The 56,338-nt window shown below is 71.3% G+C and carries 48 protein-coding genes and 1 pseudogene (1 of these 49 running past the window's edge); 25 read left to right on the top strand and 24 right to left on the bottom strand.

Going from position 1 to position 56,338, the window contains the following annotated elements; translation table 11 throughout:
• The first annotated feature begins 125 nt into the window (after positions 1–125).
• Positions 126–1,211, top strand: a complete 1,086-nt coding sequence (locus ACWGO0_RS13350) for a S1 family peptidase (RefSeq protein ID WP_453532681.1) — start codon at positions 126–128, stop codon at positions 1,209–1,211.
• Positions 1,212–1,269: 58 nt separating this feature from the next.
• On the opposite strand, the gene ACWGO0_RS13355 is transcribed toward ACWGO0_RS13350, so the two are convergent.
• The 6 genes from ACWGO0_RS13355 to ACWGO0_RS13380 form a co-directional block, all read right to left on the bottom strand.
• Positions 1,270–1,788: a hypothetical protein gene (locus tag ACWGO0_RS13355; RefSeq protein WP_453532684.1), complete on the bottom strand. Its 519-nt coding sequence runs from the start codon at positions 1,786–1,788 to the stop codon at positions 1,270–1,272.
• A gap of 74 nt (positions 1,789–1,862) precedes the next feature.
• On the bottom strand, positions 1,863–2,369 hold the full coding sequence (locus tag ACWGO0_RS13360; RefSeq protein WP_453532687.1) for a phospholipase: 507 nt from the start codon (positions 2,367–2,369) through the stop codon (positions 1,863–1,865).
• 186 nt (positions 2,370–2,555) lie between these two features.
• On the bottom strand, positions 2,556–3,068 hold the full coding sequence (locus tag ACWGO0_RS13365) for a hypothetical protein (RefSeq protein ID WP_453532690.1): 513 nt from the start codon (positions 3,066–3,068) through the stop codon (positions 2,556–2,558).
• A gap of 66 nt (positions 3,069–3,134) precedes the next feature.
• The gene (locus ACWGO0_RS13370; RefSeq protein ID WP_453532693.1) at positions 3,135–4,376 is read right to left on the bottom strand and encodes a vWA domain-containing protein; all 1,242 of its coding nucleotides are present in this window, start codon (positions 4,374–4,376) and stop codon (positions 3,135–3,137) included.
• On the bottom strand, positions 4,373–5,647 hold the full coding sequence (locus tag ACWGO0_RS13375) for an AAA family ATPase (RefSeq protein WP_453532696.1): 1,275 nt from the start codon (positions 5,645–5,647) through the stop codon (positions 4,373–4,375). Before ACWGO0_RS13375 ends, ACWGO0_RS13370 begins: the two co-directional genes overlap by 4 nt.
• A gap of 68 nt (positions 5,648–5,715) precedes the next feature.
• A complete protein-coding gene (locus ACWGO0_RS13380) occupies positions 5,716–7,122 on the bottom strand; it encodes a hypothetical protein (protein WP_453532699.1) in 1,407 nt (468 codons plus the stop codon).
• Positions 7,123–7,253: 131 nt separating this feature from the next.
• Between ACWGO0_RS13380 and ACWGO0_RS13385 the strand changes: the two genes are divergently transcribed.
• Positions 7,254–8,090 (top strand): potassium channel family protein, encoded by an 837-nt coding sequence (locus ACWGO0_RS13385; protein ID WP_453532702.1) that lies wholly within the window; start codon positions 7,254–7,256, stop codon positions 8,088–8,090.
• A gap of 35 nt (positions 8,091–8,125) precedes the next feature.
• Here ACWGO0_RS13385 and ACWGO0_RS13390 read toward each other — a convergent pair whose 3' ends face one another.
• A complete protein-coding gene (locus tag ACWGO0_RS13390) occupies positions 8,126–9,178 on the bottom strand; it encodes a DUF3533 domain-containing protein (protein WP_453532705.1) in 1,053 nt (350 codons plus the stop codon).
• 230 nt (positions 9,179–9,408) lie between these two features.
• Here ACWGO0_RS13390 and ACWGO0_RS13395 point away from each other — a divergent pair, with 230 nt between their 5' ends.
• Positions 9,409–12,861 (top strand): DNA polymerase III subunit alpha, encoded by a 3,453-nt coding sequence (locus tag ACWGO0_RS13395; RefSeq protein WP_453532708.1) that lies wholly within the window; start codon positions 9,409–9,411, stop codon positions 12,859–12,861.
• Entirely contained in the window at positions 12,858–13,838 is a 981-nt protein-coding gene (locus ACWGO0_RS13400) for a DNA polymerase Y family protein (protein WP_453532711.1), read from the top strand. Before ACWGO0_RS13395 ends, ACWGO0_RS13400 begins: the two co-directional genes overlap by 4 nt.
• 9 nt (positions 13,839–13,847) lie before the next feature.
• On the opposite strand, the gene ACWGO0_RS13405 is transcribed toward ACWGO0_RS13400, so the two are convergent.
• Positions 13,848–15,278: a DUF2252 domain-containing protein gene (locus ACWGO0_RS13405; RefSeq protein ID WP_453532714.1), complete on the bottom strand. Its 1,431-nt coding sequence runs from the start codon at positions 15,276–15,278 to the stop codon at positions 13,848–13,850.
• A 186-nt stretch (positions 15,279–15,464) separates the two neighbouring features.
• Entirely contained in the window at positions 15,465–17,081 is a 1,617-nt protein-coding gene (locus ACWGO0_RS13410) for an MFS transporter (RefSeq protein ID WP_453532717.1), read from the bottom strand.
• Positions 17,082–17,260: 179 nt separating this feature from the next.
• On the opposite strand from ACWGO0_RS13410, the gene ACWGO0_RS13415 reads away from it, so the two are divergent.
• Positions 17,261–17,632, top strand: a complete 372-nt coding sequence (locus ACWGO0_RS13415) for an amphi-Trp domain-containing protein (protein WP_453532720.1) — start codon at positions 17,261–17,263, stop codon at positions 17,630–17,632.
• A gap of 31 nt (positions 17,633–17,663) precedes the next feature.
• Here ACWGO0_RS13415 and ACWGO0_RS13420 read toward each other — a convergent pair whose 3' ends face one another.
• On the bottom strand, positions 17,664–18,398 hold the full coding sequence (locus tag ACWGO0_RS13420) for a MerR family transcriptional regulator (protein ID WP_453532723.1): 735 nt from the start codon (positions 18,396–18,398) through the stop codon (positions 17,664–17,666).
• Between the two features lie 88 nt (positions 18,399–18,486).
• On the opposite strand from ACWGO0_RS13420, the gene ACWGO0_RS13425 reads away from it, so the two are divergent.
• From ACWGO0_RS13425 to ACWGO0_RS13435, 3 genes are all read left to right on the top strand, one after another.
• Positions 18,487–19,101, top strand: a complete 615-nt coding sequence (locus ACWGO0_RS13425) for a putative immunity protein (protein WP_453532725.1) — start codon at positions 18,487–18,489, stop codon at positions 19,099–19,101.
• A complete protein-coding gene (locus tag ACWGO0_RS13430; protein ID WP_453532728.1) occupies positions 19,098–19,613 on the top strand; it encodes a putative immunity protein in 516 nt (171 codons plus the stop codon). The genes ACWGO0_RS13425 and ACWGO0_RS13430 overlap by 4 nt, the downstream gene beginning before the upstream one ends.
• Before the next feature lie 174 nt (positions 19,614–19,787).
• Positions 19,788–20,684, top strand: coding sequence for an esterase/lipase family protein (locus tag ACWGO0_RS13435; RefSeq protein ID WP_453532731.1), 897 nt, complete (start codon positions 19,788–19,790; stop codon positions 20,682–20,684).
• A 99-nt stretch (positions 20,685–20,783) separates the two neighbouring features.
• Here ACWGO0_RS13435 and ACWGO0_RS13440 read toward each other — a convergent pair whose 3' ends face one another.
• Positions 20,784–21,809: a lytic polysaccharide monooxygenase auxiliary activity family 9 protein gene (locus tag ACWGO0_RS13440; protein ID WP_453532734.1), complete on the bottom strand. Its 1,026-nt coding sequence runs from the start codon at positions 21,807–21,809 to the stop codon at positions 20,784–20,786.
• Positions 21,810–22,022: 213 nt separating this feature from the next.
• On the bottom strand, positions 22,023–22,730 hold the full coding sequence (locus ACWGO0_RS13445) for a response regulator (protein ID WP_453532737.1): 708 nt from the start codon (positions 22,728–22,730) through the stop codon (positions 22,023–22,025).
• A gap of 115 nt (positions 22,731–22,845) precedes the next feature.
• Here ACWGO0_RS13445 and ACWGO0_RS13450 point away from each other — a divergent pair, with 115 nt between their 5' ends.
• The 5 genes and pseudogenes from ACWGO0_RS13450 to ACWGO0_RS13470 all read left to right on the top strand — a co-directional run.
• The gene (locus ACWGO0_RS13450) at positions 22,846–23,829 is read left to right on the top strand and encodes a Bug family tripartite tricarboxylate transporter substrate binding protein (RefSeq protein WP_453532740.1); all 984 of its coding nucleotides are present in this window, start codon (positions 22,846–22,848) and stop codon (positions 23,827–23,829) included.
• Positions 23,826–24,371: a tripartite tricarboxylate transporter TctB family protein gene (locus ACWGO0_RS13455; RefSeq protein WP_453532743.1), complete on the top strand. Its 546-nt coding sequence runs from the start codon at positions 23,826–23,828 to the stop codon at positions 24,369–24,371. Before ACWGO0_RS13450 ends, ACWGO0_RS13455 begins: the two co-directional genes overlap by 4 nt.
• Positions 24,372–24,374: 3 nt before the next feature.
• Positions 24,375–25,874, top strand: a complete 1,500-nt coding sequence (locus ACWGO0_RS13460) for a tripartite tricarboxylate transporter permease (protein WP_453532746.1) — start codon at positions 24,375–24,377, stop codon at positions 25,872–25,874.
• A 59-nt stretch (positions 25,875–25,933) separates the two neighbouring features.
• Positions 25,934–26,398 carry a GNAT family N-acetyltransferase gene (locus ACWGO0_RS13465; protein WP_453532749.1) on the top strand — a complete coding sequence of 155 codons (465 nt, stop codon included), beginning with the start codon at positions 25,934–25,936 and terminating at the stop codon, positions 26,396–26,398.
• Positions 26,399–26,434: 36 nt separating this feature from the next.
• Positions 26,435–27,514 (top strand): annotated as a pseudogene (locus ACWGO0_RS13470) (methyltransferase domain-containing protein); the annotation flags it as partial.
• A 15-nt stretch (positions 27,515–27,529) separates the two neighbouring features.
• Here ACWGO0_RS13470 and ACWGO0_RS13475 read toward each other — a convergent pair.
• Together ACWGO0_RS13475 and ACWGO0_RS13480 are read right to left on the bottom strand one after the other, a co-directional pair.
• A complete protein-coding gene (locus ACWGO0_RS13475; protein WP_453532752.1) occupies positions 27,530–28,027 on the bottom strand; it encodes a DUF402 domain-containing protein in 498 nt (165 codons plus the stop codon).
• Entirely contained in the window at positions 28,008–28,928 is a 921-nt protein-coding gene (locus tag ACWGO0_RS13480; protein ID WP_453532755.1) for a GNAT family N-acetyltransferase, read from the bottom strand. Before ACWGO0_RS13480 ends, ACWGO0_RS13475 begins: the two co-directional genes overlap by 20 nt.
• 121 nt (positions 28,929–29,049) lie before the next feature.
• On the opposite strand from ACWGO0_RS13480, the gene ACWGO0_RS13485 reads away from it, so the two are divergent.
• On the top strand, positions 29,050–29,424 hold the full coding sequence (locus tag ACWGO0_RS13485; protein ID WP_453532758.1) for a GntR family transcriptional regulator: 375 nt from the start codon (positions 29,050–29,052) through the stop codon (positions 29,422–29,424).
• Between the two features lie 28 nt (positions 29,425–29,452).
• On the opposite strand, the gene ACWGO0_RS13490 is transcribed toward ACWGO0_RS13485, so the two are convergent.
• A complete protein-coding gene (locus ACWGO0_RS13490; RefSeq protein ID WP_453532761.1) occupies positions 29,453–30,547 on the bottom strand; it encodes a DUF5925 domain-containing protein in 1,095 nt (364 codons plus the stop codon).
• Positions 30,548–30,744: 197 nt separating this feature from the next.
• On the opposite strand from ACWGO0_RS13490, the gene ACWGO0_RS13495 reads away from it, so the two are divergent.
• Positions 30,745–31,551, top strand: a complete 807-nt coding sequence (locus ACWGO0_RS13495) for an SGNH/GDSL hydrolase family protein (protein WP_453532764.1) — start codon at positions 30,745–30,747, stop codon at positions 31,549–31,551.
• A gap of 84 nt (positions 31,552–31,635) precedes the next feature.
• Here ACWGO0_RS13495 and ACWGO0_RS13500 read toward each other — a convergent pair whose 3' ends face one another.
• Positions 31,636–33,276 carry a protein kinase domain-containing protein gene (locus tag ACWGO0_RS13500; RefSeq protein WP_453532767.1) on the bottom strand — a complete coding sequence of 547 codons (1,641 nt, stop codon included), beginning with the start codon at positions 33,274–33,276 and terminating at the stop codon, positions 31,636–31,638.
• A 275-nt stretch (positions 33,277–33,551) separates the two neighbouring features.
• Here ACWGO0_RS13500 and ACWGO0_RS13505 point away from each other — a divergent pair, with 275 nt between their 5' ends.
• Complete coding sequence (locus ACWGO0_RS13505) at positions 33,552–33,815, top strand: hypothetical protein (RefSeq protein ID WP_362840772.1); 264 nt, start codon at positions 33,552–33,554, stop codon at positions 33,813–33,815.
• A 46-nt stretch (positions 33,816–33,861) separates the two neighbouring features.
• Here ACWGO0_RS13505 and ACWGO0_RS13510 read toward each other — a convergent pair whose 3' ends face one another.
• From ACWGO0_RS13510 to ACWGO0_RS13520, 3 genes are all read right to left on the bottom strand, one after another.
• Positions 33,862–35,058 (bottom strand): CaiB/BaiF CoA transferase family protein, encoded by a 1,197-nt coding sequence (locus ACWGO0_RS13510; RefSeq protein ID WP_453532770.1) that lies wholly within the window; start codon positions 35,056–35,058, stop codon positions 33,862–33,864.
• A 73-nt stretch (positions 35,059–35,131) separates the two neighbouring features.
• Positions 35,132–35,956 carry an ABC transporter permease gene (locus ACWGO0_RS13515; RefSeq protein WP_453532773.1) on the bottom strand — a complete coding sequence of 275 codons (825 nt, stop codon included), beginning with the start codon at positions 35,954–35,956 and terminating at the stop codon, positions 35,132–35,134.
• Complete coding sequence (locus ACWGO0_RS13520; protein WP_453532776.1) at positions 35,953–36,933, bottom strand: ATP-binding cassette domain-containing protein; 981 nt, start codon at positions 36,931–36,933, stop codon at positions 35,953–35,955. The genes ACWGO0_RS13515 and ACWGO0_RS13520 overlap by 4 nt, the downstream gene beginning before the upstream one ends.
• Positions 36,934–36,995: 62 nt before the next feature.
• Between ACWGO0_RS13520 and ACWGO0_RS13525 the strand changes: the two genes are divergently transcribed.
• Positions 36,996–37,706, top strand: a complete 711-nt coding sequence (locus ACWGO0_RS13525; protein WP_453532778.1) for a TetR/AcrR family transcriptional regulator C-terminal domain-containing protein — start codon at positions 36,996–36,998, stop codon at positions 37,704–37,706.
• A gap of 33 nt (positions 37,707–37,739) precedes the next feature.
• Here the strand turns inward: ACWGO0_RS13525 and ACWGO0_RS13530 are convergent, their stop codons facing one another.
• The 3 genes from ACWGO0_RS13530 to hmgA are packed head-to-tail and all read right to left on the bottom strand — an operon-like array spanning position 37,740 to position 41,190.
• Positions 37,740–38,981 carry a type ISP restriction/modification enzyme gene (locus tag ACWGO0_RS13530; RefSeq protein ID WP_453532781.1) on the bottom strand — a complete coding sequence of 414 codons (1,242 nt, stop codon included), beginning with the start codon at positions 38,979–38,981 and terminating at the stop codon, positions 37,740–37,742.
• A gap of 41 nt (positions 38,982–39,022) precedes the next feature.
• Positions 39,023–39,799 (bottom strand): GntR family transcriptional regulator, encoded by a 777-nt coding sequence (locus tag ACWGO0_RS13535; RefSeq protein ID WP_453532784.1) that lies wholly within the window; start codon positions 39,797–39,799, stop codon positions 39,023–39,025.
• A gap of 53 nt (positions 39,800–39,852) precedes the next feature.
• Positions 39,853–41,190, bottom strand: coding sequence for a homogentisate 1,2-dioxygenase (gene hmgA / locus ACWGO0_RS13540; RefSeq protein ID WP_453532787.1), 1,338 nt, complete (start codon positions 41,188–41,190; stop codon positions 39,853–39,855).
• Positions 41,191–41,358: 168 nt separating this feature from the next.
• On the opposite strand from hmgA, the gene ACWGO0_RS13545 reads away from it, so the two are divergent.
• The 8 genes from ACWGO0_RS13545 (at position 41,359) to ACWGO0_RS13580 (ending at position 52,876) form a co-directional block, all read left to right on the top strand.
• The gene (locus ACWGO0_RS13545) at positions 41,359–43,437 is read left to right on the top strand and encodes a right-handed parallel beta-helix repeat-containing protein (RefSeq protein ID WP_453532790.1); all 2,079 of its coding nucleotides are present in this window, start codon (positions 41,359–41,361) and stop codon (positions 43,435–43,437) included.
• A complete protein-coding gene (locus ACWGO0_RS13550; protein ID WP_453532793.1) occupies positions 43,434–44,276 on the top strand; it encodes a hypothetical protein in 843 nt (280 codons plus the stop codon). The genes ACWGO0_RS13545 and ACWGO0_RS13550 overlap by 4 nt, the downstream gene beginning before the upstream one ends.
• Complete coding sequence (locus ACWGO0_RS13555; RefSeq protein WP_453532796.1) at positions 44,273–45,559, top strand: hypothetical protein; 1,287 nt, start codon at positions 44,273–44,275, stop codon at positions 45,557–45,559. The genes ACWGO0_RS13550 and ACWGO0_RS13555 overlap by 4 nt, the downstream gene beginning before the upstream one ends.
• Before the next feature lie 81 nt (positions 45,560–45,640).
• Positions 45,641–46,261, top strand: a complete 621-nt coding sequence (locus ACWGO0_RS13560) for a TetR family transcriptional regulator (RefSeq protein WP_453532799.1) — start codon at positions 45,641–45,643, stop codon at positions 46,259–46,261.
• 123 nt (positions 46,262–46,384) lie between these two features.
• Complete coding sequence (locus tag ACWGO0_RS13565; protein ID WP_453532802.1) at positions 46,385–48,565, top strand: molybdopterin oxidoreductase family protein; 2,181 nt, start codon at positions 46,385–46,387, stop codon at positions 48,563–48,565.
• Between the two features lie 121 nt (positions 48,566–48,686).
• Entirely contained in the window at positions 48,687–50,105 is a 1,419-nt protein-coding gene (locus tag ACWGO0_RS13570) for a CitMHS family transporter (protein WP_453532805.1), read from the top strand.
• A complete protein-coding gene (locus tag ACWGO0_RS13575) occupies positions 50,105–51,373 on the top strand; it encodes an MFS transporter (RefSeq protein ID WP_453532808.1) in 1,269 nt (422 codons plus the stop codon). Before ACWGO0_RS13570 ends, ACWGO0_RS13575 begins: the two co-directional genes overlap by 1 nt.
• A 138-nt stretch (positions 51,374–51,511) precedes the next feature.
• Positions 51,512–52,876 carry an ABC transporter ATP-binding protein gene (locus ACWGO0_RS13580; protein WP_453532811.1) on the top strand — a complete coding sequence of 455 codons (1,365 nt, stop codon included), beginning with the start codon at positions 51,512–51,514 and terminating at the stop codon, positions 52,874–52,876.
• Between the two features lie 25 nt (positions 52,877–52,901).
• Here the strand turns inward: ACWGO0_RS13580 and ACWGO0_RS13585 are convergent, their stop codons facing one another.
• Complete coding sequence (locus ACWGO0_RS13585) at positions 52,902–56,246, bottom strand: ATP-binding protein (protein WP_453532814.1); 3,345 nt, start codon at positions 56,244–56,246, stop codon at positions 52,902–52,904.
• An 89-nt stretch (positions 56,247–56,335) separates the two neighbouring features.
• Positions 56,336–56,338, bottom strand: partial view of an FG-GAP repeat domain-containing protein gene (locus ACWGO0_RS13590; protein ID WP_453532817.1) — the 3' end only. It continues 2,916 nt past the right edge of the window; the window shows 3 of its 2,919 coding nt (coding positions 2,917–2,919); the start codon falls outside the window, past its right edge — the gene reads right to left on this strand; the stop codon is at positions 56,336–56,338.

A 56,338-nucleotide genomic window follows, 5' to 3' on the forward strand; every position in this document is an offset into this window, starting at 1 on the left:
GGGTGTGTTTTGGGCTTGGGGGTTCTTCTGTGGGGGGCGTGACCCCGCCTTTTTTGGGGCCCCCCCCCCCCCCCCGGGGGGGGCCACCCCCGGCCCCCCCCCGCGGCCCCACAGGAGGTCGAACGTTGAAGCATCGACGCATATCCAGGAAGCGCGCGGTGACGGCCGGATCGGCCGTCGTCGCCCTGGTCGCCGCCGGAGTCACCTTCCAGACGGCGAACGCCAGTGAGGACACCCCCCGGCCGGACGCACGCACGCTGACGGCGGTCGCGGCCGGGAAGCTCGCCACCACGCTGGACAAGACCCTCACCGACGGCACGGCCGGCGCGTACTACGACGCCGACACGAAGAGCCTGGTCGTGAACGTCCTCGACGAGGCCGCCGCCGAGCAGGTGCGCACGGCGGGCGGCAAGGCCAGAGTCGTGGAGAACTCGGCAGCGGAACTGCTCTCGGCCCGGCAGACCCTCACCGACCGGGCCACCATCCCCGGCACGTCCTGGGCCGTCGACCCGGTCAGCAACAAGATGGTCGTCACCGCCGACCGTACGGTGAAGGGCGCGGCCTGGGACAAGCTCGCGGCCGTGGTCGAGAAGCTCGGCGGAAAGGCCGAACTCAACCGCTCCGCAGGGGAGTTCAAGCCGCTCATCGCGGGCGGCGACGCGATCTGGGGCGGGGGCGGGCGCTGCTCGCTCGGCTTCAACGTGGTCAAGGGCGGCGAGCCGTACTTCCTCACCGCGGGACACTGCACCGAGTCGATCACCAGCTGGTCCGACACGCAGGGCGGCGCGGAGATCGGCGCGAATGAGGGCTCCAGCTTCCCGGACAACGACTACGGTCTGGTCAAGTACACCTCGGACGTGGAGCACCCCAGCGAGGTCGACCTCTACAACGGTTCCACGCAGCCGATCACCAAGGCGGGCGAGGCGACGGTCGGCATGGCGGTCACCCGGAGCGGCTCCACCACTCAGGTGCACGACGGTGAGGTCACCGCGCTGGACGCCACGGTCAACTACGGCAACGGCGACATCGTCAACGGGCTCATCCAGACGACGGTCTGCGCCGAGCCGGGCGACAGCGGCGGCTCGCTCTTCTCGGGCGACACCGCGATCGGCCTGACCTCGGGCGGCAGCGGCAACTGCTCCTCGGGCGGCGAGACGTTCTTCCAGCCGGTGCCGGAGGCGCTGGCGGCGTACGGGGCCGAGATCGGCTGACCCGCGCCTGCCGGACGGGCTTGTGCGTCGAGCCCGTCCGGCGGTGGGTGAGCGGTCTTCAGGTGCCGAGGTCCTCGACGACCGCGCTCACCTGGCGGTTCGCGGTGGCGGCCCACCGCACGGGCAGCGGCGCCAGCCGGCCGACCGCCGCGCTCAGCACCTCCGGGTCACCGAGCAGGTGCAGCTTCTTCGCGTCGGACATCTTCCGGAAGAACGCTTTCACCAGGAAGACATGGGCGCTGGTGTAGCGGCGCTCGTGGTGGCTGTAGTTCACCGACCAGTCCTCGTACGGATGGCGAACGATCCCGCTGAGGGAGCAGCCGCTGCGGCCGACGTCCACGCCGACGGGGGCGCCAAGGAGCCCCGCGGGGCGCGTGGCCTGCCACACCCAAAAGGTGGCACTCAGGCTCAGGCTCATGAATCTGTCCCACGGGACGAAGGCCTTGGGATTGTGCACTCCGTGCTTGTGGTGCTCGATGCCTTCGGCGGTGAGCACCAGACATGAGCCTGCCTTGCGCTTCGGGTCCCCGATGACCCAGCGGTCCCCGACCAGTTCCAGCGGCCCCAGATGACGCATCGCGATCCCCCGTCGATCGTGTGTTCCCCTGCTCGGAACCTACCGTTCCGACGACCGCAACTGCCGCGCGATTTCTACACCGATGAGGCGGCGGGGGCCAGTCTCGCGGAGCCCGCCTTCGCCGGTGCCACGCCGAAGATGTCGACGGCGTGGTAATACGTCCACGCCGTGCTGTTGCACGAGGTGAGCTTGGCCCCGGTGTAGGCGGCGCACACGCGCTTGAGGTCCGCGTAGAACGCGGAGTCGATGCGCGACTTGTTGGCGGAGAAGGTGCCGGCTGCCTTGTAGTTGCGGTAGCCGAAGTCGTGGCGGGCGCACGCCTTCTGGAAGGGGAAGCCGAACGGGTTGTCGGGCGAGCTGCTGCAGTAGTCCGTCGACCAGTCGAAGGCGTACGCGGCCCAGGCGCCCTGGTTGTTGCGGGCGTTGTTCCAGGCGTTGTAGCTGGAGAGGCTCGTCTGGGTCCAGGAGCTGAGGACCTGGGGCTTGTCCGCGGGGGCGGCCGAAGCGGAGGCGGCAGGGAGCAGGGCGAGGGGGAGCGACAGGGCGACCGCGGCGAGCGGGGCGGCGAAACGGCGACGCATGAGCAACCTCCGGCGGATGGCGGTGAGTTGGGATGGTCGTGCGCCTCATGGGTCTCATGGGGCCACCTCAGAATGGCGCCATGTACCTGTCATGCATAGCTGTCGCGTCGACTGGACGCCAAGAATTCGGCCATACGTCGGGCGGCAGCCACGGGAGGGCCGCCGCGTGCGGCGACCACCCCTGGCTCAGGGGGCCGTCGACTCCAGGTGGTACGTCGTGTCGACCCAGAATCCGTTCGTGGCCCTGGCCTTGATCTCCAGTACGTAGGCGCCAGGAGTCAGCGGGGCGAAGCCACCCCAGAGGCCCCACGCGTAGCGCTGGGTCAGCCCCGTCCTGAACGGCGCCGTGAATTCCCGCAGCGGCAGCGGGACGCTGTTGAGCGACGCGGTGGCCTCCACGACCTTCATGGACTGCGGGACTCTCGCGTACGACCTGGTGTGCTGCTTATTGAGCACGGGGAAGAAGAACGGCCGGTCCGAGGGCACCGCGCAGCGCCGTACCACCCGCCCGCCGTAGGTCCCTGCCAGGAACCAGAGACCGTCCGGCTGCTTCCAGGCCGCGTGTTCGCCCGTCGTGTCGCTTACCGGACTGCGGTCGTCAGGAGCCGACAGGGCCCACTTCCACCACTCGCCCGCGAGCTTCCCGCCCTCCACGTCGCTCAGCCTCCACGTGCTGTCGACCGACTCCGCACCGTTCATGACGCCCTCCCGCGTGCAGCCCCGGCTCGGGGCTCTTTTCGAACAAGCGGACAGTACCCGGGGTGATCACCCGATGGTGACCGTGCGCGCCCACTCGGGCGGGGAGTCCGGTACGTAGTCGGGATCGTCCTCCCTCCACGAGGTGCGCCTGTGATGCCGGGGGAATAGGCCCACCACCGTCCTGCACGGCGGCTGCACACGTGGCCAGGCGGTCTGCCCGTCGGTCAGCACGACGATGACGTCAGGGCGGGGGTTCGCGCGCAGCGCCCTGGCGAAGCCCGTCCGCAGGTCCGTACCCCCGCCGCCCACCAGCGGGATGCCCTCGCCGCGGCACAGCGGGTGCACGATCCGGGCGGACGCGTCGCACGGCAGCACGCTGATCAGGTCACGCCGGCCGCCCACGGCGCTGGAGATCGCGGCGACCTCCAGGAGCGCGCTGCCCAGCTCGGCGTCGCTGACCGAGCCGGAGGTGTCGATGACCACCGAGACCCGGGGCGGTCTGCGCCGCAGGCTCGGCAGGACGACGCCGGGCAGCCCGGCGGAGCGCCGGGACGGACGCCCGTAGCTGTAGTCCTCACCCGCACCGGAGCCGGAGGCCGCCGAGCGTACGGCCGCACCCAGCAGCTCCCGCCACGGCTGCGGCGGATGGAACGCCTCCTCCGCCCACCGCTTCCAGCCCTGCGAGGAGTTCCCCGGGCGGCCGGTGATGCCCTGGGCCACCCGGAACCGGACCGCGTCCTGTTCCTGCGCGCTGAGACCGTGCGCGCCGTCCGGTCCCAGGTCCCACTCCCTTTCCAGCCCGTCGGCGCCGCTGCCGCAGTCCAGCCAGGTGAACTGCTGGGTGTACGGGCCGAGCCGGAACTGCCGGAGGTAGTCCTCCATGAGCTCGCCCTCGCCGAGCCCCAGCGCGGCCGGTTCGACGGCGCCTTCCGGCCGGACCAGCCCGTCACCGAACACGTCGTCGTTGATCTCGCAGTCGGCGGCGATGTTCATCCGCAGCCGGTCCCCGGGGCCGGTCAGTCCCAGAACCCGGGCGGCCTGGTCACCACGCCCGTGGTGGTCACGGAGCAGGTGCGACACCTCGTGCACCCACACACCGGCCAGTTCCTCCACCGGAGTCGCGTCCACGAACGCGGGCGAGGCGTAGCACCGCCAGTGCCGGTCGACCGCCATGGTCGGCACCTGCCGCGACTCCACGGTGTGGAGGGCGAACAACGCCGTCGCGAGATAGGGACGGGCCCGGGCGGCGTGCAACCGGGCGGCGAAGAGCTTGTGGAGGTCCAGTGCCCCCGCTGCCTCGGCCGTCATCGGCCGGCCTGTGCGGCGACCGCGGTCCGGGCCGCGGCGCGGTCGGCGGACCGGTCCGCCCGCTGGGACAGGGACACCACTCCGGCGAGCTGTTCGATCGAAGCCGGAACATCCCAGTCCTCCTGGCGCAGCGCGGCGAGTGTGGTCGCGGGGACGACCACGAGGTCCGGGGCCCCGGTCTCCAGCGCCCGGACCAGGAGTGCCCAGGCGGCGTCCCAGCGGTACTTGTCCGGGCGGTTGCGTACTGCCGCCACCACTCCGTCGAGTGCGGCCTGCCGCAGATCTCCCCGCTCGGGCAGCTCGGCCGTTGCCGGGTCGGCGAGCAGGGTCTCGGGGTCCGGGAGGTCCATCCGGTCCAGGTTCGCCAGCAGTTCGAGGCCGGGACCGTCGCCCACGGTGCCCCTGATCAGCAGGGAGAGTACGTCGCGCGAGGAGCCGGCCGCGGTCGCGAAGGCGATCAGGTTCAGCGTCATGTCCCAGCTCCGGGGCGAGGGCCAGGCGCCGCCGCGACGGGCTTCGCTGCTGGGCAGTTGGTGGACGAGCTTGGGGCGGACGGCGAGGAGACCGCACACCGCTCGGCGGGCGAAGCCCACGGCCTCCGTCAGCTTTCCGGGGTCGAGCCGAGGCATCGTCGCCCGCGGCCAGGTCCCGCCGAGGCCGCGTACCACGACCTCGTGGTCATGGGTCCACTGGAGGTGGACGAACCGGTTGGCCAGCGGAGGACTCAGCTCCCAGCCGCCGGCGGCCGAGGACCGCGGATTGGCGGCGGCCACGATCCGTACCCCGGGCGGGAGTTGGAGCGCACCGATCCGCCGCTCCAGGACGAGGCGGAGCAGCGCGGCCTGAACGGCCGGGGGAGCGGTGGACAGTTCGTCGAGGAACAGCAGCCCCCGCCCGGCCCGCACCAGCCGCACCGCCCAGTCCGGCGGGGCCATCGGGACGCCCTGTTCCGCCGGGTCGTCACCGACGATGGGCAGCCCCGAGAAGTCGGACGGCTCGTGCACGCTGGCGATGACGGTGGTCAGCGGAAGGTCCAGAGACGCGGCGAGCTGGGTCAGGGCCGCGGTCTTGCCGATGCCCGGCTCGCCCCACAGGAGGACGGGCAGGTCGGCGGCCACCGCCAGGGTCAGCGCCTCCAACTGGTCGTCGGGGCGGAGTTCGGTGGTGGTGTCGCGCAGCAGGGCTGTCAGCGCGCCCGCGATGTCGAGCTGGGAGGTCCGGACGGGCGCGGCGGGGGCTTCGGGCATGGCGAACGGAGCGCATGTGGGCATGAGTGATCACCTTTGGGTCGCAGGAAGACAGGAAGACAGGAAGAAATGGGGGGAGTCTGGCCGCCGGGTCAGGCCGGGACGGCCCGACGGCGCGATTCGGTCCGGCGCGGGCGCGGAAGGCGGTCGGGGACATGTCTGCGGTCCGGGCCGTAGCGCCCGGGTCCGGGACCGACCAGGCCGGCCCTGAACAGCCCGTAGGTGATCCGCCGTCGCGCGGCGGCCTCCAGTTCGTCCCGCAGAGCGCCGGTGCGCAGCACCGCACCGGGGCCGAGCAGCCCCTCGACGACGGCCAGTGCTCCGGCGGTGTCGCCGTGGTCCAGCCGGTCCCGTACTCCGGCGAGACAGTCCGGACGACGGTGCGCCTCGTCGATGGCCTGGAGACAGGGAAGCGGCGTTCCGGTCAGTGCGACCAGCAGCTCTTCCCGGCGGATCTCGACCGGATCGTGGTCCAGCGGGGCCAGGACCCCGTCGACCAGACCGATCCGGTGCTGATCCCCCCGGCAGTCCACGAGGTGCGGCTGCCCCGTCCGGTCCGGAGCCCGCGACGGTCCCGACGGCTCATGGCCCGGTACGAGGGCCGAGGCGACCAGCGGGTGCAGCCGGTCGGCTTCGATCGCACCGCTGCGCAGCAGTTCCAGGTCGGGCAGGACCCAGGTCGCCGCGTCGGGGAGGATCGGCAGCCTCGGGACGTCGCCGTCCGTGGCCGCCGAGGCCCGCACATGGGGCGGCCCGGTACCGTCGGGATCCCTGACCAGGTCGAGGAAGAGCCGGTGCCGACCGCCGAACCGCACGGCGACCGTACCGGTGGACCGGCCCTCGGCGTGGAGGAGCAGCTCCGCCTCGGCGGCCCACCGGTCGACGGCGCAGTTGCGCCCCGGCGGCACCAACTCGGCAAGATCAGGGCGGCCTTCGGGCGCACAGCCGGTCCCGGACCGGGCCCGCAGCTCATCGGTCCTGCGCGCGTCCCACAGATGACGGTGCAGATCGAGGCGGAACCGTCGGTTCGGATGGGGGTGCGGGTGACGCCGGGTGGCCGCCTCGGAGCGCGAACCGTCCCACAGCGCGAGGCTGATCCGCTGACCGGCATCCGCCCAGGCGGGCGGGGTCCGGACCACGAGGTGCACCGGATGCGCACCGTCGCCGCTCGCGGCGCTCTCGTACCGGGCCAGTGCGAGCGTCAGCCCCGGCCGCAGCATGCCGTGCGGGGCGATTCTCGGCAGATGCCAGCGCAGCAGGTCGGGAACCAACTGCCTTAGATCGGCCCGGAGTCGGGCGGAGAGTTCCTGACCGTGGGTACGTGCCACGGCCCGTAGGCTGAGATCGACATCGACGCCTGCGGCGGCGCACGCTCCTGCCCAGTCCCCGGCGGAACGACGGGCGGTCGCAGTCTCGATCATGGAGGGCGGCACGGCGAACTCTCGCACGCGCGGCCAGAAGGAAGGGAGGGAGTCCTCCGTCGCGTTCTCAGTGAGCATCAGCACTCACCTTGCGCGGACGGGGCCCCCAATCTGATTGCAGATTGAGTCTTCATCGTGGGGGAGCATAACGCCCGTCCCCTCGATCTGCCAGGTGTTTCCGGCCGGCTCGCGCTCTCTACGATGACTCCATGAAAAGCGCGGAATCGACGGAGACCGAAACCGGGGGCGGCACGGAAGCCGAGCAGCGGTGGGAGCGGCACACCCAGTGGCCGCTCCTGGTACTGGCCCTGCTGTTCGCCGTCGCGTACGCCGTGCCGGTCGTGCACCCCGGCGCCGACGCGCTGACACTGCGGCTGTGCCGGGGTGTGGAGTGGGTGGTGTGGGGGGCGTTCGCCGGTGACTACGCCGTGCGGCTGGTACTCACACGCGACCGGTGGCGATTCGTACGCCGTCACCCGCTGGCGCTGCTCGCCGTACTGCTGCCGATGGTGCAGCCGCTGCGGCTGCTCCGGCTGGTCTCCACCCTGCTGCTGGCCGGGCAGCGCGCCCGGATGGCCTCGCAGGTGCAACTGACCACGTATGTCGCGGGGTCGTGCGTGGGTCTGCTCATGTTCGGCTCGCTAGCGGTGCTGGAAGTCGAGAGGGATTCCCCCGAAGGCACCATCAAGACCCTCGGCGACGCGGTGTGGTGGTCCTTCACCACGATGACGACCGTCGGTTACGGCGACTTCGCCCCGACCACCGGTCTGGGCCGGATGCTCGCGGTCGGCCTGATGCTGTCGGGTATCGCGCTGCTGGGTGTGGTCACGGCGAACATTGCCGCCTGGTTCATCTCCCGCTTCGAGAGCGACAACGCGACGGACCGGATGCAGACGGAGGCCATCATCGCGCTCACGGCGGAGGTACGGGCGCTGCGCGCGGAGGTCACGGAACTGTCCGCGGTACGGGACCGGGTACCGGCGCCGGGCGGCCCGGCCGATGACGGTGTGACCGTGTCCCGGCAGGTCGTCCGCTCCGGCGAGTGACACGGTCCGGCGAGTGACACCGCCCGGCCGCGAGGTCAGACGGAGGCCGAGCCGCCGGGCGTCGTGTCTGCGGGTGCCGTGCCGGTGGTTGCGCCCTCCGGACTGTGCCGCATCGACAGGAGCAGGGTGAGGGCCGTGCCCGCCACCGCCCAGGCGGAGAGCACCAGCAGCGGTCCGGTGACCGCGTTGCCCTTGAAGTACGCGATCGAGCGGGCCACCCAGGTGCCCGCCCCCGGTGGCAGCGCGGGCCCGATCGCCCGCCAGAAGTCCGGCAGCATCGGCAGCGGGAAGGCGCCGCCCGCGCTCGGGTTGCCCGCGATCACGATGATCAGGACGGCGAGGCCGATGCCGATGATGCCGGTGAGGGCCTCCAGGGCGAGTGTGGTCATACCGACGGCGAAGACGACCAGTGTTCCCAGGCCCCACAGCCCCCATACGCTGCCGGGCAGCGCGCCGAGGATCGGCCCGATGATGACCGCGCCGCCGATTCCGCCCGCGATCGAGTACAGCGCCATGGTGCCGGTCCTGATCAGTGCGCGCTGGCGGTTGGCGGGCTTGGTGCCCGCGCTGATCGCCAGGATCGAGGCGCAGAGGTAGCCGCCGACGCACCAGCCCACGACCAGGTAGAAGGACGAGAGTCCGTCGAAGTCGTCCGGGGACGCCGGGGCCACGTCGACGGTCCTGACCGAGCGGCGCTGGGTCCTGTCGACCTGCTCGATGATCTTCGTCAGGGAATCGGCCAGGACGGTGCCGCCGCCGGAGGCGACGAGCACGGTGTCGGTGGTGCCGTTGGGATTGACGATCAGGGCGCCGTCGATGTCCCGGTTCATGATCTGTTCGCGGGCCTCGGTCGCGTCGTCGGCCGTGCGCGGGTCCAGCGGGCTGCCGGGGAGTGCGTCGAGCCGGGTGACGAGCTGCTCCGAGATCCGCTCGGGCGCGACAACGGCGAAGGGGACGTCCGTCGGGACCGGCTTGTGCAGCGCCCCTACGTAGGACGCGATGAACAGCAGTTGCAGCGCGAGCACACCGAGGACTAGCAGTGCGGCCCGTGGAGTGACGGCGTTCTTCACCTCGTCGACGAAAGTCATGCCCCCACGGTCCGGGCGGCCCGGTGTTTGCGCAGGTGGGACAGGGCCGAATGGCTGAGGCGGGGTGCGGACGGATCGGCGGATGCCCCTTGCCCGGGTTATCGTACGAGTGTTCGAACAAATCCGGCCGGGGTGGATCAAGCGCCGACGGGGTTAAGGTATTCGAACTGGCGTACGATGAACATATCGGGTGTATAGCCGAAAAAGGGGTGGAGTGATGGAGGTGCGACATGGCGGGCTTCGCCCAGCTGCACGTCGCGTCCGGTTACTCCGTCCGCTACGGCGCCGCCCACCCCGGTCATCTCGTCCGGCAGGCGGCCGGACGGGGCATGGCGGCGCTCGCGCTCACCGACCGGGACACGGTCACGGGGGCCGTCGGATTCGCGCAGGCATGTTCGAAAACCGGGGTTCGGCCGGTCTTCGGTGTCGACCTGGCGGTGGAGGCCCTGGCGCCTCCGCCGCCCGCCCAGCGCCACCGCGCCCCGGCGCGCGGTGGGGCGCATGTCGTTGAGCCGCCGCTGCGGTTCGTGCTGCTCGCGCAGAACCGGGCGGGATGGGCGCGGCTGTGCCGCATCACGTCGGCCGCCCACGTCGGTGCGGTGTCCGGTGTGGCACCGGTGGTGCCGTGGGAGGCGCTGCGCGAGTACGGCGGTCCCGGTCTGATCGTGCTGCTCGGGCCGCTCTCGGAGCCGGTACGGGCTTTGGCGGCCGGGCGCGAGGATGTCGCGATGAAGCTGCTGGCGCCGTGGCGGGAGATCTTCGGTGCAGGAGTCAGGCTGGAAGTCGTAGTGCATAAACGTTTCAGCATCGGGCCCGGATCGCTTCGGCTGGCTGCTCGCACCCTGGCGCTCGCCGACCGCACCCGCACCACCGCGGTGCTCTCCAACGCCGTCCGCTACGCCGACCCGGAACAGCACCGACTGGCCGATGTCCTGGATGCCGCGAGGCTGCTGCGGCCGATCGACCGGCGTCGCCTGGACAGCGGGCAGCGCTGGCTCAAGGACGAAAGGGCGATGACGGCCATCGCGCGGATGGTCGCCGAATGCGCCGGAGGCGATGTCCGGCGGGCGCGCCGCCTGATGGCGGACACCGCTGCCACGGCGGCTGCGTGCACCCTCGACCCCGGAGCGGACCTCGGCCTTGGCGCGCCGCACTTCCCGGAACCGACGCTCTTCGGAGCCGCTCCCGGAGCGGGAGGAGCCGCACAACTGCTGCGTCAGCAGTGCGAGGCCGGCATGGTCCGACGAGGTCTCGACCGGGACCGAGTGGCGCTCGACCGGCTGGACGAAGAACTCGCTGTGATCTCCGAGCTGCACTACGACTCGTACTTCCTCGCGGTCGGCCAGGTGGTGGCCGACATAAGGGAGAAGGGCATCCGGGTCTCGGCCCGCGGCTCGGGCGCCGGATCGCTGGTCTGCCACGCCCTGGACATCGCCACCGCCAACCCCCTTGACCACCGCCTGTTGTTCGAACGCTTCCTGAGCGTGCGGCGGGCGTCGCTTCCGGACATCGACATCGACGTGGAGTCCGCCAGGAGGCTGGAGTGCTACGACGCGATCTTCGACCGGTTCGGCAAGGAACGGGTGGCGGTCACCGCCATGCCCGAGACCTATCGGGCCCGCCGCGCCCTGCGCGACACCGGCCTGGCCCTGGGGATCGCGCCGGCGGAGATCGACCGGATCGCCAAGAGCTTCCCGCATCTGCGGGCCTCCGACATCACCGGCGCGCTCGCCGAGCTGCCCGAGCTGCGGCAGCTGGCGGCCGAGGCGGACCGGTACGGGCCGCTGTGGGAGCTCGCGGAGGGACTCGACTCGCTGGTGTACGGCATGGCCATGCACCCCTGTGGAGTGGTCATCAGCGATGCGACGCTCCTGGACCGGCTGCCGGTGCAGCCCACCCCCCAAGGTGACTACCCCATGGCCATGGCGGCCAAGGAGGAGATCGAGGCGCTGGGCAATATCAAACTGGACGTCCTGGGCGTCCGGATGCTGTCCTCGATGGCTCATGCGGTCACCGAGATCGAACGGACGACCGGCAACCGTATCGACTTGGACGACCCGCGCCAGGTGCCGCTCGACGACGTCTTCGCGTTCAAGCTCATCCAGGAGAGCCAGACCCTGGGTCTGTTCCAGCTGGAGTCACCCGGGCAGCAGGATCTTCTGTCCCGGCTGCAGCCCCGCGACCCACAGGATGTCATCGCCGACATCAGTCTCTTCCGGCCCGGACCGGTCGCCGGCGGTATGCCCGAGCGGTACATCGCCGCGCGCCACGGCGGCACACCCTCGTACGCCCACCCGGACCTCGAGCCGGTGCTCGCCGACACCTATGGCGTGACCATCTGGCACGAGCAGATCATCGAGACGCTGTCGGTGATGACCGGCTGCGACCGCGCGCTGGCGGAGATCGCCCGGCGTGCGCTCGGCGACAAGAACCGGCTGCCCGGGATCAAGGACTGGTTCCACCGCCTGACACGCGCACGCGGTTACAGCGAGACGGTACGCGACCAGGTCTGGAAGACGGTCGAGGCCTTCGGCGCCTACGGCTTCTGCCGGGCGCATGCGGTGGCCTTCGCCGTGCCGGCCCTGCAGAGCGCCTGGCTCAAGGCGCACTATCCGGCGTTCCTGCTGGCGGGCCTGCTCGAACACGATCCCGGGATGTGGCCCAAGCGCGTCCTCGTCTCCGATGCCCGTCGCCGCGGTGTCCGGATCCTGTCCGTCGACGTCAACCGCTCCTGGGCGAAGCACACCGTGGAGATGACCGAGGAGGAGGAGTGGGGCGTGCGGCTCGCGCTGTCCGGGGTGCGCGGCATCAGTGAGGAGGAGTGCGCGCGGATCGAGGAGGGCCGTCCGTACGGATCGCTGTCGGACTTCTGGCAGCGGGCCCACCCCAGCAGGCCGGTCGCCGAACGCCTCGCCGAGATCGGTGCCCTGAACTCCCTGCACGACGGGAGTCTCACCCGGCGGGACCTTCTGCTGCAGATCGCCGAGCTTCACCGGCAGTCCCGCACCCGGTCGGCGGGCAAGGGGCAGTTGCCCCTCGACGCGGGCGCCGTCGGCGGAGCGGAGCCGAGCGGTCTGCCGGAGATGACCGGACGTGAGGCACTGAGCGCCGAGCTGGGCACCCTCGGCATCGACGTCTCCAAGCACCTGATGGAGCATCACCACCGGCTGCTGCGGGAGGCCGGCGCGACCGACGCGGCCCATCTGGCCGGCCTGCGTGCGGGTCAGCAGGTCCTCGTGGCCGGTGTGCGGGCCTCCACCCAGACCCCGCCGATCGCCAGCGGCAGGCGCATCATCTTCGTCACCCTGGAGGACGGCTCCGGACTGGTCGACCTGGCCTTCTTCGAAGACTCCCACCCGGCCTGCGCGCACACCGTCTTCCACAGCGGCCTGCTGCTGGTCCGCGGCACGGTCCAGGTACGCGGCACCCGCCGTACCGTCGTCGGAACCATGGCCTGGGACCTCGAACGGATCGCGGCCGCGCGCCGCGACCAGGGCCCCGAGGCCGCGCTAGCCCTTCTCGGTGCCGATCATCCGCACCCGACCCCCGCCCAGCCGCAGCGCACCCTCGTCAACGGCACCACCGGCGCCCGCCTGCACCCGTACGCCGACCTGCAGCCTGCCGGCAGCCGCTCGGCCGACCTGAAGAAGTTCGGCTACACCAGCCCGGGGAGTGCGGGATGACCATGCGTCAGCGGCACATCGCCCACCTCCACCTGCACACCGCTCCGAGTGAGGACCAGTACGAAAAAATAATCGAACTGGTGTCCGGTGTCACTCCGCATGTCCAGGCTGTTCCGCCCAACGCCGTTCAGCTCGACCTGACGTCGGCGCTCCGGTACTTCGACCTGTCCGCCTACGACGTCGTCCAGTTGGCGAAGTTCAGACTGAAGGCCCTCTACGGCATCGACAGCAGCGCCGGGCTCGCGGGCAACCGCATGCTGGCCGCCATGGCGGCCGACGCGTCCGCGCCGGGAGACACCACCTGGGTTCCCGACGGGCAGGCCGCCGCCTGGCTGTACCCCCGGCCGGTCACCGCGCTGCCGGGGATCGGCCGCGCCACGGCTGAAACGCTCGGAAAGTACGGTCTGCACACCATCGGCCAGGTCGCCGACCTGTCCCCGGCGACCCTGCAGAGACTGCTCGGCGCCGAGCCGGCCCGGCTGCTGGCCGAGCGTGCCCGTGGTCATGATCCCCGCCCGGCCACTCGGACGGAGCCGACCGAGCACCTGGTCGCCGACACGGTGCTGGACCGGGACTGCCTCGACCCTGCGCTACGTCACCGCGCCGTCCTCGCGCTCGCCGAGCGGATCGGTCAACGCCTGCGCGGGGAAAGGCGGATCGCGGGACGCCTCACCCTCACCGTGCGCTATGCCGACCACAGCTCCACCACACGCACGCGCGCACTGGCGGAACCCACCGACCACTCACCTGTCCTCGCCGCAACCGCTCTGGGTCTGCTGACTGTTCTGGGGCTGCAGCGAGCACGGGTCCGGGCCTTCGCCATACGTGCCGACCACCTGATGCCGGCCGACAGCGCCTACTGGCAGCTCTCCCTGGACCCCCAGGACGCCCGTTCCCGCGCCGTCGAAGCCGCCGCGGACCGTGCCCGTCGGCGCTTCGGGCCGGAGGCCGTACGACCGGCCACTCTCGCCGACTGACCGCCCGCGTCAGGTCGCCGGCAGTTCCTCGGCGGGCAGCCGGCCTGCGCGCACCGCGTCGACCAGGGCCTGATGGTCACGCTCGTTCTGGTCGGCGTATGCCTCCGCGAACGTCGCGAGTGCCCGGTCGAACGGGTCGCCGCTGCCCAGATACGCGGCGATCGCGATCCGGTCGCCGGACCGCGCGTGCGCACGGGCCAGCGTGACCCCGCACAGTTCGCCGAACACTCGCATGTCCTTCGGCCGCATCCGCTCCGGCATCGCGATGCCCTTCCAGTCGCGCAACTGGCGGAGGTAGAAGTCGCGCTTCCTGCCGTCGATCCCGTCGACCCGCTCCCAGCCCAGGAAGATGTCGCTCGTCGCCTGCATCAGCCGCTGGCCCGAGACCACCCGCTCGCCCTGGTTGGGATACCGGCTCGCGCCGACGTGCGCGGCGAGCACGGAGGCGTCGGCCTCCTTGGCCTGGAGGAAGAGCGGGTCCTGATCGTCCCGTCCGAGAAGGAGGAAGATCCAGCAGCGGGTGCCGACGCTGCCGACGCCGACCACCTTGCGGGCGACGTCCGCCAGTCGGTAGTCCTTCAGGAGCGCGCGCCGGTCGGAGGGCAGAGTGCGGCCGTACCGCTCCACCAGTCCGCGGAACTGGCGCTCGAGCGCGCTGCGCTCGACGTCCGGCAGCAGGTCTCCGGCCGGGACGAGCAGCGGGGGATCCGCCGCGATCCTGGGCCGGCCGCCGACCGTTTCGGTGAGCTTGTCGAAGGCGTCCAGGCTGTCGCGGGTACGGGCCTTCGCCATGGCACGGGCCAGGTTCTTCTGTGCGCGCTTCGTGGAGCCGGCTGCGGCCAGGGCCTCAAGCCGGTTCGCGTCGATCTTCGCGTACCAGACGTCGAGGTTGCTCATGCCTGCGAAGCGGATCATCGCCTCGCGGTACGAACGGACCGTTGAACTCACGATGCGGGCGCGCTCGGCGTCGTCGAAGCCGTTCGCCCGGCCCGCGATGACGAGACTCGCCGACAGCCGCTTGACGTCCCACTCCCAGGGGCCCGGCAGTGTCTCGTCGAAGTCGTTGATGTCGAACATCAGCTGCCTCTCCGGCGAGGCAAGCAGACGGAAGTTCAGCATGTGCGCGTCCCCGCACAGCTGGGCCGTGAGTCCCGAGCGCGGGGTGCCGGCCAGGTCGGACGCCATGATGGCGGCGGCGCCGCGGTAGAAGCGGAACGGGGCCTCCGCCATCCGGCTGTAGCGGATCGGGACGAGTTCGGGCACCCGCGCCGCTGACTGCGCCTCCAGGATCTCCAGCGGGTCCGGCCTGTCGGGAGACGGCCTGTACACGGCATGTCCCGACCGCGGAGAGCGACGCCGGGCCTCCTTGCCGAAGGCCGCGCGTTCCTCGGGCGTGGCATGGGGTGCCGCGCGCATCGCCGTGGTCGCGTTCTGGGACATCGAAGGCCCTCCTGCCTGGCCGTGCGGCTGCCCGGGGAGTACGGCGGTAGGAGCGCATGTCCGCGGACCATCGGAATTTCCTCAACCCTAGAACCCATCCGGGCCTCGCGCATGGGGACGTAGGCGGGGGCAGGGGATGAGCTCCGGCCCGCGGTCCCGTACCCCGGCCGCCTGCGGCGAGAGCTCCTAGGGCTCCACCGAGCGGGGCTGGGCTGTCGGGATCCGGTGCGTGAAGAACATCGCGAGGAGAGCTGAGAGGGCGAGGATGGCGAGTGCGGCACGCAGGCCGTCGATCCGGGCTTCGGCGTTCGCGTCGAGTGCGGCTTCACTCACCTCCGTGCTCGTGCCCGCTTCTTCGAGGGCGGACTTGAGCTGGGCATCGGACAGGAACGGTACGCCGCTCTGGAGTTCGACGGTCGCCTGGCTCTTTACCTCGGCGGGGATCGCCGGATTCTGCCCGACGCTGCCCAGGAACGAGGAGGTGAGCGCGGCGATCATGATCGAGCCGGCGAGTGCCGTGCCGATCGAGGCGCCGAGGTTGGTGACGGCGTTCTGGACGCCGCCGACCTCCGCGCTCTGTGCTTGCGGTACCGCGGACACGGTGACCGACCCGAGCTGGGACGCCAGCGCGCCCATGCCGAGCCCGATCAGCAGGAGGGGGCCGGTGACGATTTCCGCACTGGCGTCCGCGTCGAGTGCGGCCATCAGGAGCACCGCGCCGGCGAGCAACGCGAAGATGCCGAGCCGTACCACCCGCCGCGGCGAGACGTCCGGGAGGAAGCGTGGGATCAGGATGGCGGCTGCCAGCAGCGTCAGTGAGAGTGGCAGGATGCGGGCACCGGTCATGAGCGCGGACAGGCCCAGGGCCACCGACAGATAGAGCGGTACGACGAAGAACACGCCCATCTGGACGAGGTACTGGAAGAAGAATATCGTCAGCCCGCCGGTCAGCTGCTTGTTGCGCAGCATCGCCGGGTCGATGAGCGGCTCTCTGTGCTGCTCCACGAGGCGGGCCTCCCAGCGGAGGAAGAGCCAGATCAGAAGCAGTCCGGCCAGCATCAGCCACACGACCAGCGAAACCCCGAGCCACGCGGGCGCGTCGGGCTTCGGCTGGAACCAGCCCCATTCGTCCGAGCGGAGTACCCCGTAGACGAAGATCCCGAGCCCGATGGCGGAGAGCGTGGCGCCGACGAGATCGATGCGCGGACGTTCGACGATCGGCGCGTCCGTGATCCGGCGGCCCAGCACCAGGATGCCGAGCACCATCACGACTTCACCGGCGAAGACCCACCGCCAGGAGAAGTAGGTCGTCGCGACACCTCCGACGAGCGGCCCGACCGCGATGGCGGCGGCCCCTGCGGCTGCGACGAGTCCGTAGGCGGCGGGACGGCGCTCGGTGGCGAAGTTGCTGGCCACGAGTGCCACGATCGCGGGCAGGATGAGGGCCGCCCCGATCCCCTCGAGGAACGACCAGCCGAGCAGCAGCACGGGCAGGTTCGGTGCGATCGCTGTGACGAGGGAGCCGCAGCCGTAGATGCAACAGCCGATCATGAACGCGCGCTTACGGCCGATCAGCGCTCCGACCTTGCCGCCGGGGATCATGAACATCGCCATGACGAGGGTGTAGGCCGTGATGGCACCTTGGACACCCGTGACCGTCGTGCCCACGTCCTCGGCCACAGTCGCGATCGAGACGTTCATGACAGAGCTGTCCAGCGCCATCAGGAACTGACCGGCCGCGAGTGTCAGCAGGACGATCCGCGCCGTTGACGAACGATCCGCAGTGCCTGCCCCGGGTGCCATCCCCGCATCGTCCCAGCCACCCAGGAAGGCCATCCGCGACCCGCCGCCGGGGTCAACCGGTTGGCGGACCGAGGCCGGAGCCGCCCTGGTTCACGGGAACGCCGAGACAGAGAGGCGTGATTACGTACATAGCATCAGAATTACTGATATCAAAACGTTCTGTCGGATCGGAGACGCCCATGAAGGACCTGAAGTTCGAGCAGAAGCGCTCGCTGTCACGCCTTGAGGCGGCTGACCAGCTCACGGCGCTCGCAGCCGCGCTGAGGGAAGGCGAGGATGCCGAACTGGAACTCGGCTCCGGGACACTGAGCCTGCGGATCCCCGACGAACTTCGCAGCGAGATCGAGGTCGAGGTCGGTGAGGGGGAGATCGAGCTGGAGATCGAGTTCACATGGCCGACCGCACCGACCCGGGCGGCGCCGTCGCGGGTGGCCGCAGCCGCGGAGGAGGCCCCGAAGAGGCGGAAAAGCGCGCCCGCCAAGCCCGGGCGGAGCGGCACGGGTGCCGGTAGGAGCAAAGGCACGAAGCGGTCCGCCACGAAGACGCCCTGAGCCCTGCCGATGGCCCCCGGCAGCGGAAACGTCAGTGGGGTCCGTGCTCCGGGACTGAGCCGGTTCCTGCCGGTCCGTCCAAGGAATCGAGGTAGGCGGAGAGCTGACCGGCGGCGTGCAGCTGGGCCATTCCGCGGGACGTGAGGTCGCGCCGCCATCCTTCCAGGGTCCTGCCCAGCGCATCGAGGCTGCCGGCGTCGCGGAGTTCTCCGAGGACGGTAGCGATGGTGCCCAGGGGCCGGCCTCCCCGGCGCAGCAGGTGCGCCAGTTCGGCGTCGCGCACGTCGTGCGCGAGGTACCGGCGGTGCCCGCGCGGGTCACGTTGTGGGGTGAGGACTCCAGTGCGTTCCCAGGCGCGCAGGGTGGCCGGGTCGAGCGCGAGGTGGCGGGCGAGTTCACCGATGCTGTAGGGCGCCCGGGTGCCGGCAGTCGTATCCGGGGCAGAGGCTCCGAGGTGTGAGAGCGCCGCTTCGACGGTTCGAAGCGTGTTGCGGTCGCGGGCCAGGAGTGAGTGCCCGTCGTCGACGTACTCCAGTGCTTCGTCGAGCCGGCCGCTGGTGACGGCATGCATGATGCGTCGGCTCGTCGAGTAGCCGAAGGCGGGGACGAGCGCCAGGTAGGCCGCGAGGCCAGCGGCATGAGCGGCGGTGTAGTCCCGGTACCCCGTCCGGCTGCGGTGGGCCGGCGGGATGATGCCGGCGTCCTCGTAGTTGCGGACCGCCTGCGTGGAGAGGCCATGGCGACGGGCCAGGTCCACGGGCCGCATGTGACCTCCGATTGAGGGTTCCGGCGCAGATGGGCGGAGAATTCGTCGAAGAGTCTCCACCGAGCGTTCAAGGATACGATTCAGGAGCATGGCGAAGAGCACGCACACCGTGTCCGGAGACTTCGATCTGACGATGGACGAGCTGCGCGTCGTGGCGCGTTACGTGGTTCGGCACGCAGAGGACGTCCTGTCGGTTTTTGAGCAGGCTGTTCCCAGTGATCCGCGCCCCCGTGCGGCGATCGACGCGGCCTGGGCGTTCATCAACGGTGCCAACAGGACGAAATTGCAGCGCGTCACCTCCCTCGACGCTCATCGGGCCGCCCGGTCCGCGCCCTCCGAAGCCGCGCGACTGGCCGCGCGGTCCGCCGGTGACGCCGCGTCGGCTGCATACCTGCATCCCATCGCCCAGGCCGGCCAGGTCGGCCACATCCTGCGAGCCTCCGCGAGCGCCGCACACATCGGAGAGATGGATGCGGGCGGCGACCCCGCGATTGCGGATGCCCTGATGGAACGGTCGCGGCGGCGTGCGACACCGGTACTCATCGATGTGCTCTGCCGTTACCCGCCCGCGACAGGCGGCAGCAGCCGTGTCGCCCGGCTGATGAGCACTCTGGACCATTCCCTGCGCCAGGCGGCTGACCGGCCGCGAGGGCACAACGCAGCGAGCGGAGCCGATGTACGCAGGAGGGAGTGGACGTCATGATCCTCCCGAAGGTCCGCGACCCTCGCTTCGTGACGATCCGCCGTGGTGGGACTCTCACTGATGCGAATCACCGTCTCCTCGCTCTGTGGGCTGCCGCCTGTGCAGAGCACGTCCTTGGCCTTTTCGAGTCGGCCCGGCCCGGGGACCCGCGACCGCGCCAGGCGATCGAGCATGCCCGGGCCTGGGTGCGTGGCGAGGTCAAGATGATGCAGGCCCGCGCGGCGGGCGGCCATGCGATGGGGGCAGCCAGAGACCTGCGTGGGGCAGCACGGCATGCCGCGTACGCCGCCGGCCAGGCCGGGGCCGTCGCCCACGTAGCCGCGCACGAGCTCGGCGCGGCTGCCTACGCGATCAAGGCCGCACGTGCGGCGGCACCGGAAGGCGGGAGGGAGAACGCGGGACGACTCGAGTGCCAGTGGCAGCGCAGTCAGCTCCCGGAGCCGATCCGCGAGCTCGTACTTGATGACCAGCGGCTGCGCAACGACATCTGCTGGTCGGTATTCGACGGCTGAAGCAGAACCGTGCGCATGTCGCGGGCACTGTGATGCGGAGTCAGTTTTTACTGACGCGTAACTTCCCTAGCTACCTTACTCGTGCGTAATTTGGCATGAGCACATAACTCTTGTGGTCCGGGCCGCAGGGCGCACAGACATCGCAACTCCCTTGAGCCGCAAGGAGAACACACGATGCTGCCCTGGAATCGTCCGGTGCGCACCCGCCGTGCGCGTCGGACGCTGACCGCGCTGCTCCTGGCCGTCGCAGCCTTCGCCGCCCCCACGGCCACCGCGACCGCCGCCGCCCCCACAGCCGAGACCGCCACCACGTCCCGTGGCTGGAACGACTACACCTGCAAGCCCTCCGCAGCCCATCCCCGCCCCGTCGTCCTGGTCCACGGCACGTTCGGGAACTCCATCGACAACTGGCTCGTCCTCGCGCCCTACCTCGTCAACCGCGGGTACTGCGTCTTCTCCCTCGACTACGGGCAGCTTCCGGGCGTCCCGTTCTTCAACGGACTCGGCCCGGTCGACAAATCGGCCGGACAGCTCGACGTGTTCGTGGACAAGGTGCTCGCCGCCACCGGAGCGCCCAAGGCCGACCTCGTCGGCCACTCCCAGGGCGGCATGATGCCGAACTACTACCTGAAGTTCCTCGGTGGCGCCACGAAGGTCAACGCCCTCGTCGGCCTCGCCCCCGACAACCACGGCACCACCCTCCTCGGGCTGACCAAGCTGCTGCCGCACTTCCCGGGCGCCGAGGACCTGCTCACCGCCGCCACCCCGGGCCTCGCCGACCAGGTCGCAGGATCCGCGTTCATGACCAAGCTCAACTCGCTTCCCGACACCGTGCCCGGGGTCCGCTACACCGTCATCGCGACCCGGTACGACCAGGTCGTGACCCCGTACCGCACGCAGTACCTGGACGGGCCGAACGTACGCAACGTCCTCCTCCAGGACCTGTGCGCGGTCGACCTCTCCGAGCATGTGGCGATCGGGACCATCGACCGGATCGCCTTCCACGAGGTGGAGAACGCCCTGGACCCGGCGCACGCCACCCCGACGAACTGCTTCTCGGTGATCGGCTGAGAACGGAGCCGGCGAAACCGGTTCACCGGCGAGGCGGAGGCTGCGGCTGTCCCGCACCACCGCCTCGCCGTTCACAACCGCACGGACCCGGTGAACCGGTCAGCGGCTGTGGCGAGCCGCGGAGGCCGCCCGGCGACGCGTCGACGTGAACAGGGCTGCCGCGCCGACGGCGAGTGCCGCCGCCCCGCCGATCGCGAGGTACGAGCTGCTGCTCGTGCTCCCCGTCTCGGCGAGCTCCTCGCCCGCCTGCGAGCCGTTGGCCACCGGTGCGTTGGCCGGGGAGGGAGTCGCGGTACCGGGCGTCTCAGTCCCGGCGGCCGGGGATGCCTCGGTGACCTCCGCCGCCGTACCGGCGTCGTCGTCACCGTGCCCGTTGTGCTCGACGGACGACTTCCCGGCGCCCTCGGTGATCTCCTGCTCGGAGGGGGCGGACGCCGAGGGGGCCGGGACCGCGGCGACCGAACCGCTGCCGCCCGCCGCCGCGCCGAAGGCCACGTCGGAGCAGGCGTAGAACGCCTCGGGGGAGTCCGAACGCTGCCAGACGGTGTAGATCAGCTGCCGTCCCGAACGCGCCGGCAGGGTGCCGTCGAAGACGTACGAACCGTTCTCCAGCTTGGGGTCGGTGGCCTCGGCGAACGGCTTCTCCTCCAGGTCCGACCACTTCAGCGGCTTCGCGGGGTCGTAGCCGGCCTTGGTGAGATACAGCTCGAACGCGCCCTTGTGCGGCGCGGTGGCCCGGAAGCGGAAGGTGTGACCGCCCGCCTTCATCGTGGTCGCCGGCCAGTCGGCGCGCGGCAGATCGAGCCCCTTGAACTTGTCGTTGCCCGCGCTGCACAGCTTGCCGTCCGGGATCAGTTCGCGGTGCTTGCCAGCGGCGTTGGCGATGTTCACCCCGTTCCAGTCGTACAGCGCCTGCGTGCCGCCCGCCGCGACCGCCGCCTGACAGGCAGCCGACTTCGGGCTCTCCGGACCCTCGGCGAAACAGGCCGAGACCCGGCTGACCGGGTCCGTCAGCGAACCGTGGGCGGCGGCCGGGGCGGCGGAGAGGCCGGTCAGCGCGAGAGGCGCGACGCCCAGGGCGAAGATCCCGGCGAGCTTGCGATGAACGGTCGTGATGGCGGCCATGGTGGCGTTCTCCTTCGACGGGGCACGTCTGTGTGCGGACGTCCGGTGCGGGGGGATGCGGAGCAGGGCCCGTACGGCGGTGCGACCCCCCGTTCGGATGGCGCCGACGGAACGGACCCCGTCCCGGTGATCAGCAAACTAGCCGCCGTCGAAGGCGAATCCGGCTGTCGGGAGGGCTTGAACGCCATCGTTATGGCGGGCTTAAGGAGCCGCTCAGAAGCGATTAAGGACAGCGCGGTACCGCCGCTCGGGGCGCCCCGTTCCCCCGTACCGCAGTGTCACCTCGGCCCGCCCCGTCTCCGCGAAGTACTCCAGGTAGCGGCGGGAGCTGACCCGCGAAAGGGAACCCGCCTCCGCGCACTGCGACGCGGACAGTCCCTCCGGGTGCTCGCGCAGAATCCGCTCCACCAGATCGGCGGTGTGCGCCGCGAGGCCCTTGGGCAGTTCGCGCGAGCCCGGCGGCCGGGTGCCGAAGATCCGGTCCACGTCCTCCTGCTGGGCCTCCTGGCGCGCCTCGTCGAGAGCGTCGAGCCGGTTGCGCAACGACGCCACGTGCTGCAACTGCTCCTGGAGCGCGGACGGGTGGAACGGCTTGATCAGATAGTGCAGCGCACCGGCCCGCAGCGCCGCCCGCACCACCCCCGCGTCACGGGCGGCCGTGATGAACAGCGCGTCCACACTGTGCCCGTCGGCGGCGGGATCCTCCGCCGCGCGCAGCTCCCGCAAAACGCTGATGCCGTCCATATCAGGCAAATAGATATCGAGCAGTACCAGATCGGGACGCAACTCCCGTGCCGCGCGCAGCGCTTCGGTGCCGCTGTGCGCCACCCCGACGACCGTGAACCCGTCCGTCGCGGACACATAACGGCAGTGCAGCTTCGCGACCATGAAGTCGTCGTCCACCACCAGCACTTTTGTCACGTCGACACGGTAGGGCGCGACCACAACGACCACAACGTCCGTTGATTCCGGAACGGAGACAGCTCGTTAACGCGCAGGCAACATGTGGGCCACCTCACAGAGAAAGGCGGAACCCGTGCGACTGCGCACTCCACTCGCCCTGGCCGGAGCGGCGCTCCTGGTGCTCGTGGCACCGCCGCTGCTCTCCACGGGCAGCGGCTCCGACACCGGGACGCAGATTCCCGGACTGCGCCTCATGGTCCCCAACACTCCCGGCGGCGGGTACGACATCACCGCTCGCACCGCCGCCCAGAACGCCGAGGACGCCGGACTCACCCACAACGTGGAGGTGTTCAACCTCCCCGGCGCGGGCGGCACCGTCGGCCTGGCCCGGCTCGTCGGCGAGCACGGCAACGGCAAGCTCGCCATGTCCATGGGACTCGGGGTGGTCGGCGCGGTCCACACCAACAAGTCGCCGAAGACGCTTCGGGACACGACCCCGATCGCCCGGCTCACCGAGGAGCAGGACATCGTCGTCGTCGGCAAGGACTCCCCGTACAAGACCATCGGCCAACTGGTCGAGGCATGGAAGGCGAACCCCGCCAAGCTCCCCGTCGGCGGCGGCTCCTCACCCGGCGGACCCGACCACCTCGCCCCGATGCTGATGGCGAAGGCCGCCGGAATCGCGCCGAAGAAGGTCAACTACATCCCCTTCGACGGCGGCGGCGAACTCCTCGCCTCGATCCTCGGCAACAAGGTCGCCTTCGGCGTCTCGGGCGTCGGCGAATACCTCGACCAGATCAAGGCGGGCGAGCTGCGGCTGCTCGCCGTCACAGGACCGAAGCGGGTCCCCGGCCTCGACGCCCCCACCCTCCGCGAATCCGGCCTGGACACCGATTTCACCAACTGGCGCGGCATCGTCGCCCCGCCCGGCCTCTCCGGCGCCGAGCGCGAGAAGCTCGTCGCCCTGATCCGGAAGCTGCATGACTCACCGCAGTGGAAGGACTCGATGAAGAAGAACGGCTGGGACGACGCCTTCCTCACCGGTGACGCCTTCGGAGACTTCCTGGACGCCCAGGACAAGCGGGTCGCCACGGTCCTGAAGGAGCTGGGACTGTGACCACCGAGACCCCCGCACCCGCACCCGCACCCGGTACAGCCTCGAAGCGCGGCAGCTGGCTGCGCGAGCACTCCGAACTCGGCGTCTGCGTCCTGCTTCTCGCCCTCGGCGTCCTCGTCCTCACCGACGCCCTCACCATGAGCGTCGACATCACCCAGCGCGGCCCCGTCGGCCCCAGGACCGTCCCCCTCGTCGTCGGCGCCGGACTGCTGATCGTCGCCGTCCTCCTCGCCGTCGACGTCCTGCGCGGCGGACGCGGCGAGGCCGAGGGCGGCGAGGACATCGACCTCGCCGAGCCCGCCGACTGGCGCACGGTGCTTCTCCTCGCCGGAGTCTTCCTCGCCAACGCGGTCCTCATCGGCCCGCTCGGCTTCCCGGTCTCCGGCGCGCTGCTCTTCTGGGGCTGCGCCTACGCACTCGGCAGCCGCCACTACGACCGTGATCCGCTCATCGCGGCCGGACTCTCCCTCGTGACCTACTTCGTCTTCGACAACCTGCTCGGAGTCCCCCTGCCGGGCGGCCCGCTGATGGGGGTGCTCTGACCGATGGATTCCCTCAACTCCCTCATCGACGGCTTCGGTACGGCGCTCACGCCCGTCAATCTGCTCTGGGCCGCCCTCGGCGTCCTGCTCGGCACGGCGATCGGTGTGCTCCCCGGCATCGGCCCGGCCATGGCCGTGGCGCTCCTGCTGCCGGTGACGTACGGACTCGAACCGACCGGCGCCTTCATCATGTTCGCCGGGATCTACTACGGGGCGATGTTCGGCGGCTCCACCACCTCCATCCTCCTCAACACCCCCGGGGAGAGCGCGGCCGTCGTCGCCGCGATGGAAGGACATCCGATGGCGAAGGCGGGGCGCGGCCCACAGGCCCTCGCCGCCGCCGCGATCGGTCACTTCGCGGGCGGCATGATCGGCACGATCCTGCTGGTCGTCCTCGCCCCGACCATCGCCTCGCTCGCCGTAGGCATCGGCGCCCCCGACTACTTCGCGATCATGGTGCTGGCGTTCATCGCCGTCACCTCCGTCCTGGGGTCCTCCCGCATCCGCGGTCTCTCCTCGCTCCTCATCGGCCTCACCATCGGACTGGTCGGCCTCGACCAGATGACCGGCCAGCAGCGGCTCACCTTCGGCTCGCTCCAACTGGCCGACGGCGTGGACGTGGTGATCGTCGCGGTCGGCCTCTTCGCCATCGGCGAGGCCCTCTGGGTCGCCGCGCATCTGCGCCGGTCCACAGGGGAGCCCATCCCCGTCGGCCGCCCCTGGCTGGGGAAGGCGGACGTCAGGCGCACCTGGAAGTCCTGGCTGCGCGGACCCGTCATCGGCTTCCCCTTCGGCGCGATCCCCGCGGGCGGCGCGGAGATACCCACGTTCCTCTCGTACGTCACCGAGAAGCGGCTCTCCAAGCACCGCGAGGAATTCGGCAAGGGCGCCATCGAGGGCGTCGCGGGCCCGGAGTCGGCGGCCTCCGCGTCCGCCGCGGGAACCCTCGTCTCGATGCTCACCCTCGGCCTCCCCACCACAGCCGTCGCGGCCGTGATGCTGGCCGCGTTCCAGCAGTACGGCATCCAGCCGGGCCCGCTCCTCTTCGAGCGCGAACCCGAACTGGTCTGGGGCCTCATCGCCTCGCTCTTCGTCGGCATGGTGCTGCTGCTCGCCCTCAACCTGCCGCTCGCCCCGCTGTGGGCGAAGCTGCTGCGGATCCCGCGCCCCTACCTCTACGCGGGCATCCTGTTCTTCGCCGCCGTAGGCGCGTACGCGGTCGGCGGCGAATCCTTCGACCTGGTGATCCTGCTGGTCATCGGTCTGATCGGGCTCGGCATGCGGAGGTACGGACTCCCGGTGCTTCCCGCCGTGATCGGCGTCATCCTCGGCCCGGCCGCCGAACAGCAGTTGCGGCGGGCGCTCCAGATCAGTGACGGCAGCGTCTCGGGCCTGGTCAACACGCCGTTCTCCGTGACGGTGTACGTGGTGGTCGTGCTGATCCTGGCCTGGCCCCTGGTGAAGAAGCTGGTGGTACGCCGCAGGTCAGCGGCCCGGAAGTAGTCCCCGGTACGAGGGGGCCGCCCGGAATCGCACGGGCGGCCCCCTCGTACCGTGACTCCATGACAGCTGCCCCGGCCGACGAGATCCGTGCCGCAACCGCCGCCGACGTGCCCGCCGTACGGGCCGTCACCGATGCCGCGTACCGCCACTACATCGCCCGCATCGGCGTCGTCCCGGCTCCCATGGAGGCGGATCACGCGGCGGACGTCGCCGCGGGACACGTGTACGTCACCGGCGACCCGGACGTCGTCGGTGTGGTGGTCCTCGTCCCGCACGAGGACCACCTCTTCCTGGAGAGCGTCGCCGTCCACCCGGACGCGGCCGGCCGGGGAGTGGGCAGGCGCCTTCTCGCCTTCACCGACGAACACGCCCGCACACTCGGCCTCCCCGAGGTCCGGCTCTACACGAACGCCCTGATGTGGGAGAACCAGAAGCTGTACCCGCGCCTCGGCTACGAGCTGGTGGAGCGGCGCGTCGACGGACCGTACGACCGGTTCCACTACCGCAAGCGGCTCATGGACTGAACTGCGTTGTCAGTGGTGGCTGACACCATCGGACCCATGACGACGATCGACTGGGATGCCGCCGCCGACACCTTCGACGAGGACCCCGACCACGGGCTGCTCGACCCCGCGGTCCGCGCGGCCTGGGCGCGGCGGCTGGAGAGCTGGCTGCCCGGCACGGACTCCGATGTCCTCGACCTCGGCTGCGGCACCGGAAGCCTTTCGCTGCTTGCCGCCGAGCAGGGCCACCGGGTCACGGCCGTGGACGCCTCACCGAGAATGGCGGACCTGGCCCGGGACAAACTCGCCGGGACCGGCACCGATGTGCTGGTCGGGGACGCGGCCCGACCCCCGGTGGGTGACCGCAGATTCGACGTGATCCTGGCCCGGCACATGGTGTGGCTCCTGCCCGACCCGGCGACCGCGCTGCGCCACTGGCTCGGTCTGCTGCGGCCGGGCGGCCGGTTCGTGTTGATCGAAGGGGTCTGGGGCGGGGCGGGCATCCCGGCCGAGCGCCTGACCGCGCTGCTCGCACGACTCACCGAGCGCGTCCACCACGAGCGGCTCTCCGACGACCCGGCCCTCTGGGGCAGGCGGGTCGACGACGAGCGGTATGCGGTGCTCGCGCACACCCGGCCGCCGCACAGACACAGCGAGGTCGTCGACGTTCATCTCATCCTGCGCCGAGGTTCCGAGGTCCTGCTCGCCCGCCGCGCCGGTACGGGATACGCGGACGGCCTGCTCCACGCGCCGTCCGGCCATGTGGAGGGCGGCGAGGACGTCCGCGAGGCGATGATCCGCGAGACGGCCGAGGAGATCGGCATCGCCCTGGACCCGGCCGAGCTACGGGTGGCACTGGTCATGCAGCACAGGGGCCCCGGCGGCGCCCCACGCATCGGCTGGTTCTTCGAGGCGGAGTACGACCCCTCCCGCCCACCGCGCAACGCGGAACCCGACAAGTGCTCGGAACTGACCTGGTCCCCGCTGGACGACCTCCCGGACGACATGGTCGCGTACTGCCGTGCGGGGCTGGACGGTTACCGGGCGGGGGAGCGCTTCCTGATCCACTGGCACGAGGACGGCGACCCCGTCGCGTACGAGGCCCGGGGCCCACGACGGGCGGTGCCGTTGCCGGCCACATGACAGCCGGGATCAGGCCAGCAGCCCCGACAGGCCCTCCGCGCGGGCGAGCTGTTCCAGCTCGTCCAGCGCCCGGACGGCTGCCCCGGCCGCCTCCGGGTCCCGGTCCGTGAGGCCGCTCTCCTCGAACTCGTCCTCGTCCAGGCGGAGGACGGACGAGCCGTCCGCCGACACCCACAGGTCGAGGTCCAGGTCCTCGACCAGCAGTTCGCCGTCGCGGAGCACGGCCGGGCGGGTCACGTCGCAGTACCAGCCCTTCAGCACGCCGTCACCGGTGCGGACCTCCTTCACCGCGAACCAGCGGTCGCGCCAGTAGTGCTCGGTGAAGACGTCGCCCGGTTCGAACCGTACGAAGCCGAAGTCCCGGACTCCGGGCGCGGCCCAGGGCGCCCGTACCGTCACGCGGTTGCCGTCGTCGCTGACCAGGTCCGCCGGGTAACTGATCTTGGTCCGGCCCGCCTTCGTAAGGGCGACGACCAGCCCGGCGGGCTCAGCCGAACGTGCGGACATGACGTACCTCCGTGGCGCAGATCTCGTAGCCGAACCATTTGTTGACCGCCAGCATCGGGCCGTTGCCCGCGTCGTTGCCGGTGTACGCGTCCGTGTATCCCGCGGCCCTGGCCCTGTGCAGGGAGTCGTTCTTCACGAGCTTGGCCAGGCCCCGGCCGCGGTACGCCCGCCGGGTGCCGGTCATGCCCGTCGAGTAGCGGGTCAGGCCGTCGGTGTTGGCCGCGCTGAAGGCCGCCACCACACCGTCCACCACCGCGACCGAGGTGAGTTCCCGGTCCAGGCCGGGATGGCGCCAGGTGTGGTTCAGCCAGTCCTCGTAGTCCGTGAGCTCGGTCGGGGTGTCGCTCGGCTCGTCCCCCGTGACTTCGGCGTCGGCCTCGAACAGCGGTCGCGGGTCGTCGGTGAAGTCGGCGGCCGTACGCAGCTCGACCCCGGCGGGGGCTTCCTGCCGCTCGGGCAGGGTGCCGTTCGCCAGATCGAGGTGGAGGAAGTGCGCCGGCCTGCTCGCCACGTAGCCGCGCCTGCGGGCGAACTCGCGGTTGGCCGGCTCGTCGAGCACCCACGAGTAGACCGCGACCGCGCCCGCCTCGGCCAGATATCCCTCGGCGGTGCTCAGGAGCAACGAGCCGGCCCCGCGCCCGAGCCGGTCCGGGCGGGTGTACGGATTGCAGAAGCCCTGACCGGGCTCCGCGCTGTCGTACGAGATGCCGACCTGCGCCGTGCCGATGATCTCCCCGTCCTCCTCGGCGACGAGCTGGCGGTACCGCTTGTCGGGGTGGGCGTTCGCCAGTTCGAAGGCGACCTGTTCCGCGGTGGTCACCATGTACGGCAGCGCGGCACGCCGCACCTGGACCCATGCCTCGGTGTCGGCGGGCCGGATGTCGCGAACGATCACAGTCATGCGGCGGAGGCTACGCGGAGCGCGGCACAGGGCGCCTCCGAATTTCCGGCCGAGGGGAACAGCCGAGGGGAACAGCCGAGGGGAACAGCCATGGGGGACCGCCGTGGGGGACAATCGTGCGGTGACCCTGAAGATCGCTCTTGACCCGGATGCCGACACCGCCCCGTACGAGCAACTGCGCACGCAGATCTCCGAACAGGCCCGCTCCGGCGCCCTGCCCGTCGGCTACAAACTGCCGACCGTCCGCGGCTTCGCCGAAGAACTGGGCCTCGCCGCCAACACCGTGGCCAAGGCGTACCGGGCGCTGGAGGCGGACGGGGTGATCGAGACCCGTGGCCGCAACGGCACCTTCGTCGCGGCGGCGGGGGACGCGGCGGACCGTAAGGCGGCGGCTGCCGCGCAGGAGTACGCCGAACAGGCGAGGCGGCTCGGTCTTTCGCGGGCCGAGGCGCTGTCCCTCGCGGAGGATGCGGTGCGGGCGGCGTACGGGAGGTGACCGTACGGGAGGTGACCGGGTGGTGGGCTCAGAGATACAGACCCGAGTCCGCGCCCGCGTCCTGCTTCGGTACCGACGCGGGACCGCTTCCGCGCCGCAGGGCGTACAGCTCGGCGAGTGTCGCGCCGTCCCGGCCGAGACCCTCCTCCGTGCCCAGCCAGGAGACCGACTCCTTGCGGGTCAGTGAACCCACCTCGATCCGGGCCAGACAGCGGCCGGGCCTGACGACCGCCGGGTGGAGCCGTTCCAGGTCCTCGTTGGTGGTCACCCCGACCAGCACATTGCGGCCCTGGCCCAGCAGCCCGTCCGTCAGGTTCAGGAGCCTGGACAGTGCCTGGCCCGCCGTGTGCTTGGCCTCGCCGCGGATCAGTTCGTCGCAGTCCTCCAGGAGCAGCAGCCGCCACCGCTCCTTCGACGTCCCGTCGTCCTCGCCGATCGCGATGTCCATCAGATAGCCGACGTCGTTGAACAGCCGCTCCGGATCGAGTACGCAGTCGACCTGGCACCAGTCCCGCCAGGACCGGGCGAGCGTACGCAGCGCGGAGGTCTTGCCCGTGCCCGGCGGGCCGTGCAGCAGGAGGAGCCGGCCCGAGATGTCGTCGGGCGTGACCTTCATCAGCCGGTCCATCGCATCGGCCACCGGAGCCGTGTAGTTGCGGCGGACGTCCTCCCATGTGCCTGCGGCGATCTGCCGGGTGGTGCGGTGCGGGCCGCGGCGGGGCGAGACGTACCAGAAGCCCATGGTCACGTTCTCGGGCTGTGGCTCCGGTTCGTCCTGGGCGCCTTCCGTCGCCTGCCCCAGGACCTTTTCGGCCAGCTCCGAACTGGTCGCGGTGACCGTGACATCGGCACCCCGGTTCCACCGGGAGATCAGCAGCGTCCATCCCTCGCCCTCGGCGAGCGTGGCGCTGCGGTCGTCGTCACGGGCGGCCCGCAGCACCGTGGCCGACGGGGGCAGCAGCGTCGCCGCCTTCTTGACGCGGTCGAGCGAGGAACTGTGCGAGTACGGCTGCTCGCCCGTCGCGAAACGGCCCAGGAACAGCGCGTCGACGACGTCGGCCGGGGAATCGCTGTCGTCGACATTCAGCCGGATCGGCAGTGCGGACTCGGGGTTGGCAGACATGGCGTCCATGATCCGGCACGGGACCGTCCGGTGCACCCAGGTTTCGTCAGCTGGTGCCGCCCGCCCGCTGTCGGTGTGACGGGCGCTCAGGGGGGCGTCATGAAGCACTCGTCCAACGTTCTTGGCATGGACACTTCCAAAGTACCGGTCGGTACTGCTACCACGGAGTAGGCAGAAACCCTGCTCAAGGAGGTTCCATGAAAATGTCCAGACTCGTGGCGTTCTCGTCCTCTCTCCTCATCGGTGCGGTACTCGCCCTGACCGGGTCGGGTACCGCACAGGCCGCCGAATCGGCGGCCGGCGACTACGTCGCACTCGGCGACTCCTACTCGTCAGGAGTCGGCGCTGGCAGCTACATCAGCTCCAGCGGCGACTGCAAGCGCAGCACCCGCGCCTACCCCCAGCTCTGGGCCGCCGCCAACTCGCCCAGCTCGTTCGCCTTCACCGCCTGCTCGGGCGCCCGCACGAACGATGTGACGGCCAATCAGCTCGGCCCGCTGAACTCCTCCACCGACCTGGTCTCGATCTCCATCGGAGGCAATGACGCGGGCTTCGCCGACGTCATGACCACCTGTGTCCTCCAGTCGGAGGCCACCTGTCTCAGCCGGGTCGCCACGGCCCGTGCCTATGTCGACTCGACCCTGCCCGGCAGGCTCGACTCCGTGTACAACGCGATCAGCGCCAAAGCCCCCGCCGCCCACGTCGTCGTCCTCGGCTACCCCCGCTTCTACAAGCTGGGCGGCAGTTGCATCGCCGGACTCAGCGAGAACGAGCGCGCCGCCATCAACGGCGCCAGCGACTACCTCAACGCGGCCACCGCCAAGCGCGCCGCCAACCACGGCTTCACCTTCGGTGACGTCAGGCCGACCTTCACCGGCCACGAGATCTGCTCCGGCAGCGCCTGGCTGCACAGCGTGAACTGGCTGAACATCGGCGAGTCCTACCACCCCACCGCGGCCGGACAGTCCGGCGGCTACCTGCCGGTCCTGAACTCGACTGCCTGACGCACCCGCCTGACGCACCCGCCTGACGCACCCGCCTGACGCACCCGCCTGACGCACCCGCCTGACCGCACCCGCCCCGCCCGCTCACTGCCCGGCCGACACCTCGGCCGTCGGGAGGGAGGCCCCGTCCGTCGGGGTCTCCCGCTCGCAGGTCACCGCGTACTCCACCCCGTTCGACGTGACGGCGACGGGAGCGCGGACCTCCAGGACGATCGTCCCCCGGTACGTATCCTCGGGCGAACCCTCCTGCTGGTACGTCAGTTCCGTATGCGACACCTGCTTCGTCTTCCCGTCGCCCGCGGCGAAGTCCAGGGACTTCCAGCCCGGATCGGAGCCCGTGCCCCCTTCGAGCGCCCAGCGGTACTCGACCGTCGCGGGCGTACGCCCCACGGTGACGGTCGCGACGACCGCGGGCGCCAGCCCGTGCGGTGGCGGGCACGCACCCTCGTAACTGCCGCGCAACGCCGTCAGATACACCGTCACCGACTGCGGCAGCTGCGTTGCTCCGCCGTGGCCCTTGTTCCCGTCCGTTTCCCCACCGCCCTGCCGCGTGCTCACGGGCGACCTCCCCGGAGTGCTCGTGGCGCGCGGTCTGTCCGGGCTGCTCGTGACCGCGGCCGGGGCGCTGGTCGTCGCGCCCGCGCCGGTGATTCCCGGGTCCTTCTCGTTGTTGTTGTTCGCGAGTGCCCAGACGATCGTGCCCACCGCGAGCAGCGCCGCCACGCCCAGGGCTGCCGCAGCACCGGCCCTGCGCGAGCCACCGCGAGGCGGAGCGGCGGAAGGGTGCGGTACGGGTGTGGTCGGCGCCGTGCGCGGTCCGGAGCCCGGCAGCGGAGTCCCCGCCGTCACGGTCGGGCTCGACGCACCGGCCGCCACCGCGCCGCCAGCCGTCCTGGTGCTTCCGCCCGCCACGGCGCGCAGCCGCTGCTCGGCGTCCCCGGCGGTGAGCCGGTCGGCGGGGTTCTTGCGCAGCAGGCCCTCGATGACCGGTGCGAGCGCCCCCGCCCTGCGGGGCGGCGGCAGTTCCTCGTCGACCACGGCACGCAGGGTGCTCAGCGGGGTGTTCTGCCGGAACGGGGAGTTTCCCTCGGTCGCGGCGTACAGAAGCACTCCGAGCGACCACAGGTCGGATTCGGGCCCCGGCGTGCGCCCCAGCGCGCGTTCCGGAGCGAGGAATTCGGGCGATCCGATCAGTTCGCCCGTCATGGTGAGGGCGGACGACCCCTCCACCATGGCGATGCCGAAGTCGGTCAGGACCACCCGGCCGTCATTGGCGAGCAGGACGTTGCCGGGCTTCACATCGCGGTGCAGCACCCCGGAGTCATGGGCGCCGCGCAGCGCCGCCAGTACCTCCGCGCCGATGTGCGCGGCCCGCCGGGGCGGCATGGGGCCATCGGCGTCCAGCACCTCGGAGAGCGAGAGGCCCCGGACCAGCTCCATGACGATCCATGGCCGGCCGTCCTCGGTGGCCACGTCGTACACGGTCACGACATTGCGGTGCGAGATCCGCGCCGCCGCCCACGCCTCCCGTTCGAGGCGGGTGTAGAGCCGCTGTACGTCCGGCCCGGGAAGCCCGGCCGGTGCCCGGACCTCCTTCACGGCGACCTCGCGCCCCAGCACCTCGTCGCGCGCCCGCCACACGACGCCCATCCCGCCCTGGCCGAGGGGTCCCAGCAGGCGGTAGCGCCCCGCGACCAGTCTTTCGTTGCCCGGCACTTCGCTCACGGTGATCCCCCATCAGCAGCGGCGGCGGCAGCAAGGCGAAACCACTCCAAGTTAGCTCAACCCGGCCTCCGCACAGCCCCCTTGTGCAGGGTTCATCCCGTTCGGGTCCGGCCTCCGTCATGTCCAACTCGCCCTGGAATCGGCGGGATTCGGTAACTGGTCGTCAACCTCCGTATACGTGTGCGCAATCCTTGGGCCGGGATACACGAGTGCCGCCGAGGGGCGATAGGGTTAACCTGCCCGGGCCGGGTGCCCTCGTACGGGTGGGGAGTGACATGGAACAGATAACGGTGCGCAGCAGGGCGCGTGTGCCTGCCATCACGTGTGGGAGCAGTGCGACAAGCTCGCGCCTCGACCGCCATCTCGCAGTGCTCGGCGGTCCCGCCGTCCCGCAGCGCGAGTCGGCGGAAGCGACGCTGCTGATGCGTGAACTGACCTCGCGCGACGCCGCGCACACCCGCCGGAGCAGGAGCGCGCGTGTCTCGCTCTTCGCGCCGCTGCGGCGACTGCGACGCTCGCTCTTCGGCAGCCGCCGCTGACCCGACGGCATGTCACCACTGATCCGGCCCCACCGCTCGGGGCGGTTCAGGCGATCACACCGTCCCGGCGCAGCGCTGCTGTCTGCTCGTCCGTCATCCCCAGGGCCCGCAGGGTTGCGTCGGTATGTTCTCCCAGCGCCGGTACGGCGCCCATCCGAGCCTCCTCCCCGCCCGGCAGCGTGATGGGCGGCAGCAGCGCGCGCAGTGCCCCGACCGGTGACTCCACTTCCCGCCACCGGTCCCGGGCGGCCAGCTGGGGATGCGCCGCGACATCGGCCACGGTGTTCAGCCGGGCGCAGGCGATTCCCGCCGCGTCCAGCCTGGCGAGTGCTTCCTTCCCGGTCAGCGCGCCCAGTGCGCGTGCCACCACCGTGTCCGTCCGCTCCCTGTTCGCGGTCCGTGCCGTATTCGTGGCGAATCCCGGATCGTCCGCCAACTCGGGCTGTTCCAGGACCTGTTCCGCCAGCCGCCGCCACTCCCGGTCGTTCTGTACGGAGAGCAGCACCCGCTCTCCGTCCGCCGTGGCGTAGGCGTCGTACGGAGCGATGACGGAGTGCGCGAGCCCGGTGCGCGCCGGGGCTTCGCCGCCGTGCATGCCGTGGTGCAGGGGATGGCCCATCCACTCGGCCAGCGAGTCCAGCATGGAGACCTCCACCGGCCCGCCGCGCCCGGTGGTGGCGCGCCGCAGCAGGGCGGCGAGCACACCCGAGAAGGCGTACATCGCCGCCGCGATATCGGCCGCGGGGACTCCGGCCTTCACCGGCTGCCCGGGAGAGCCGGTGACCGATACGAGGCCCGCCTCGCACTGGACGAGCATGTCGTACGCCCGCTTGTGCGCGTACGGTCCCTCGGCCCCGTAACCGGAGATGTCGACGGCCACCAGGCGCGGGTGTTCCGCGCAGAGCGTGGCGGCGTCCAGGCCCAGCCGGGCGGCGGCTCCCTGGGCCAGGTTCTGTACGAACACGTCGGCGCCCGCGATGAGTCGGCGCACCACGGCGAGCCCGCGAGGGTCCTTGAGATCGACCGCCACCGACTCCTTGCCGCGGTTGCACCAGACGAAGTGGGAGGCGAGGCCCCGGGCCGCGGTGTCGTAGCCGCGGGCGAAGTCGCCACCGTCCGGGCGCTCGATCTTGACGACCCTGGCGCCGAGGTCGGCCAGCTGCCGTGTCGCGAAGGGGGCCGCTACGGCCTGCTCGACGGCGACGACGGTCACGCCTTCGAGGGGGAGGGGCTGAGTGCTCATCCGCCGTGCTTACCGTGCGGCCGGCGACTTTGTCACCCCCGGCCGGCCGGCCGGGGGCGGCGCGGCCCCGGGCTCAGGCGCCGCGCGTGTAGCGGCGCACGGTCAGCGGCACGAACACGATGAGCATGACCGCCGACCAGGCCAGGGTGCCCGCGACCGGGTGGGCGACCGGCCAGGCGGCGTCGGCGGCCGGGGCCGCGTTGCCGAAGAGATCGCGGGTGGCCGCGGCCATGGAGCTGATCGGATTCCACTCCGTGACGGTGCGCAGCCACCCGGGCTGGTTGTCCGTCGGGACGTACGCGCTGGAGAGCAGCGGCAGGATGAAGGTGGCGCTGCCCAGCTGGCCCGCTGCCTCCTCCTTGCGGACGACCAGGCCGAGGAAGTAGCCGACCCAGGACGTCGCGAACCGGAAGAGGAGCAGCAGCCCGAACGCGCCGAGTGCCGGAGCCCAGCCGCCGTCGATGCGCCAGCCCACCGCGAGCCCGACGAGCATCAGCGGGATCATGCCGAGCCCCGTGGTCAGCATGTCGGCGGTGTTGGCCCCGAGCGGCACGGCGGCCCGGCTCATGGGCAGCGTACGGAAGCGGTCCATCACGCCGCGGTCGCAGTCCTGCGCCGCGGCGAACATCCCGATCATGAGCCCGTTGGCGGCCGTCGCGGCGATGAGGCCGGGTACCAGGAACGCGCGGTACTCCTGCCCCGGCATGGCCAGGGCGCTGCCGAACACATAGCCGAAGAAGAGCAGCATCGTGATCGGCATGGTCTGGGTCAGGATCAGGATGCCGGGGGATGCCTTGAGCCGCTGGAGATGGCGGCCGGTCATGGCCAGGCCGTCGGCGATCAGGGTGCCGGTGGCGGGTGCCGGGTTGTGCTCGGCGACCAGGGCGGTGGCGCTCATGCTGCCTGCTCCTTCAGTTCGTTGCCGCTGGGGCCGCTGGGGCCGCGTGCGGTGAGGCGCAGGAACACCTCGTCGAGTGTGGGCGGTCGCAGACTCGCGTCGATCACCGGCACGCCCGCGGCGTCCAGTTCGCGGACGATGCGCGGCAGGGTGAGGGTGTAGTCGGTCGTGACGGCGCCGACCGTGCGGCGCTCGTGGTCGAGCACCGGTTCGGTGCCGGTCAGCTGGTCCAGGACGCCCGCGGCGGGGGTGAGCGCCGAGGTGTGTGCGACGACGACTTCCGCGTAACTCCCGATGCGTGCCTTGAGTTCGGTCGGGGTCCCGCGGTGGGCGGCCCGGCCGTGGTCGATCAGGACGATGTCGTCGGCCAGCCGGTCGGCCTCCTCCAGGTACTGGGTGGTGAGCAGGACGGTGGTGCCCCGGTCCGCGAGTTCGCGTACGGCAGCCCAGATCTGGTTGCGGCTCTGCGGGTCGAGTCCGGTGGTCGGCTCGTCGAGGAAGAGCACCTGCGGGCGGGTGAGCAGGCTGGCGGCGAGGTCGAGGCGCCGGCGCATGCCGCCCGAGTAGGTGCTGGCCGGGCGGTCGGCGGCCTCGGTCAGCTCGAAGCGTTCGAGGAGGTCGTCGGCGCGCGTGCGGCCCGCCTCGCCGCGGAAGCGCAGCAGCCGGGCGAAGAGGCGCAGATTCTGCCGGCCGGTGAGATCGCCGTCCACCGACGCGTTCTGCCCGGTGACACCGATCACTCCGCGCACGGCGGCGGCCTCGCGCACCACGTCGTGGCCCGCGATCCTGGCGCTCCCGGCGTCCGGTGCGGTGAGGGTCGTGAGCACCTGGACGGCGGTGGTCTTGCCCGCCCCGTTGGGCCCCAGGACTCCGCAGACGGTGCCTTCGGCCACGGCGAGGTCGAGTCCGCGCAGGGCGTGGACGTCGCCGTAGCGCTTCTCCAGACCCTCACTAAGTACAGCGTACGTAGTATTCATGTGTCCACCGTACCTCACTACGTACGGTGTACGTAACTAGGATGGTGGTGAGGTGGTGATCGATGGTGGGGCGACCCGCTGTACCCGAAGTGATCTGGGCCCGTCCGGAGCGTGCGGGCCGTGGCCCGAAGCCGGCTTTCAGCAGGGCCGACATCGCGGCAGCCGCCGTGCGCATCGCCGACGCCGAAGGCATCGACGCGGTGTCGATGCGGAAGGTGGCGGCGGAGCTCGGCTGCGGCACGATGTCGCTGTACAACTACGTGCCGCGCAAGGAAGACCTGCTGGAGCTGATGTTCGACGCGATCAGCGCCGAGTACGACCTGACGGCCGGGCCGTCGGAGGACTGGCGGGAGGCCGTGGTCGCGCTGGCCCACCAGACGCGCGCGCTGATGCACCGCCACCCCTGGGTGCCGGGCATGATGTCGGGCGTCTACGGCTTCAGCCCAAACGTGCTCGACTTCCTGGAGCACGAACTGAGCCTCCTGGACGGGCTCGACGTGCCGTTCGGACAGAAGATGGAGCTGATCGCCCTCGTCCAGGGCGTGGTCACCACGTTCGTGTCCAACGAGATCGCGACGGCGGAGCACAGCCGGTCGCTGCCGTGGACGGAGGAGCAGGAGAAGGCCGCGCGCACGAGCTATCTGGTCAGCCAGATCTCCACCGGGAAGTACCCGCGCATGGCGGCCGGGTTCGCCGAGGACCCCGGCCCGGTCGATCCGGACCTGTTCTTCGAGCGGGCCTTGGGCCGGGTGCTGGCTTCGTTCGGTCCGTAGGACTTTCGCAGGTCCACGTAGAGCTTTCTCAGGTCACAGCAGGGCGAACTGTCCCTCCGGACCCTCTTCCTGATGGTCGAGTACGGAGGCGGGGCGCCGGGCGGCGGCCGGTACCGGCAGGATTCCGGCCGATCGCAGGTCGCTGCGGGAAATCGTCGGAGCCCCTGCGAGCCGGTCGGCCAGCGCCTCCTGCCGGGGCCGGAGTCCGTCGAGAAGCGCGAGCGCGGTGATCAGTTCGAGCAGCTCCGATGTCCACTCCTGCGGCCAGCCGCGCGGACGCAGCGCCTCCAGACCGTCGCCATCGGCCGCCGCGGTGCGCCGCTCGAACCAGAGCTCCAGCATCCGTACGCCGTCCACCCGGAATTCCCAGGCCCCGGCGGGGACGGGCGAGATACGGCCTTCGCCGAGGCTCAGGATCTCCGTATCCGGGTCGTAGTCCAGCGTGGCGGGCTGTGGCGGTACGGCTGCGCGTACGTAGGGGCGGCGGCCACCCGGCAGCCGGGGGCGCTCCCCGCCGCGCGCTCCGCGCAGGTGGAGGCGCAGGAGCTCGCGGCCGAGACCGACACCGGCCGACCAGAGGGCGCGGTCGGCGGGCAGCGGCACACGGCAGCCCTCGGGGGAGGGCAGGGCGACGGCGAGCGTCCACGCGAGTACGGACTCCGGGGTGACCTCGTGCCCGTCGGCGTCCCCGTACCGCGCGCGCAGCATGTCGAGGAGGCCGGGCGCCAGATTGGGCTCGCGCCCGCCGGGCCGCCGGTAGAGCGGGCGGATCCGGCCGGGGCGGCCCGCGGGGGAGTACCCGTCGGGCAGCAGCGCCGTCACGGACAGGGCGGGTCCGCCGGTCTGCGGTACGTGTCCGGGCTCGACGGCGAAGAACTGGTGCTCGTCCGCCACCCGCCACAGCTCGGGCCGGGCCGCGTCGATCAGCCGGTGGTCGGGCAGCAGCCACTGCTCGTCGAACGGGCCGTGCAGGACCCGGACCGGCTCCGGGCAGGGCCCCGGCTCGCGGGCGAACCTGCCCGTACCGGTGGACTGCCCCGGCAGTGCGGCGACCGCAGTGCGCGGTGTACGGAAACGGCTGGGCCGGAACAGCCGGTCCTGCTCGGCGCCCTCGGCCCGTACCAGCAGGTCCCAACGGGCCCTGAGCGTCGCCGCGTCGGGGGCCGTCACCCAGGGGCGGCCCGTCCGCATCGGCCGCACCGACCACGGCATGAGTTCGTCGAGCAGCGGGACGGTCTCGTCCCCGCCGGCTCCGGCCGCCACCCGCGCTGCCACTGTGTCGTCCTCCTATCCGACCCTGATCCGCCGGACAGACCCTAGTGCGCTTCGACCGTCACCGAGAAGGAGAAACGGTCCCCCCGGTAGCGGATCCGGGCCACGTCCACGACCTGGCCGCTCTCGTCGTACGTCACGCCCGTGTAGTGGAGGATCGGGCTGAGCAGGGGCACCTGGAGCAGGTCGGCGGTGACCGGGTCGGCCAGGCGCGCCTCGACGGTGTCGGTGATCCGGGAGATCCGTACCCCCAGGGTGTCGCGGAGCACCTTGGTCATCGGCCACCGTTCGAGATCGGCCACATCGAGCCCCTCCGCGATCTCGGGGCGCAGGGCGTTCTCCGCCCAGTTCGTGGGTTCACCGGTCTCGCCGTCGCAGCGCAGCCGCCGGTAGCTGACGACCTCGGTGCAGCCGGGGAAGAACTCGGCGAGGTCCCCCGGCACCGAGGTCGGGCCGTGGCCGAGGACGGTCGTGCGCTCGCCCGACTGCTGGGCGACGATCGTGTCGATCGAACCCAGCAGCCGGACCGGTGAGACGCGCCGGGCCCGCGGCTCGATGAACGTGCCGCGCCGCCGGTGCCTGCTGATCAGGCCCTCCGTCTCCAGCTCCTTGAGTGCCTGGCGCATGGTGAGGACGCTCACGCCGTAGTGCCCGGCGAGCTGTTCCTCGGTGGGCAGCCGCAGGGAGGCGTCCTGCGGGCGGCCGAGTATCGACGCCCGCAGGGACTGCGAGACCTGGTACCACAGGGGGAGTTTCCGGTTCAGGACCAGTGAGTCGGGAGCAAAGGCGGGCGTGTGATTCACCTCGTTCACCTGATTCATCCGGTTCACCTGGAGTCTCTGTGCTGCGGTGTGGCCGGCCCGGGAGAAGTCTCCTACGGCCGGAAGTTGCGGCTCAGACCCTGCCACACCTCGTCGTAACCGCGCTGGAGATGGTCGGCGGTGGCCGCCTGACCGGTCGCCGTGACCGGCCAGCGCGTCTCGAACATGAAGGCCAGACCGTCGTCGATCTTCTGCGGCTTCAGCTCGGCCGCGCTCGCCCGGTCGAAGGTCTCCCGGTCGGGACCGTGCGCCGACATCATGTTGTGCAGCGACCCCCCGCCCGCCACGAACCCGCCCTTTCCGGCCGTCTTCGCGTCGTACGCGCCCTCGATCAGGCCCATGTACTCGCTCATCACATTGCGGTGGAAGTACGGCGGACGGAAGGTGTCCTCGCCGACCAGCCAGCGCGGCGCGAAGACGACGAAGTCGACGCCCGCGAGACCCGGGGTGTCGGACGGTGAGGTCAGCACCGTGAAGATCGACGGGTCCGGGTGGTCGTAGCTGATGGAGCCGATCACATTGAAGCGGCGCAGGTCGTAGACGTACGGGACGTGGTTGCCGTGCCAGGCGACGACATCGAGCGGCGAGTGGTCGTACGTCGCCGACCAGAGGTTGCCGCAGAACTTGTTGATCACCTCGACGGGGCGTCCCGCGTCCCCGTCGTCCTCGTACGCCGCGACCGGGGCCCGGAAGTCCCGTGCGTTGGCGAGGCCGTTGGCGCCGATCGGGCCGAGGTCGGGCAGGACGAACGGCTGCCCGTAGTTCTCGCAGACGTAGCCGCGGGCGGTGGCATCGAGCAGTTCGACGCGGAAGCGGACGCCGCGGGGGATCAACGCCACCTCGCCGGGGCCGGTGCGCAGCAGGCCGAATTCGGTACGGATCAGGAGGGCGCCGCGCTCCGGGACGATCAGCAGTTCGCCGTCGGAGTCGCTGAACACACGGTCGGTCATGGAGGAGTCGGCGTGGTAGAGGTGCACGGCCATGCCCGTGCGCTGGGTGGCGTCGCCGTTGCCGCCGAGGGTCCACAGGCCGGCCAGGAAGTCGGTGCCGGACGCGGGGTCGGGGAGCGGGTCCCAGCGCAGCCGGTTGGGGTCGGGGACGGTCTCGGTGAAGGGCGCGGTGCGCACGGCCCCGTTGTCGATGCGGACGAACGGCGGATGGGCGGCCGAGGGGCGGATGCGGTACAGCCAGGAGCGGCGGTTGTGCGATCTCGGCTCGGTGAAGGCGGAGCCGCTCAGCTGCTCCGCGTACAGCCCGAGGGGTGCGCGCTGCGGTGAGTTGCGGCCGAGCGGCAGAGCGCCCGGGATCGCCTCCGAGCTGTGCTCATTGCCGAAACCGGTGGAGTACGCAAGTCCCTCCGCCGTCTTCCTCGCCTGCTCGATGCCGCTCATGATGCGCTCCCGGTGCGTTCGGAATCCCATGGACCCCTTGGACGAGGAATCCTATGGTCAACCGTAGGAATCAGAACAGGGCGCGTCAACGGCATTCGGCGTGCATGGCGGGATCCAAAAGCTGCACGGGGGGTTCAAAAAGCTGAACAATGCTCTACTCTCCGGCACATGTCGTGGACACGAAGACTTCTGGTGGTTCTGGCGGCCCTCGCCGCCGCGCTTCTGACGGCCCCTGCCGCCCAGGCGCACGAGGAACGTCCCGTCACGCTGCCCGACGGAACGGGCAGCGTTCCCGTCCTGCGCACCGGCCCGCCCGATCTGCTGGTCTGCAAGAGCGACCGGGCGGACTTCGAGCGGCGGATATCGGGCTTCCCCACGCCGTTGAAGGCCCGGAACCTGGAGCTGTTCGACCGCTGCCAGAAGTCCGGCTACCGGCACCTCCAGCAGGCCGTCGACGCGGTCGGCCGCCCCGGCATGAACATCGCGATCCTGCCCGGCCTGTACGAGGAGGAGCCCTCGCTGACCGCGCCGGCCGGTGCCTGCGCCCGGCTGAAGGCGCCGCAGTCGCAACTCGGCTACCAGATCCTCAGCTACGCGCAGCAGAAGCAGTGCCCGCACAACCAGAACCTGGTCGCGATCCTCGGAAAGAAGAACCTCCAGATCGAGGGCACGGGCGCCGAGCGCACGGACGTCGTCATCGACGCCAAGTACCAGAAGCTCAACGCGGTCCGCGCCGACAAGTCCGACGGGAGCTACTTCAAGAACTTCACCGCCCAGCGGACCACCTTCAACTCCCTGTACGTGCTGGCCCAGGACGGCTTCGTCATCGACGACGTACTCACCCGCTGGAACGACGAGTACGGCTTCCTCACCTTCGCCAGCGACCACGGGCTGTACAAGAACTGCGAGTCGTACGGGAACGGCGACTCCGGCATCTATCCCGGCAGCGCCTCGGACATCAACACCGCACGCGGCTACGACGTTCCGCGCTACGCCATCGAGATCACCGGCTGCCGCAGCCACCACAACATGGTCGGCTACTCGGGCACGGCGGGCGACTCCGTCTACGTCCACGACAACGAGTTCGACCACAACATGGGCGGCGCCTCGATGGACAGCGCCTTCCCCGGCCACCCCGGGCTGCCGCAGAACCACGCCCGCTTCGAGCGCAATCTGATCCATGACAACAACGCCGACTACTACCAGTACGTCGCCGACGGCACATGCGCCAAGCCGCCCGTCGAGCGCGGCTACGAGGAGGGCGTGGTCTGCCCGCAGATCTCCATGCCGCCGGGCACCGGCATCATCACGGCGGGCGGCAACTGGAACATCTACGAGAACAACTGGATCTACGGGCACCAGCGCGCCGCCTTCTTCCTGAGCGCCGTCCCCGCCTTCATCCGGGGCGAGGAGGCGTTGTCCAAGCAGACCGACACCTCGCACCACAACCGGTACGCCGGAAACCACCTCGGCACCGACCGCGACGGCAAGGCCCGGCCCAACCGCACCGATGTGTGGTGGGACGGCCAGGGCGAAGGCAACTGCTGGCAGCCGGGCACCGGGTCCTCGACCCCGCGCACGCTGCCCGAGTGCGGCAAGGAGCGCGGCGATGTGTCGGGCAACACCGGTCGGCTGGCGGGCGAACCGGTGAAGCTCGCACAACTCCTGGTGTGCGCCGACTACAACGTGCAGGCGCGAAGGCTGCCGGCGGGCTGCGACTGGTACGGGGCCCGGGGCATCGAGCGCGTCGAGGTACAGGCGGCCCTGGGTACGGCTGTGGTGCTCGCCCTGGTCGGCGGTGTGCTGTGGTGGCGCCGGCTGCGGCACAGCCGCACGGCGACCGTGGTGACCGTGCTGGGCGCGATCGGCCTCGCGCTGGACGTGGCCGGATCGACGATGGGCCTCGCCTCCTCGTATCTGCCCGCGGTGGCGCTGCTGCTGACCGGCGTGTGGTGGACCGGCATCGGCCTCGTCCTGCGGCACGGACGGCCGGGTCTCGGCTGGACCACGGTGGTGCTGGGCGCTCTGACCCTGCTCGACGCCTTCGACAAGGCGGTCCTGATGATTCCGTGGATCCCTCTGAGCCCCGCATGGCTGCGGACCCTGCTCGGCGTGGTCTGGGTGATCTGGGCCGTGGCAGCCGCGGCACGCGGCGGCGCGGAGCGTGTGGACCGTACGGAGGGTGCGGAGGGTGCGGAGGGCACGGAGGGTGTAAGTGTGGGCGCCGCCGAAGAGGAGCCGTCGTGAGGCGGGACCTCGGGCGGCGACTCGGGCGGCGGCTGGGGAAGGGCGCCGCCCTCCTCCTCGCGGCCGGACTCGTGCTGGGCGTCAGTGGCTGCGGTGGGCGGGCCACCACGCATCACAAGCCCGGCACCAGCCACGAGCAGGCGGAGGGCGCCGTGGGCCGCCTCCTCGCCGCCGACGACGGAACCGGGCACCGGCTGCGTCAGGTGGACGCGGCGGGCGCCCCCGGGCTGACCCTCTCCGCCCGGCCCGACTCCGAGGACGGCTGGAACCTCCGTCTCTCCGTACGCGACTTCCGGTTCACCCCGGACAGCGTGGGCGGCGCCGCCCTCCCCGGGCGCGGCCACGCCCGCCTGTTCGTCGACGGCCGCCTCCTGGCCCGGCTCTACGGCCCCTGGTACCACCTGCCCTCCGCCCTGCTCCGCGGGGCGGGCGGCGACGCATCCCTCACCGCCCGGCTGTACGCCGACGACCACACCGCCTGGGCCGTCGACGGAAAGCCGATCCAGACCACCATCCCCCTCACCAACGGCACCACCAGCCCCACGGGCCCTGCCGTCTCTCCGGAGCCCGCCGAAGCCGACCGGACCCTGGACATCGAGGTCAGCCAGGGCGCGGTCCGTCCCGCGCCTGGGCGCACCGAGGTCAAGAAGGGTGACCGCATCGCGCTCCGGGTCCGCAGCGACCGCGCCGACACCCTCCACGTCCACGGCTACGACAAGGAGATGCGGCTGCCCGCGGGCAGAACCGCCACCCTCACCGTCACCGCCGACCGCACCGGACTCTTCGAGGTCGAGACGCACGAGTCCGGGCTGCTCCTGACCCAGCTCGTCGTCCGGTGACGGCCGTCCTCGCCCATGGCGTCGGCTCCCGGCACGATCTGCCGCTCTCCCCCTTCTACGCCTTCGCCGGGGCCTTCACGGCGCTCTTCGTCTCCTTCCTCGCGCTCGGTCTGCTCTGGTCCGTCTCCCGCTTCCGTGGCGACGAGGCCGGCCGCCCGCTCCCCGTCCTCCTCCAGCGCCTCGCGGACGCCGGGCCGACCCGGACCGCGGCGCGCGGACTCGGCCTGGCCGCCGCCCTGTTCGTGCTGGGCCACCTCCTCCTCGGCCCGGACGACCCGGAGCGCAACCCGGCCGCGGGCACGGTCTACCTACTCCTGTGGGTCGGGCTCGTCCCCGCCTCCCTCCTCCTCGGCCCGGTCTGGCGCCTGTTCAATCCTCTGCGCACCCTGCACCTCCTCCTCTGCCGCGCGCTCGGCCGCGACCCCGGCGCCGGCCGCCCGCTCCCCGTACGCCTCGGCCTGTGGCCGGCCGCCGCCGGGCTGCTCGCCTTCACCTGGCTCGAACTCGCGGCGCCCGAACCCGCGTCGAGCGGCACCCTCCTCCTCTTCCTCGCCCTCTACGCCGTGTGCCACCTGGCGGGCGCCGCCCGCCACGGCTCCCGCTGGTTCGACCACGCCGATGCCTTCGAGGTCTACTCCGGCCTGCTCGCCCGCCTCTCCCCGCTCGGCCGCCGCCCGGCCGACCGCCGCCTCGTCCTGCGCTCCCCGTTCAACGGTCTCGACGCCACACCCCAGGCCCCCGGCCTCGTCGCCACCGTCTGCGTCCTGCTCGGCTCCACCGCCTACGACGGCTTCTCCGACGCCCCGTCCTGGATCTCCGCCGTCCAGACCTCACCCCTCGGCCGCACCGCCGCCGCCACCCTCGGACTGCTCGGCGCCGTCGCCCTCGTCGCCGCCCTGTACGCCCTCTGTGCCGGAGCCACCCGGCTGATCTGTGGCCCCCTGCCGCACCCCCTCACCGCTTTCGCCCACTCGCTCGTCCCCATCGCGCTGGGCTATCTCGTCGCCCACTACTTCACGCTCTTCGTCACCGAAGGACCACGCACAGTCATGGTGGCATCCGGCACTGACAATCCGGCCGCGCCCGAACCGCCCCTGGGTCCTGGCGGGCTCGCCGTCCTCCAGGTCGCCGCCGTCGTCCTCGGCCACGTCCTCGGCGTCGTCGCCGCGCACGACCGGTCCGTCCGGCTGTTCCCCGCCGGACGCGCCGTCGCGGGGCAACTGCCGTTGCTCATCCTGATGATCGCGTACACCATCGGGGGGCTGAGCCTGCTCATCGCATGAGCCTGCTCATCGCCCGGCCCCGCTCATCGCCTGACCCGCCGACGGTCACCGCCCGCTCCGGAGAGGAGACCCCACGGCATCATGGAGCCCGTGCCCCATGCGAATACGAACCTCCGCCGCGCCCCCGTGCAGCAGCGCAGCGCAGAACGCCTCGCCCGGATACTCGACGCCTGCGCCCAGCTCCTCGACGAGACCGGCTACGAACAGCTCTCCACCCGGGCCGTCGCCGTGCGCGCCGAGGTGCCCATCGGCTCCGTCTACCGGTTCTTCTCGAACAAACGGGCCCTGGTCGACGCCCTCGCCCACCGCAACCTCGACAGCTACGCCGAGCGCATCACCTCCCGCCTCGTCCCGATCCCGGCCGACGACTGGCGCGCCGCCATCGATGCCGTGCTCGACGAGTACCTGGCCATGAAGCGCTCGGTCCCCGGCTTCGCCCTCGTCGACTTCGGGGCCCCCTCGCCCGCCCAGGACCCGGGCGGCGACGCCAACGTGCGGGTCGCGGGACGGCTGGCCGAACTGCTCGCCGCCCACCTCGGCCGCATCCCGGACGAGGACCTGCTCCGCATGATCCTCGTCTGCGTCGAGGCCGCCGACGCACTGTTCCAACTGGCCTTCCGTATCGAGCCGTCAGGCGACCCGGCCATCGTCGAGGAGACGCGTCACCTGCTCAGGTCGTACCTCGCCCGCGTCCTCGACTGACCGGAACTGCCGGACCTGAACACAAGCCCCCAGGATCGGTAGCGCCAACACCTCCCCACCATCCGTACCGGTCGGTATGCTCGCCCTGTCCGCGTGCCGCCGCTGTCCACCCGGGGAGGACCCATGTCCACCGACTCCCGTACCGCCCTGCGCATCTGCCCCCTCTGCGAGGCCACCTGCGGACTCACCCTCACCATCGAGGGGACGTCCGTGACCGGCGCCAGGGGTGACCGGGACGATGTCTTCAGCCAGGGGTTCATCTGCCCGAAAGGCGCGGCCTTCGGCGGGCTCGACGCCGACCCCGACCGGCTGCGCACGCCCCTCGTCCGTAAGGACGGGGTACTGCGGGACGCGACCTGGGAAGAGGCGTTCGACACGATCGCCGCCCGCATCCCCGCGCTGATCGAGGAGTACGGGCCCCAGAGCGTCGGAGTCGTACTCGGCAACCCCAACGTGCACACGATGGCCGGCGCGCTCTACCCGCCCGTACTGCTCAAGACGCTCCGCACACGCAACATCTTCTCCGCGAGCACCCTCGACCAGATGCCCAAGCACGTCGCCTCCGGACTGCTCTTCGGCGACGCCAACGCCATCGCCGTGCCCGACCTCGACCGCACCGATCATCTGCTGCTCATCGGCGCCAACCCGCTCGAATCCAACGGCAGCCTCTGCACCGCCCCCGACTTCCCGGGCAGGCTCAAGGCGTTGCGGCGCCGCGGCGGTTCCCTCACCGTCATCGACCCGCGCCGCACCCGGACCGCCAAGCTCGCCGACCGGCACGTCCCGATCCGGCCCGGCGCCGACGCCCTGCTCCTCGCCGCCGTCGCCCAGGTCCTCATCGAGGAGAAGCTCGCCGACCCGGCAGCGCTCACCGAGCACCTCGAAGGACTGGACGAACTCACCGAAGCGCTCAAGGAGTTCACCCCGGAAGCGGTCGCCACGGCCTGCGACGTCGACGCCCCCACCATCCGCACGATCGCCCGCGAACTGGCCGCCGCCCCCACCGCCGCCGTCTACGGGCGCATAGGGAGCTGCACGGTCGAGCACGGCACCCTGGCCAGCTGGCTCGTCGACGTCCTCAACATCCTCACCGGCAACCTCGACCGCCCCGGCGGCGCCCTCTTCCCCCTGTCGGCCACCGCACGCGCCCCCCGCCCCGCCGCACCCGGCAAGGGCTTCGCGCTCGGCCGCTGGGCGAGCAGGGTCTCCGGGCACCCCGAGGCCAAGGGCGAGCTGCCCGTCGCCGCGCTCTCCGAGGAGATCGAGACGCCGGGAGAAGACCGGATCCGCGCCCTGCTCGTGCTCGCCGCCAACCCCGTGCTCTCCGCCCCGGACGGCGACCGGCTCGACCGGGCACTCGCCGGCCGGCTCGACTTCATGGTCAGCGTCGACCCGTATCTCAACGAGACCTCACGCCACGCCGATGTCGTGCTGCCCCCGCCCCCGCCCTCGCAGAGCGCCCACTTCGACTTCGCGTTCAACTCCTTCGCCGTGCGCAACCAGGTCCGCTACACCCGCCCGGCCGTTCCCCTGGATGCGGACCGGATGGACGAGAGCGAGATCCTGGCCCGCCTCGTCCTCGCCGTCGGCGCGATGCACGGCGCCCCGCCGCACACGGTCGACGACCTGGTCATCGACACCGCACTCGCCGCGGCAGGCGCGCCGAAGGAGCTCGCGGGCGAACTCTCCGGCCTGACCGGGCCCGAACGGCGCCTCGACCTGATGCTGCGCCTCGGCCCGTACGACCTCACCCTGGACCAGCTGCTCGACCATCCGCACGGCATCGACCTGGGACCGCTGGAGCCCCGCGTTCCGCAGCTCCTGAAGACCCGCAGCGGGCGCATCGAGCTGTTCCCGGCACCGATCGCCGCCGATCTGCCCCGGCTCCGGCAGGCGCTGGACAAGGAGCCGGACGGCCTCGTCCTCGTCGGCCGCCGCCATCTGCGCTCCAACAACAGCTGGATGCACAATGTCGCCGCCCTGAGCGGTGGCACGAACGTCTGCACCTTGCAGATCCACCCCGACGACGCCGCCAGGCTCGGCCTCGTGGACGGCGACACCGCCCGTATCAAGGCCGCCGGAGGCGAGGTCGAGGCGCCGGCGGAGATCACCGACGCGGTACGGACCGGAGTGGTGAGCCTGCCGCACGGCTGGGGGCACAGCCGCCCCGGTACCCGGATGTCCGTCGCCTCGGCCGTCCCCGGAGTCAATGTGAACCAGCTGCTCGACGGCACGCTCCTGGACCCGCTGTCCGGCACGGCTGCCCTCAACGCAGTCCCCGTCTCCGTAACGCCAACTCGTTGACCTGGGGTTTTGCTCGTATTGCTCGCACGTCAACATCTTGTTAACGCCGTGACGGGAGCCCTAACGTCATCCGAACCGCCGACTCCGGTGGGAGTTCAAAGGTGAACGTTAGGTACCCCACATGCTGACAATCCTCGGCTTCGCCATGATCGCGACCTTCCTGGTCCTGATCATGACGAAGAAGATGTCGCCGATCGCGGCGCTGGTCCTGATCCCCGCACTGTTCTGCGTAGCCGTCGGGCAGGGAGCGCAGCTCGGCGACTACGTCATCGAAGGCGTCGGCAATCTCGCGCCGACCGCGGCGATGCTCATGTTCGCCATCGTCTACTTCGGCGTCATGATCGACGTCGGCCTCTTCGATCCGATCGTCAGAGGCATCCTGCGCTTCTGCAAGGCCGACCCGATGCGGATCGTCGTCGGTACGGCGGTGCTGGCCGCGATCGTCTCCCTGGACGGCGACGGCTCCACCACGTTCATGATCACGGTCTCGGCGATGTATCCGCTCTACAAGCGCCTCAAGATGAGCCTGGTCGTGATGACCGGTGTCGCGGCCACCGCGAACGGTGTCATGAACACCCTTCCCTGGGGCGGGCCTACCGCCCGTGCCGCGACCGCGCTCAAGCTGGACGCGGGCGACATCTTCGTGCCGATGATCCCGGCGCTGGCCGTCGGGCTGCTGGCCGTCTTCATCCTGGCGTTCGTCCTCGGCCGCCGTGAGCGCAAGCGGCTCGGCACGCTCTCCATCGACGACGTGCTCGTCACTGAGCCGCAGGCCGAGACCGTCCTGGTCGGAGCGGGTGGCGGCAGCGACCGGCTCCGCAAGGGCTCGGGCTCCGCCGGTACGAGCACGGGCGCCGAGGAGGAAGAAGGCGCGGACGACGAGGACGACGACGAGGCGTTCAAGGGCCTCGACCCCGACCGCGACACCCTGCGCCCCAAGCTCTACTGGTTCAACGCCGGTCTCACCGTCGCCCTGCTGACCGCCATGATCATGGAACTGATGCCGATCCCGGTGCTCTTCCTGCTCGGTGCGGCACTCGCCCTCACGGTCAACTTCCCCCACATGCCCGACCAGCGGGCCCGCATCGCCGCCCACGCCGACAACGTCCTCAACGTCTCCGGCATGGTCTTCGCCGCCGCCGTCTTCACCGGCGTCCTCACCGGCACCGGCATGGTCGAGCACATGGCCGACTGGCTCGTCAGCGCCATCCCCGAGGGCATGGGCCCGCACATGGCCATCGTCACCGGCCTCCTGAGCCTTCCGCTGACGTACTTCATGTCCAACGACGGCTTCTACTTCGGCGTCGTCCCCGTCCTCGCCGAGGCGGGTGCCGCCCACGGCGTCTCCCCGCTGGAGATCGCCCGCGCCTCCCTGGTCGGCCAGGCACTCCACATGTCGTCGCCGCTGGTCCCCGCCGTCTACGTCCTCGTCGGCATGGCGAAGGTCGAGTTCGGCGACCACACCAAGTTCACCGTCAAGTGGGCCGCGCTCACCTCGCTGGTGGTCCTCGGCGCCGGAATCCTCTTCGGCATCATCTGATGGACGTCCCGACCGGGCCCGGCAGGGGCTGGCTGCTCCGCCTCGTCATCGCCTTCTCGTTCGCGCAGGGGGCCGTGTCGATGGCGCGGCCGGCCGTCTCCTACCGGGCCCTTTCGCTCGGTGCGGACGAGCGCGCGATCGGCGTGATCACCGCGGTGTACGCGCTCCTCCCGCTCTTCGCGGCCGTCCCCCTCGGCCGCCGCACGGACCACGGCCGGTGCGCACCGCTGCTGCCGCTCGGCGTGGTCCTGATCGCGGGCGGCTGCGCGCTCAGCGGTACGGCGGGCTCCCTCCCGGCGATGGCGGCCTGGAGCGGAGTCATGGGGCTCGGGCATCTCTGCTTCGTGATCGGCGCCCAGTCGATCGTCGCCCGGCAGTCCGCCCCCGCCGAACAGGACCGCAATTTCGGGCACTTCACCATCGGGGCCTCGCTCGGTCAGCTCATCGGCCCGGTCGCCGCGGGGTACGTCATCTCCGCGGGGGTCGGTGCCATGGCCCGTACCAGCGCACTCGCCCTCGTCGTATCGGCGGCCGTGGCCGCGCTCTCCTTCGTATCCCTCTGGCGCATCGAACACCGAGCGCCCTCCCGGTCCCGTGAGGACCGGGCGGCGAAGGTGCCCGTCGGCCGCATCCTTCGTACCCGGGGTGTTCCCGCGGGCATCTTCATCAGCCTCGCCGTGCTCTCTGCCACCGACATCCTCACGGCCTATCTGCCGGTCGTCGGCGAACAGCGCTCCATCGCGCCCGCCACCGTCGGACTGCTCCTCAGTCTCCGGGCCGCCGCCACGATCGCGTGCCGTCTGGTCATGACGCCGATGCTCCGGCTCCTCGGCCGGACCGCCCTGCTCGTCACGACCTGCCTGCTCGCCGGATTGCTCTGCGCGGGCATCGCCCTGCCGGTCCCGGTGTGGGCGCTCGCCGTCATGCTCGCCGTGCTCGGCTTCTGCCTCGGGGTCGGCCAGCCGCTGTCGATGACGACGGTCGTCCAGGCCGCTCCGGAACGGGCCCGCTCGACCGCGCTCGCCCTGCGGCTGACCGGAAACCGGCTCGGGCAGGTGGCGGCCCCGGCGTCCGCCGGGCTTGTCGCGGGATTCGCGGGGACGGCTGCGCCGTTCGTGATGCTCGGTGCGCTGCTCGTGGGCGCGGCGGGCCTCGGCCTACGGGGAGGGGGCGGCGTACGGGGAGGGAGCGGCCGGCCCGACCGTGGGACGCCCGCTGTTCCCGTGCGGCGCACCGGAAGCACCCGCAAGAACCGGAACCCCGCCTGACACTTGTGCCCCGCCGGATTTCGCTCTCCCCAACCTTCGCGCGAGTCATTCCCACACCCCGTCCGGTGGGCTAACTTCAGGCCACGCAGGCGCTCCCTGCCGCGCGTTCCCCTCACCCTGCCGGGCGGACGAAACCTCATGACTCGCGCCATCTCCCTGCACCACGTCAGCAAGGCGTACGGACGGGCTCCACGCGCCGTCGACCGCTTCTCGCTCTCCATCGAGCCCGGGGAGTTCGTGGTGCTGCTCGGCCCCTCGGGCTGCGGGAAATCGACTGTGCTCCGCATGATCGCGGGCCTGGAGGAGATCACCGAGGGCGAGCTGCTGCTCGACGGCGAACCGGCGAACCACATGACCCCGCGCGAACGCGGAATGGCCATGGTGTTCCAGAACTTCGCGCTCTATCCGAGCATGACGAATCGCGCCAACATCGGCTTCCCGCTGAAACTGGAGAACCCCCGCCAGGACAACAACGAGCGCATCGAGTCCACGGCCCGCATGCTGGGCATCGAGAGCGTGCTCGACCGCTACCCGGCTCAGCTCTCCGGCGGTGAGCGCCAGCGCGTCGCGATGGGGCGGGCCATCTCGCGCAGGCCGTCCGCCTTCCTGATGGACGAGCCGCTGTCCAATCTCGACGCGAAGCTGCGCAACCATCTTCGGGCCGAAATCGCCCAGCTGACAGCGGAGTTGGGTGTCACCACGGTCTATGTGACGCACGACCAGGCGGAAGCGATGTCACTGGGGGACCGGGTGGCCGTGATGCGCGGGGGAGTGCTCCAGCAGGTGAGCACACCGCGCGAGGTCTACGCGCTCCCGGAGAACGTGTTCGTCGCCGCGTTCATCGGAACCCCGCGCATCAACCTGCTCCGCGCCGTGGTCCACGCGCCGCTGGAGGGGCGGATGTCGATCGACCTCGGCCGGCAGCGGCTCGCGCTGCCCGAACCGCTCAGCCCCGACCATCAGTTGCTCCGCATCCAGCAGGGCCGGGAGATCATCGTCGGACTGCGCTCCGAGGCGGTGCGGATCGCGCCGCCCAGCCAAGCGCGGCCCGGTGAGGTCGCCCTCAGCGGCATCGTCGAGCACGTGGAGTACCAGGGGCACGAGGCACTCGTCCACCTCAACACGGGCTCGCAGCCCGCCGTGGTCCCCGACCTGGAATCGGCCAGGCCGCGGCCGGGCGTGCGACGGCGTCGCGCCGGTGGGGGCGGCGGGAGCGGTACGGGTGTGGGCGTCCTGGAGCGGCTTCGGGAGCGCGCCACGGGGCACATCAGCGGGCCTGTGGTCGTCCTCGACGAACCGGGCCCGGAGCGAAGCGCCCCGCGCAGCCCCGACCGGCCGGCGCTCACTTCGGGCGACCTGGTGGTCCGCACGGGGCCCGACATGCGGCTGCGCCGGGGCGGGCAGGTGCCGCTGCTCGTCGACCTGGCGCACCTGTACGTGTTCGACCACCACGGGCGGCGGATCTGCCCGCTGCCGAGGGATGTGCCGGGCCTGGACGTGTAGGGACGGCAGGCTCTGGCCCGCAGCCTCACTCGGTGTGCGGGAGGCGGCGGGCGCGGGTCACCCGGGATGCTCCAGCCGGGTAGGGGAGTTCCGCGGCCAGGGTTGCCGCTCGCGTGAATTCCGCCTCCGCCGCCTGCGTGTGACCCAGTGCGGCCAGGGCCGCCGCGTGGACCGTGCGGGCCTCGGTCTCCGAGAGACGTTCGCCGGTGCGTTCCGCGCGGCCCGTCTCCTCGGCCGCCCGGTTCGCCGCCCTCTCCGGAGCACCCGACAGGAGTTCCGCCCACGCCACCAGATGGGCGGCGCCGGGGCCCGAGTCGTCGGCGAGCAGGGTCAGCGTCTCCGAGGGGCGGCCGTCGCGCAACAGCAGTTCGGCGTCCGCGGTCCGCACCTCGTGCATCGCCTGCCGGTCCGCCTGTGCCCCGGCCACCTCCCCGGCCCGCGCCAGCAGTTCGGGCGCGCCCGCCTCACCGGTTCTGACGCGCACCCGGGCCAGCGCGGCGAGTGCGTAGGGCGTGCACCACTCGTCGCGCTCGCCCGTCTCCCGTACCGCCGCCTCGGCGTGTTCACGGGCCGCGTCGAACTCCATGAGCAGCAGGTGCAGTTCGGCCAGGTTGGCGCGCTCGAAGGCGACGGCTGTCGGGTCCCCGGTGTGCTCGGCGAGCCGCAGTGCCCGCTGCCCGGTCGAGACCGCCTCGGCGAGCCTGCCCGAGCGGCGGGCGTGCTCCCGGAGCACCGAGAGGATCGTGACGAGCAGTTCCTGATCGCCGTACGCCTCCGCGTGCGGCAGGGCCAGATCGGCCGCGGGCCGCGCCTCGGTCAGCCGTCCGGCAAGACCCAGCGATGTGGCCTGGAGCCCCAGCGCCCGGGCCAGCAGCCCGCGCCGCCCGCTGCCGGGAATGGCGTCGGCGGCCAGCTGCGCGGTGCACGCCGAGGCGTGCGCCTCCTCGTACCGCCCGATGACGAACTGGAGCAGCCCCGCGGCCAGATGGTGGGTGGCGGTGGTGAGCGGCGGGGTGTCCGGCAGTGGCGGGTAGGTACGCAGCAGCTCCTCGCCCTCGTCCGTCGAGCGGTACTTCACCAGAACCTCGGTCAGCCGGGCGGCGGCGAGCACCTGCCCGTCCCGGTCGCCCCGCCGGACCATGTCGTCCAGCGCCTCGCGCAGCACTTCGGCCGCTTCCCGGTAGCGGGCCATCCGGCGCAGTACGGCGCCCCGGTCGATCCGGGCCATCGCCGCGTCGGCTGCCAACGCGTCGAGCCTGGCGGTCAGTTCGGCGTAGTAGCGGTCGGCCGTGTCATTGGCGCATACGGCGGCGGCCCGCTCTGCGGCCTGCCGCAGATACTGGGTCGCACGTGGGTCGTCGGCGCGCGTCAGATGCGAGGCCAGCGTGTCGACCGCGTCGGGCCTGCGGCGCAGGACCGCTTCCGCGTACGCGGAGTGCAGCTGCCGGCGGCGGGCGGCTGACAGCCCGTCGTAACAGGTCAGCCGCACCAGCGGATGCCGGAAGACGAGGCCGGGCAGCGGCTGCCCGCCGACCACCACCGGCCGCTCCTCCACCACCGAGGCCGCCACCGCCGCGTCCACGGCGTCCGTCGCCTCCGCGGCGGAGAGCGGGGGGTGCAGTCCGTAACCGGCGACATCCATCACCTCGGACAGCGCGGCTCCCCCGCCCGCCACCGATATCGCCTCGACCACGCGCCGCGCCGCCGGCCCCAGCCTGGCCAGCCGCGCCGCCACCAACTGGCGTACGCCCTCCGGGGCGCTGAGCTCGGCCGGATCGGTGCCCTCGTCGACGGTACGGGCCAGCTCCAGGGCGAACAGAGGGTTGCCGAGCGACAGTTCCCAGACCCGGTCGAGCCCGGTCCGTGCACCCGCGTCCTCGGCGACCGCCAGGCACTCCGCGCGACCGAGCCGCCCCAACTCCACCGAGTGCGCGAGCCCTTGGCGTACAAGGGTGTCCAGCGCGGTGCGCCGCGGGTCCGCGCCGTCCAGCTCCTCCGCGCGGTACGTCACCGCGAACCGCCAGCTCGCCCCCGCGGTCGCCGCACGCCGGGCCAGATGGCTCAGCAGCTGGTACGAGCCGGTGTCGGCGGCGTGCAGATCGTCCAGCACGAGCAGGACGGGGGCGGTCGCCGCGAGATCGCCCAGCAGCCCGGCCGCGGCGCGGAACAACCGGTCGCGCTCCTCCTCCGGGCTGCGTTCCGCCCCCGCCCCGATCTGTCCCAACGAGGGCAGCAGCGACGCGAGTTCGGGGTACTCGCCACCGATCCTGGCCCGCTCGGCGGACGGCCGGTCGGCGAGCCAGGCGTCCAGGGCCTCCACGAAGACGCCGTACGGGGTGTGCCCCTCGGCGTCGTGGCCCGCGCCCCACAGGACGGTCGTCCCGGCCTCGGCCGCCCGCCGGGCCGCCTCCGCCGTCAGCCGCGTCTTGCCCACCCCGGCCTCACCGCCGATCAGCCGCACAGGAGGCCCGTCGGCGGCGAGCAGCACGTCCAGCTCGTCCGCCCTGCCCCGCAGCGGCGGACCGGGCGGGGTGCGTATCGCGGCGGGCAGCACGGGGGCGGACACGGCGGGCAGTACGGACGACGCGGCGTCCAGCGCGAGCAGATGCAGCCGCTCGGTGGCGGGCCCGGGGCGTACGCCGAGTTCGGCGTCGAGCGACTCCCGGCACAGGTGGTACTGACGCACGGCCTGCCTGCGCAGCCCCTGGTGCAGGTAGGCGTCGATCAGGACCCGGTGCGCGCGCTCCTCGGCGGGCGCGGCGGCCAGGGCGCGCAGCGCCACCTCGGTGGCCAGCTCCGTCTCGCCCTCCGCGAGATGGGCCTCGGCGAGCGCCAGCCGTACCCGGTCGCGGAGCGCGGACAGTTCCTCGCGCCGTACCTCGGCCCACGGGGCGTAGCGGTCCTCCGGCAGCAGCTCACCGGTGAACGCCGCGAGTGCGGTGGCCAGCGCGGCGGCCGACCCCCCGGCCAGCGCACGCTCGGCAAGGGTCTCGGCGACATCGGCGTCGATCACCACGGTGTGCGGGTCGAGCCGCAGCAGGGTGCCCTCGCCGGTCAGATAGGACGAGGAGGAGCGGGGCGCCAGCTCCGGCTCGATGGCACGGCGGGCGGCGTGCAGGGCGACCCGCAGACTGCCGAGCGCCGCCTGCGCGTCGGATTCCGGCCAGCAGATCTCCATGGCCTGCTCGCGATGGAGGCTGTGGCCAGGGGAGACGGCGAGCAGTTTCACGAGGGCGCGGGCACTGGGACGCGGCCATTTGTCGGCGAGCGCGGGCCCTCCGTCGCGTACCACTCGGAATCCGCCGAAAAGGTGCAGACGCAGGAGCGGTGGATCGGCCGGTGTGCCGTTTTCCGTCTGCTCTGCGTCCATAAGGGCGTCACTGTAACCCGCTCGTCCGGGCCTGCCGAAGGCCCCCGGACAGGAAGGAGTCCGGGGGCCTTCGGCAGGAGCGAGCTCCGTCA

The organism is Streptomyces sp. NPDC055749 (assembly GCF_053617235.1).

Coding starts and splice junctions, on each gene's coding strand:
- ACWGO0_RS13355 (WP_453532684.1), bottom strand. CDS start 1,788: ATGCGTCATCTGGGGCCGCTGGAACTGGTCGGGGACCGCTGGGTCATC.
- ACWGO0_RS13360 (WP_453532687.1), bottom strand. CDS start 2,369: ATGCGTCGCCGTTTCGCCGCCCCGCTCGCCGCGGTCGCCCTGTCGCTC.
- ACWGO0_RS13365 (WP_453532690.1), bottom strand. CDS start 3,068: ATGAACGGTGCGGAGTCGGTCGACAGCACGTGGAGGCTGAGCGACGTG.
- ACWGO0_RS13370 (WP_453532693.1), bottom strand. CDS start 4,376: ATGACGGCCGAGGCAGCGGGGGCACTGGACCTCCACAAGCTCTTCGCC.
- ACWGO0_RS13375 (WP_453532696.1), bottom strand. CDS start 5,647: ATGCCCACATGCGCTCCGTTCGCCATGCCCGAAGCCCCCGCCGCGCCC.
- ACWGO0_RS13380 (WP_453532699.1), bottom strand. CDS start 7,122: ATGCTCACTGAGAACGCGACGGAGGACTCCCTCCCTTCCTTCTGGCCG.
- ACWGO0_RS13385 (WP_453532702.1), top strand. CDS start 7,254: ATGAAAAGCGCGGAATCGACGGAGACCGAAACCGGGGGCGGCACGGAA.
- ACWGO0_RS13390 (WP_453532705.1), bottom strand. CDS start 9,178: ATGACTTTCGTCGACGAGGTGAAGAACGCCGTCACTCCACGGGCCGCA.
- ACWGO0_RS13395 (WP_453532708.1), top strand. CDS start 9,409: ATGGCGGGCTTCGCCCAGCTGCACGTCGCGTCCGGTTACTCCGTCCGC.
- ACWGO0_RS13400 (WP_453532711.1), top strand. CDS start 12,858: ATGACCATGCGTCAGCGGCACATCGCCCACCTCCACCTGCACACCGCT.
- ACWGO0_RS13405 (WP_453532714.1), bottom strand. CDS start 15,278: ATGTCCCAGAACGCGACCACGGCGATGCGCGCGGCACCCCATGCCACG.
- ACWGO0_RS13410 (WP_453532717.1), bottom strand. CDS start 17,081: ATGGCACCCGGGGCAGGCACTGCGGATCGTTCGTCAACGGCGCGGATC.
- ACWGO0_RS13415 (WP_453532720.1), top strand. CDS start 17,261: ATGAAGGACCTGAAGTTCGAGCAGAAGCGCTCGCTGTCACGCCTTGAG.
- ACWGO0_RS13420 (WP_453532723.1), bottom strand. CDS start 18,398: ATGCGGCCCGTGGACCTGGCCCGTCGCCATGGCCTCTCCACGCAGGCG.
- ACWGO0_RS13425 (WP_453532725.1), top strand. CDS start 18,487: ATGGCGAAGAGCACGCACACCGTGTCCGGAGACTTCGATCTGACGATG.
- ACWGO0_RS13430 (WP_453532728.1), top strand. CDS start 19,098: ATGATCCTCCCGAAGGTCCGCGACCCTCGCTTCGTGACGATCCGCCGT.
- ACWGO0_RS13435 (WP_453532731.1), top strand. CDS start 19,788: ATGCTGCCCTGGAATCGTCCGGTGCGCACCCGCCGTGCGCGTCGGACG.
- ACWGO0_RS13440 (WP_453532734.1), bottom strand. CDS start 21,809: ATGGCCGCCATCACGACCGTTCATCGCAAGCTCGCCGGGATCTTCGCC.
- ACWGO0_RS13460 (WP_453532746.1), top strand. CDS start 24,375: ATGGATTCCCTCAACTCCCTCATCGACGGCTTCGGTACGGCGCTCACG.
- ACWGO0_RS13465 (WP_453532749.1), top strand. CDS start 25,934: ATGACAGCTGCCCCGGCCGACGAGATCCGTGCCGCAACCGCCGCCGAC.
- ACWGO0_RS13475 (WP_453532752.1), bottom strand. CDS start 28,027: ATGTCCGCACGTTCGGCTGAGCCCGCCGGGCTGGTCGTCGCCCTTACG.
- ACWGO0_RS13480 (WP_453532755.1), bottom strand. CDS start 28,928: ATGACTGTGATCGTTCGCGACATCCGGCCCGCCGACACCGAGGCATGG.
- ACWGO0_RS13490 (WP_453532761.1), bottom strand. CDS start 30,547: ATGTCTGCCAACCCCGAGTCCGCACTGCCGATCCGGCTGAATGTCGAC.
- ACWGO0_RS13495 (WP_453532764.1), top strand. CDS start 30,745: ATGAAAATGTCCAGACTCGTGGCGTTCTCGTCCTCTCTCCTCATCGGT.
- ACWGO0_RS13505 (WP_362840772.1), top strand. CDS start 33,552: ATGGAACAGATAACGGTGCGCAGCAGGGCGCGTGTGCCTGCCATCACG.
- ACWGO0_RS13510 (WP_453532770.1), bottom strand. CDS start 35,058: ATGAGCACTCAGCCCCTCCCCCTCGAAGGCGTGACCGTCGTCGCCGTC.
- ACWGO0_RS13515 (WP_453532773.1), bottom strand. CDS start 35,956: ATGAGCGCCACCGCCCTGGTCGCCGAGCACAACCCGGCACCCGCCACC.
- ACWGO0_RS13520 (WP_453532776.1), bottom strand. CDS start 36,933: ATGAATACTACGTACGCTGTACTTAGTGAGGGTCTGGAGAAGCGCTAC.
- ACWGO0_RS13525 (WP_453532778.1), top strand. CDS start 36,996: ATGGTGGGGCGACCCGCTGTACCCGAAGTGATCTGGGCCCGTCCGGAG.
- ACWGO0_RS13535 (WP_453532784.1), bottom strand. CDS start 39,799: ATGAATCAGGTGAACGAGGTGAATCACACGCCCGCCTTTGCTCCCGAC.
- hmgA (WP_453532787.1), bottom strand. CDS start 41,190: ATGAGCGGCATCGAGCAGGCGAGGAAGACGGCGGAGGGACTTGCGTAC.
- ACWGO0_RS13545 (WP_453532790.1), top strand. CDS start 41,359: ATGTCGTGGACACGAAGACTTCTGGTGGTTCTGGCGGCCCTCGCCGCC.
- ACWGO0_RS13560 (WP_453532799.1), top strand. CDS start 45,641: ATGGAGCCCGTGCCCCATGCGAATACGAACCTCCGCCGCGCCCCCGTG.
- ACWGO0_RS13565 (WP_453532802.1), top strand. CDS start 46,385: ATGTCCACCGACTCCCGTACCGCCCTGCGCATCTGCCCCCTCTGCGAG.
- ACWGO0_RS13570 (WP_453532805.1), top strand. CDS start 48,687: ATGCTGACAATCCTCGGCTTCGCCATGATCGCGACCTTCCTGGTCCTG.
- ACWGO0_RS13575 (WP_453532808.1), top strand. CDS start 50,105: ATGGACGTCCCGACCGGGCCCGGCAGGGGCTGGCTGCTCCGCCTCGTC.
- ACWGO0_RS13580 (WP_453532811.1), top strand. CDS start 51,512: ATGACTCGCGCCATCTCCCTGCACCACGTCAGCAAGGCGTACGGACGG.
- ACWGO0_RS13585 (WP_453532814.1), bottom strand. CDS start 56,246: ATGGACGCAGAGCAGACGGAAAACGGCACACCGGCCGATCCACCGCTC.